51 protein-coding genes (1 of these 51 running past the window's edge) are annotated in these 56777 nt (G+C 67.7%); 12 read left to right on the top strand and 39 right to left on the bottom strand.

Annotated elements, in window-relative coordinates; all coding sequences use genetic code 11:
* From fhuB to BST28156_RS21975, 5 genes are all read right to left on the bottom strand, one after another.
* Window positions 1-1628, bottom strand: the 5' portion of a protein-coding gene (gene fhuB / locus BST28156_RS21995; RefSeq protein ID WP_174903358.1) for a Fe(3+)-hydroxamate ABC transporter permease FhuB. The gene continues 463 nt to the left of window position 1, outside the view; the window shows 1628 of its 2091 coding nt (coding positions 1-1628); it begins with the start codon at window positions 1626-1628; its stop codon lies beyond the left edge, outside the window.
* Window positions 1625-2473 (bottom strand): ABC transporter ATP-binding protein, encoded by an 849-nt coding sequence (locus tag BST28156_RS21990; protein WP_060243887.1) that lies wholly within the window; start codon window positions 2471-2473, stop codon window positions 1625-1627. Before BST28156_RS21990 ends, fhuB begins: the two co-directional genes overlap by 4 nt.
* Window positions 2463-3479, bottom strand: a complete 1017-nt coding sequence (locus BST28156_RS21985) for a TauD/TfdA family dioxygenase (RefSeq protein ID WP_174903357.1) — start codon at window positions 3477-3479, stop codon at window positions 2463-2465. Before BST28156_RS21985 ends, BST28156_RS21990 begins: the two co-directional genes overlap by 11 nt.
* Before the next feature lie 44 nt (window positions 3480-3523).
* Window positions 3524-3766: an MbtH family protein gene (locus tag BST28156_RS21980; RefSeq protein WP_006764342.1), complete on the bottom strand. Its 243-nt coding sequence runs from the start codon at window positions 3764-3766 to the stop codon at window positions 3524-3526.
* A gap of 85 nt (window positions 3767-3851) precedes the next feature.
* Window positions 3852-4520, bottom strand: coding sequence for an RNA polymerase factor sigma-70 (locus BST28156_RS21975; RefSeq protein WP_174903356.1), 669 nt, complete (start codon window positions 4518-4520; stop codon window positions 3852-3854).
* Between the two features lie 390 nt (window positions 4521-4910).
* Between BST28156_RS21975 and BST28156_RS21970 the strand changes: the two genes are divergently transcribed.
* A complete protein-coding gene (locus BST28156_RS21970) occupies window positions 4911-5138 on the top strand; it encodes a hypothetical protein (protein ID WP_174903355.1) in 228 nt (75 codons plus the stop codon).
* Between the two features lie 49 nt (window positions 5139-5187).
* On the top strand, window positions 5188-5325 hold the full coding sequence (locus tag BST28156_RS21965) for an HHHH-motif protein (RefSeq protein ID WP_174903354.1): 138 nt from the start codon (window positions 5188-5190) through the stop codon (window positions 5323-5325).
* A 77-nt stretch (window positions 5326-5402) separates the two neighbouring features.
* On the opposite strand, the gene BST28156_RS21960 is transcribed toward BST28156_RS21965, so the two are convergent.
* From BST28156_RS21960 to BST28156_RS21930, 7 genes are all read right to left on the bottom strand, one after another.
* Window positions 5403-6434 (bottom strand): fimbrial protein, encoded by a 1032-nt coding sequence (locus BST28156_RS21960; protein ID WP_174903353.1) that lies wholly within the window; start codon window positions 6432-6434, stop codon window positions 5403-5405.
* Window positions 6431-7177: a fimbrial biogenesis chaperone gene (locus BST28156_RS21955; RefSeq protein ID WP_060243880.1), complete on the bottom strand. Its 747-nt coding sequence runs from the start codon at window positions 7175-7177 to the stop codon at window positions 6431-6433. The genes BST28156_RS21960 and BST28156_RS21955 overlap by 4 nt, the downstream gene beginning before the upstream one ends.
* Before the next feature lie 17 nt (window positions 7178-7194).
* A complete protein-coding gene (locus tag BST28156_RS21950; protein WP_496350117.1) occupies window positions 7195-9681 on the bottom strand; it encodes a fimbria/pilus outer membrane usher protein in 2487 nt (828 codons plus the stop codon).
* 88 nt (window positions 9682-9769) lie between these two features.
* A complete protein-coding gene (locus BST28156_RS21945; RefSeq protein WP_060243875.1) occupies window positions 9770-10282 on the bottom strand; it encodes a fimbrial protein in 513 nt (170 codons plus the stop codon).
* Between the two features lie 784 nt (window positions 10283-11066).
* Complete coding sequence (locus tag BST28156_RS21940; protein WP_174903365.1) at window positions 11067-12530, bottom strand: efflux transporter outer membrane subunit; 1464 nt, start codon at window positions 12528-12530, stop codon at window positions 11067-11069.
* 2 nt (window positions 12531-12532) lie between these two features.
* On the bottom strand, window positions 12533-15667 hold the full coding sequence (locus tag BST28156_RS21935; RefSeq protein ID WP_174903352.1) for a multidrug efflux RND transporter permease subunit: 3135 nt from the start codon (window positions 15665-15667) through the stop codon (window positions 12533-12535).
* Between the two features lie 15 nt (window positions 15668-15682).
* Window positions 15683-16885: a MexX/AxyX family multidrug efflux RND transporter periplasmic adaptor subunit gene (locus BST28156_RS21930; RefSeq protein ID WP_174903351.1), complete on the bottom strand. Its 1203-nt coding sequence runs from the start codon at window positions 16883-16885 to the stop codon at window positions 15683-15685.
* Between the two features lie 150 nt (window positions 16886-17035).
* Here BST28156_RS21930 and BST28156_RS21925 point away from each other — a divergent pair, with 150 nt between their 5' ends.
* Window positions 17036-17686 (top strand): TetR family transcriptional regulator, encoded by a 651-nt coding sequence (locus BST28156_RS21925; protein WP_174903350.1) that lies wholly within the window; start codon window positions 17036-17038, stop codon window positions 17684-17686.
* Window positions 17687-18024: 338 nt separating this feature from the next.
* Entirely contained in the window at window positions 18025-19263 is a 1239-nt protein-coding gene (locus tag BST28156_RS21920) for a M23 family metallopeptidase (protein WP_060243867.1), read from the top strand.
* Between the two features lie 52 nt (window positions 19264-19315).
* Here the strand turns inward: BST28156_RS21920 and BST28156_RS21915 are convergent, their stop codons facing one another.
* The 18 genes from BST28156_RS21915 to BST28156_RS21830 all read right to left on the bottom strand — a co-directional run bounded on the left by BST28156_RS21915 (window position 19316) and on the right by BST28156_RS21830 (window position 42405).
* Window positions 19316-20041 carry an amino acid ABC transporter permease gene (locus BST28156_RS21915; RefSeq protein WP_174903349.1) on the bottom strand — a complete coding sequence of 242 codons (726 nt, stop codon included), beginning with the start codon at window positions 20039-20041 and terminating at the stop codon, window positions 19316-19318.
* A 2-nt stretch (window positions 20042-20043) separates the two neighbouring features.
* Window positions 20044-20766: an amino acid ABC transporter permease gene (locus BST28156_RS21910; RefSeq protein WP_174903364.1), complete on the bottom strand. Its 723-nt coding sequence runs from the start codon at window positions 20764-20766 to the stop codon at window positions 20044-20046.
* A 148-nt stretch (window positions 20767-20914) separates the two neighbouring features.
* The gene (locus BST28156_RS21905) at window positions 20915-21730 is read right to left on the bottom strand and encodes an ABC transporter substrate-binding protein (RefSeq protein ID WP_060244049.1); all 816 of its coding nucleotides are present in this window, start codon (window positions 21728-21730) and stop codon (window positions 20915-20917) included.
* 434 nt (window positions 21731-22164) lie between these two features.
* A complete protein-coding gene (locus tag BST28156_RS21900; protein ID WP_060243860.1) occupies window positions 22165-23469 on the bottom strand; it encodes an MFS family transporter in 1305 nt (434 codons plus the stop codon).
* Window positions 23470-23708: 239 nt separating this feature from the next.
* A complete protein-coding gene (locus BST28156_RS21895; protein ID WP_060243858.1) occupies window positions 23709-25385 on the bottom strand; it encodes a SpoVR family protein in 1677 nt (558 codons plus the stop codon).
* The gene (locus tag BST28156_RS21890; protein WP_060243855.1) at window positions 25382-26650 is read right to left on the bottom strand and encodes a YeaH/YhbH family protein; all 1269 of its coding nucleotides are present in this window, start codon (window positions 26648-26650) and stop codon (window positions 25382-25384) included. Before BST28156_RS21890 ends, BST28156_RS21895 begins: the two co-directional genes overlap by 4 nt.
* A 125-nt stretch (window positions 26651-26775) precedes the next feature.
* Complete coding sequence (locus BST28156_RS21885) at window positions 26776-28698, bottom strand: PrkA family serine protein kinase (RefSeq protein ID WP_060243852.1); 1923 nt, start codon at window positions 28696-28698, stop codon at window positions 26776-26778.
* Window positions 28699-29220: 522 nt separating this feature from the next.
* On the bottom strand, window positions 29221-30978 hold the full coding sequence (locus tag BST28156_RS21880) for a methyl-accepting chemotaxis protein (RefSeq protein ID WP_174903348.1): 1758 nt from the start codon (window positions 30976-30978) through the stop codon (window positions 29221-29223).
* Between the two features lie 294 nt (window positions 30979-31272).
* Window positions 31273-32202 carry a ribokinase gene (rbsK, locus tag BST28156_RS21875; RefSeq protein WP_174903347.1) on the bottom strand — a complete coding sequence of 310 codons (930 nt, stop codon included), beginning with the start codon at window positions 32200-32202 and terminating at the stop codon, window positions 31273-31275.
* Entirely contained in the window at window positions 32199-33230 is a 1032-nt protein-coding gene (locus BST28156_RS21870) for a LacI family DNA-binding transcriptional regulator (RefSeq protein WP_060243848.1), read from the bottom strand. Before BST28156_RS21870 ends, rbsK begins: the two co-directional genes overlap by 4 nt.
* 36 nt (window positions 33231-33266) lie before the next feature.
* Window positions 33267-34286: an ABC transporter permease gene (locus BST28156_RS21865; protein ID WP_059514610.1), complete on the bottom strand. Its 1020-nt coding sequence runs from the start codon at window positions 34284-34286 to the stop codon at window positions 33267-33269.
* A complete protein-coding gene (locus BST28156_RS21860; RefSeq protein WP_174903346.1) occupies window positions 34283-35893 on the bottom strand; it encodes a sugar ABC transporter ATP-binding protein in 1611 nt (536 codons plus the stop codon). The genes BST28156_RS21865 and BST28156_RS21860 overlap by 4 nt, the downstream gene beginning before the upstream one ends.
* Window positions 35894-36037: 144 nt before the next feature.
* The gene (locus BST28156_RS21855; protein ID WP_060243842.1) at window positions 36038-36988 is read right to left on the bottom strand and encodes a sugar ABC transporter substrate-binding protein; all 951 of its coding nucleotides are present in this window, start codon (window positions 36986-36988) and stop codon (window positions 36038-36040) included.
* Between the two features lie 350 nt (window positions 36989-37338).
* Window positions 37339-38265: a CysB family HTH-type transcriptional regulator gene (locus BST28156_RS21850; protein ID WP_009690192.1), complete on the bottom strand. Its 927-nt coding sequence runs from the start codon at window positions 38263-38265 to the stop codon at window positions 37339-37341.
* 72 nt (window positions 38266-38337) lie between these two features.
* Window positions 38338-39399: a sulfate/molybdate ABC transporter ATP-binding protein gene (locus tag BST28156_RS21845; protein ID WP_060243840.1), complete on the bottom strand. Its 1062-nt coding sequence runs from the start codon at window positions 39397-39399 to the stop codon at window positions 38338-38340.
* 13 nt (window positions 39400-39412) lie between these two features.
* Entirely contained in the window at window positions 39413-40360 is a 948-nt protein-coding gene (gene cysW / locus BST28156_RS21840; protein ID WP_174903345.1) for a sulfate ABC transporter permease subunit CysW, read from the bottom strand.
* On the bottom strand, window positions 40357-41250 hold the full coding sequence (gene cysT / locus BST28156_RS21835; RefSeq protein WP_060243836.1) for a sulfate ABC transporter permease subunit CysT: 894 nt from the start codon (window positions 41248-41250) through the stop codon (window positions 40357-40359). The genes cysW and cysT overlap by 4 nt, the downstream gene beginning before the upstream one ends.
* Before the next feature lie 117 nt (window positions 41251-41367).
* Window positions 41368-42405 carry a sulfate ABC transporter substrate-binding protein gene (locus BST28156_RS21830; protein WP_060243833.1) on the bottom strand — a complete coding sequence of 346 codons (1038 nt, stop codon included), beginning with the start codon at window positions 42403-42405 and terminating at the stop codon, window positions 41368-41370.
* Window positions 42406-42677: 272 nt separating this feature from the next.
* Between BST28156_RS21830 and lexA the strand changes: the two genes are divergently transcribed.
* From lexA to BST28156_RS21815, 3 genes are all read left to right on the top strand, one after another.
* A complete protein-coding gene (lexA, locus tag BST28156_RS21825; RefSeq protein WP_009689103.1) occupies window positions 42678-43325 on the top strand; it encodes a transcriptional repressor LexA in 648 nt (215 codons plus the stop codon).
* Window positions 43326-43352: 27 nt separating this feature from the next.
* Window positions 43353-43688 carry a hypothetical protein gene (locus tag BST28156_RS21820; protein WP_009689104.1) on the top strand — a complete coding sequence of 112 codons (336 nt, stop codon included), beginning with the start codon at window positions 43353-43355 and terminating at the stop codon, window positions 43686-43688.
* 83 nt (window positions 43689-43771) lie between these two features.
* Entirely contained in the window at window positions 43772-44428 is a 657-nt protein-coding gene (locus BST28156_RS21815; protein WP_437341299.1) for a DUF2939 domain-containing protein, read from the top strand.
* 91 nt (window positions 44429-44519) lie between these two features.
* Here BST28156_RS21815 and BST28156_RS21810 read toward each other — a convergent pair whose 3' ends face one another.
* Complete coding sequence (locus BST28156_RS21810) at window positions 44520-45017, bottom strand: universal stress protein (RefSeq protein ID WP_040127369.1); 498 nt, start codon at window positions 45015-45017, stop codon at window positions 44520-44522.
* Between BST28156_RS21810 and BST28156_RS21805 the strand changes: the two genes are divergently transcribed.
* The 3 genes from BST28156_RS21805 (at window position 45016) to BST28156_RS21795 (ending at window position 47108) form a co-directional block, all read left to right on the top strand.
* Window positions 45016-45201, top strand: coding sequence for a hypothetical protein (locus tag BST28156_RS21805; RefSeq protein WP_174903335.1), 186 nt, complete (start codon window positions 45016-45018; stop codon window positions 45199-45201). The genes BST28156_RS21810 and BST28156_RS21805 overlap by 2 nt on opposite strands.
* A 152-nt stretch (window positions 45202-45353) precedes the next feature.
* The gene (gene nodI, locus BST28156_RS21800) at window positions 45354-46268 is read left to right on the top strand and encodes a nodulation factor ABC transporter ATP-binding protein NodI (RefSeq protein ID WP_254596407.1); all 915 of its coding nucleotides are present in this window, start codon (window positions 45354-45356) and stop codon (window positions 46266-46268) included.
* 6 nt (window positions 46269-46274) lie between these two features.
* Window positions 46275-47108, top strand: a complete 834-nt coding sequence (locus BST28156_RS21795; protein ID WP_174903343.1) for an ABC transporter permease — start codon at window positions 46275-46277, stop codon at window positions 47106-47108.
* Window positions 47109-47154: 46 nt separating this feature from the next.
* On the opposite strand, the gene BST28156_RS21790 is transcribed toward BST28156_RS21795, so the two are convergent.
* From BST28156_RS21790 to BST28156_RS21775, 4 genes are all read right to left on the bottom strand, one after another.
* On the bottom strand, window positions 47155-47577 hold the full coding sequence (locus BST28156_RS21790) for a hypothetical protein (RefSeq protein ID WP_009688559.1): 423 nt from the start codon (window positions 47575-47577) through the stop codon (window positions 47155-47157).
* 219 nt (window positions 47578-47796) lie between these two features.
* Complete coding sequence (locus BST28156_RS21785; RefSeq protein WP_060243821.1) at window positions 47797-48855, bottom strand: permease; 1059 nt, start codon at window positions 48853-48855, stop codon at window positions 47797-47799.
* The gene (gene mnmH, locus BST28156_RS21780) at window positions 48852-49985 is read right to left on the bottom strand and encodes a tRNA 2-selenouridine(34) synthase MnmH (protein WP_174903342.1); all 1134 of its coding nucleotides are present in this window, start codon (window positions 49983-49985) and stop codon (window positions 48852-48854) included. The genes BST28156_RS21785 and mnmH overlap by 4 nt, the downstream gene beginning before the upstream one ends.
* Before the next feature lie 64 nt (window positions 49986-50049).
* A complete protein-coding gene (locus BST28156_RS21775; protein WP_174903341.1) occupies window positions 50050-51003 on the bottom strand; it encodes a LysR family transcriptional regulator in 954 nt (317 codons plus the stop codon).
* Window positions 51004-51165: 162 nt separating this feature from the next.
* Here BST28156_RS21775 and BST28156_RS21770 point away from each other — a divergent pair, with 162 nt between their 5' ends.
* Both BST28156_RS21770 and BST28156_RS21765 read left to right on the top strand, forming a co-directional pair.
* A complete protein-coding gene (locus tag BST28156_RS21770) occupies window positions 51166-52587 on the top strand; it encodes a M20 family metallopeptidase (protein ID WP_174903340.1) in 1422 nt (473 codons plus the stop codon).
* A 37-nt stretch (window positions 52588-52624) separates the two neighbouring features.
* Window positions 52625-53911: an MFS transporter gene (locus tag BST28156_RS21765; RefSeq protein WP_174903339.1), complete on the top strand. Its 1287-nt coding sequence runs from the start codon at window positions 52625-52627 to the stop codon at window positions 53909-53911.
* Window positions 53912-53988: 77 nt separating this feature from the next.
* Here BST28156_RS21765 and BST28156_RS21760 read toward each other — a convergent pair whose 3' ends face one another.
* The 4 genes from BST28156_RS21760 to BST28156_RS21745 all read right to left on the bottom strand — a co-directional run bounded on the left by BST28156_RS21760 (window position 53989) and on the right by BST28156_RS21745 (window position 56749).
* On the bottom strand, window positions 53989-55041 hold the full coding sequence (locus BST28156_RS21760) for an NADP(H)-dependent aldo-keto reductase (protein ID WP_174903338.1): 1053 nt from the start codon (window positions 55039-55041) through the stop codon (window positions 53989-53991).
* A 108-nt stretch (window positions 55042-55149) separates the two neighbouring features.
* Window positions 55150-55587 carry a PaaI family thioesterase gene (locus tag BST28156_RS21755; RefSeq protein ID WP_009690441.1) on the bottom strand — a complete coding sequence of 146 codons (438 nt, stop codon included), beginning with the start codon at window positions 55585-55587 and terminating at the stop codon, window positions 55150-55152.
* A gap of 429 nt (window positions 55588-56016) precedes the next feature.
* A complete protein-coding gene (locus BST28156_RS21750; RefSeq protein ID WP_174903337.1) occupies window positions 56017-56364 on the bottom strand; it encodes a DUF1493 family protein in 348 nt (115 codons plus the stop codon).
* A complete protein-coding gene (locus BST28156_RS21745; RefSeq protein ID WP_254596409.1) occupies window positions 56357-56749 on the bottom strand; it encodes an STM2901 family protein in 393 nt (130 codons plus the stop codon). Before BST28156_RS21745 ends, BST28156_RS21750 begins: the two co-directional genes overlap by 8 nt.
* Between the last annotated feature and the right edge of the window lie 28 nt (window positions 56750-56777).

Here is a 56777-nt window from a genome sequence, read left to right as displayed (position 1 = left end):
CCGACCAGCCATACGACGAAGCGCGCGGGCTGCACGCTTTGCTGCGTGATCAGCCACTGCGCGAGCGTGGTCCACAGCGCGCCGATCACGATGCCGGTCAACGCGACCGCAAGCGGCGCATAGCGATGCCGGTGATTCAGCGCGAGCGTGATCGCGAGCGACAACCCGCCGCCGATCAGCGCGGCCGCCGCGAGCGTCACGTGGCCCATCAGCGGCCAGCTCGACAACGCGAACAGCGTGACGAGCCCCGCGCCCTGCGTGACGCCGAGCACTTCGGGGCCGGCCAGCGGATTGCGCACCACGCTTTGCATCGCGACGCCGCTGACGGCGAGCAGCGCGCCGGCGAGCAGCGCGCACAGCAGGCGCGGCATGCGCAGGTCGATCAGCATCCGCGCGACCGTATCGTGGCCAGACAGCGCGGCGAACCAGCGCGCGGGCGCGAGCCATTCGGGGCCGGCCGACACACCGGCGAGCACGATCAGCGCGCCCGCCGCGACGAACAGTGCGGTGCGCAGCGGCCAGCCGAGCCGTTCGAGCCAACCGACCAGCCGCGTCGACCCGCCTGCGGCCGAACGGTCGGCTTCCGCATGCAGCACGCCCGACCACGCGGCACCGCGCCGGATCATCGCGAGCATCAGCGGCGTGCCGACCAGCGCGATCGCGACGCCGGTCGACAGCGTCGCGTCGAGCCCCGACGCCAGCACCGCGCTGTCGGTGACGAGCACGAGTGCGCCGCCCGCGAGCGCCGACAGCGGCACCAGCGCGCCGAGCCGGGCCGCGCGCGCGCCGCGCACCTGCCGCAGCAGGTTCGGCGCGACGAGGCCGACATACGACAGCGGGCCCGCGATGCTGACGGCCACGCTCGTGAACGCGACCGCGACCACCGTCGCGGCGAGCCGCGTCGCATCGACGCGCACGCCGGCCGCGGCCGCCGCCTCGTCGCCGAGCGCGAGCGGATCGAGCGGCCGGATCACGAACGGCAGCGCGACCAGCGGCAGCACGAGCCAGCGCGCGGCGAGCATCAGACCGGTCGCGCCCGGCTGATAAAGGCTGCCGTTCGCCCACAGTGCGGCGCCCGCGATGTTCTGCTCGAAGAACGCGAGCACGAGCGTCGACAGCGCCGCGAACAGCAGCATGCAGACGCTGCCCGCGAGCACCAGCCGCAGCGGCGTCGCACGCCAGCCGCCAGCCGCGGCGAGCGCGCACGCGGCGCCCGCGAGCCCGCAGACGAACAGCATCGGCACCGACGCGACGCCCGCCAGCGCGGGCACCAGCATCGCCGCGAGCAGGCCGAGCTGGGCGCCGCCCGTCACGCCGAGCAGATCCGGCGACGCGAGCGGATTGCGCGTGAGCGACTGGAACAGCGCGCCCGCTATCCCGAGACATCCACCCGCGACCAGTGCGGCCGCGACGCGCGGCAGGCTCAGGTCGAACAGGAACACATGCGCGAGCGCGGCGGCGTCGCTGCCGGGCGCGGCAGCCGACCATGCACGCAGGTCGGGCGCGACGCGCACGCCCACGACGAGCGCGATCAGCGCGAACAGGCCGATCGCAATCCGTCCCGCGCGGCCGGCCGTTTCGCGCTGCCCCGCCGCCGCGAGGCGCTTGCGCGTCGCGAGCGTCGTCATGTGGCGAGATCCCTGTCGAACGCACCGGCCGCCTGCGCGGTGCCGGCAGCCGACGGCCCGTAGGCCGGCACGCACATCGGCGCACCCGTCTGCGGATGCGCGAGCTTCAGCATCTCGACGCCGAACGCCGCGCGCAGCCGCGCGGGATCGAGCATCGCGTCGGGTACGCCCTGCGCGACGAGACGGCCCGCACGCATCAGCACGATCTCGTCGCTGTAGGCGGCCGCCTGGTTCAGGTCGTGCAGCACCCAGACGATCGTCAGCCCGCGCGTGCGATTCAGTTCGCGCAGCGCGTCGAGGATGTCGAGCTGGTGATGGATGTCGAGATAGGTCGTCGGCTCGTCGAGCAGCACGATCGGCGCCTGCTGCGCGAGCGCCATCGCGATCCACGCGCGCTGCCGCTCGCCGCCCGACAGTGCGCCGACGTCGCGACCCGCATCGTCGGCTAGGCCGCTCGTGGCGAGCGCCTCGTCGATCGCCGCATGATCGGCGCGCGACAGCCCGCGCAGGAAGCCGCCGTATGCGTAGCGCCCGTACGCGACGAGTTCGCGTACCGTCAGGCCCGATGGAATCTGGTTGAACTGCGCGAGCATCGTCAGCTCGCGCGCAAGCGCGCGACGGCGAAACGACGCGAGCGGCCGGCCGTTGACTTCGACGTGCCCCGCGCGCGCGGGCTGCAGACCCGCGAGCGTGCGCAGCAGCGTGCTCTTGCCGCAGCCGTTCGGGCCGCACAGCGCGGTCACGCGGCCGGCCGCGATCGACAGGTCGAGCCCGTCGATCACGACATGGTCGCGATACCCTACCGTCAGCCCGCGCGCGGCCAGCGCGGCGGTGCTACGCGTCATCGGTCCTCCGTTCGCTCGCGCGCGGGACCGTATAGCTTTGCGCCATCGCGACCACGACCTTGCGCGGCCCCTCGAACGGATCGCGCGCATGCGCGGTGAGCATGTTGTCGAGCATCAGCACGTCGCCCGTCTGCCACGGGAACACGATGCGCTGACGGTCGAGCACGCCGCGGATCTCTGCAAGCGCATCGGCCTCGAGCGGTGCGCCGTCGCCGTAATAGACGTTGCGCGGCACGTTGTCGAGGCCGACCGCGTCGACGAGCGCTTCCTGCATGTCTTCGTCGAGCGCGGACAGATGGAACAGGTTCGCCTGGTTGAACCACACGCGATCGCCGCTGCGCGGATGACGCGCGACGGCCTGGCAGCGTTCGCGCGTGCGCAGCAGCAGTTCGCCGTCGTCGTCGGTGCGCCATGCGCATTCGATGCCGCGCGCCGCGCACATCCGCTCGACCTCGGCCGGATCGTCGGTGCCGAACGACTGCTGCCACGGCAGGTCGAGTCCTTGCCCGAAGTTGCGCACGTACAGCAGTTCGCGCTGCTCGAAGCGTGCGACCAGCGCCGGGTCGAGTGCGCGGTAGACCGCGCGGCTGTCCGCGATCGGCGTCGCCCCGCCCTTCGGCGCGGCGAGCGCGCAGTGGAACCAGATCCGCAGCGGCCATTCGCGCGTATACGACTGCTCGTTGTGCAGCGGAATCGCGCGATGCGGCGGGTATTCGGTCGACGTATACACCGCGCCTTCGACCTGGCTGCGCGGCGTCGACGCGTACTCATAGCCGATCAGCGGATCGCCGAACGCGGCCGCGAACTGCTGGAACGCGTCGATCGACGGCACGTGAAAGCCGGTAAACAGCACGCCGCCCGCGCGCTCGAGCGTGTCGGCCGCGATCGCGCGCGCGAGCGGCGCAACCTCGTCGAGCGACATGCCGCCGGCGCGCGGCGACACGACGGTGGGCAGCCCCGGCTCGATACGCAGGTCGTCGAGCATCGGCAACGAAAGCAGGGTCATGCAACGTCCTCTTCAGATGGCGCGCCGGGTCGCGGCGCAGCGGATCACGATGCGCTCGATGCGCGCTCGCCGTCCATCGCGCGGCGCAGGCTTGCGGGGCGCATGTCGGTCCATACGGCTTCGATGTGCGCGAGACAGTCGGCCTTCGGGCCGCGCACGCCGACCTCGCGCCAGCCGGCCGGCACGGGCCGGAAGGTCGGCCAGATCGAATACTGTTCTTCGTCGTTGATGACGACCGTGTAGACGAGATCGTCGGTGTCGGCGGAAGGCGTCGTGGCTTGCGTCATGATCGAAAAAGCGGGAAACGGTTGAAGGAGGCGAAGCGGCGATTCGACCGCTCCTGCCTGAAAGACGATTGGCCGGCGCGAATTTTTACCGCCGCCGCGCGCGGCCGCCGAGGAACACCGGACACGCGACACCGCGATGGCAGGCGTCGAGGCATTCCGCGCAGTGGCGCTCCGCGTCGCGCACCATGAAATGCACGAGCGTCTGCGACACGTTCAGCGCGCGCGCCGCGGTCTGCAGCGTCTCCTCGCGCAGCCGCACCATCTCGAACGCCGCGCGGCTGCGCGCCGGCAGGTCGTCGAGCGCGGCCCACACGCGCCGCAGCGTGTCGCGCGTCAGCAGCGCGGCCTCCGGCGTCGGCTCGGGCGACGGCACGTCGAAGCCGTCGTCCTCTTCCGTGTGGTAGACGTTTTCGAGGTTCTGCCGACGGCATGCATCGATCGACGCGTTGCGCACCATGCGCGTCACGTACGCGACCGGCTGGCGCACCGCGTCCTGGTTCGGAAACTCGACGAGCTTGATGAAGACGTCGTGCACGACGTCCTCGGCCCGGCTTGCACAGCCGACGAAGCCGCGCGCGACATTGACGAGCATCGCGCGATGCGCGATCAGCACGTCGAGCAGCGCGCCCTGCGCGCGCGGCTCGGCAGCCTTGCGCGCACGCGGCGCCGGGCGCGGCGGCAGGTCCGGATAACTGCCGAGGAACGGGTTGGCCGTCGCCGCGACCGGTCGTTCGAGCACGTCCGCCATAGCCATCGATCTGCTCCGTCAAATTTCGAGATGGCAAAATTTAACGTAAACGCAAATCATTCTCAATCTGATTACTAGATATCCATGCCGATAGCCGGGATTTGTCTGAATAATGAGCGGGATCGTTGCTGGAACAGACGGACCGGACGCAAGAATTCAGGCCCGCAATAGGCTTTCGAGATGAAAGCTGCGGCCGGCGCGGGATGCCGGAGGCGGAACGGCCGGCCGGCACGGCAAGGCGCCGGATTGCCGGGCGAGCGGCGTGCGCGGCCCGCAGCGACGACCTTTCATCGACCTGACAAAAACGGCGCGCTTGTCATTTGCCGTAGCAACTTATTACCACGTGAAATTTGTGGGGCTCGTACGATCGAATTGCCGTTTCCAAGGGAGAACAACATGAAGACCATCGTGTTATCGGCTGTCATGGCGGGTGCATTGTCGAGCGTTATGTTGACCGGATGCGTCGCCTACCCCGCTCCGGCGGAAGTCACGATCGGCTGGCATGGCGATCGTTATTGGGACGGACATCGCTACTGGGAGCGCCGCGATTGGGAAGCGCAGCATCCCGGTGGACATGACGACCGTCGAGACGATCATCGCGACGATCAACGCCCGCAGTGGTAACGCCCTTCCCCTTCCCGTGTGACTCGATCCTCAACGACAGGACCTCAACATGAAAACGCTACTGAAAACCCTGACCGCCGCTGCCGTCGCCGCCGCCGTGCTGGTGCCGGCCATCGCCGAAGCGCATCCGCATCGCGTATGCCACTTCGACCACCATCATCACAAGATGTGCCGCTGGGTGCGGTAAGCGTCCCGCAGCAAACGCGAAGCGCCGGCATGCCGGCGCTTTTTTGTGTCCGCGCGCGGCGAGAAGCCGCACGCGCGTCAGTAGATGAACAGGCGGATCGTCGCGGTGCCGTTGAACGGGCCGATCTTCGGTGCTCCGAACGACTTCAGCACCGCATCGAGCGTCACGCTCTGATAGTTCACGTTGCCCGGCATCTGCGCGAGCACGAACTGCTCGTTGAACGGAATCGTCTTGCCGTTGCGGTCTTCGATGCCGATCCCGAAATTGCTGTTGGCTTCCGGCACGAGCAACCCGTTGCGTACGGTCTGCGAGGTTTCGAAGTAGCCGTCCACGCGCACCGCCACGTTGCACTGCTTGGTCAGCGCGACGCTGAACGGCTTGCGCGGCACCGCCGGCGAAAAGCCGTTGCCCGTCGCCTGGATCTGGCCGAACTTCACGACGCCCGGCTCGGGCGTGACCTTCACGTCGACGATGCACGGCGTCGGCTTGAGATTCTGCAGGCCGCTCAACTTGTAGCGAAAACTCGGGTTGATGTAGTTCAGGCCGCCCTTGCCGTCGAACTGGAACACCGCATAGATGTCCGACGGCGGCCGCACCCAGTTGCCGCGCTTGCGCACCACGACCTGGTAGGTGATGCTCAGCGGAAACTTCTCGCATCGTCCCGCCTTGACGGCGGCATCGCTCAGCGTGCACGGCTCGACGTAGGTCTTCGTCTGCACGCCGTCGCCCGGCTGGCTGCTGCGGCCGAAGTAGTCCTGCCCGAGGTAGCGAATGCCGATCTCGAGCCCCCATGCGGCCGGGTTCTGCTGCTCGGGGTTCGCATAGAAGTAGATCCATTCGCCGAACGTCTTCATGTCGCCGCCGAGATCCTTGTAGCAGTATCCGGTCGTCGTGCGCGGCGGCGACACCCAGATCACGTAGCCGTCCGGCGCATCGGTCGGATACGACGCCACGTTGCCGATCGACTCGGTCAACATCGTGCCGCCGCCGTTCGCGACACAGCGTACGGCCCAGGCCGGCTGCGCGAGCATCAGGCAGCATACGAATGCGCACCAGCCGAGCCACGCCGGCATGCGGATCGCGCCCGGGTTGAAGCGGACGCCGCTCATTTCTTCACGCTCTTGCAGGCGCCCGCATCGCACGCATACTCGACCGCCACCTGGCCGCCGTAATCGTCGATATGCGTGACGAACAGCGTCGACGGCGCCGCGGCCTTGAACGGCACCTCGGCCGTGGCCATCGGGCTCACCATCACCGGCTCCATCGGCACCGGCGTCTTCTGCGCGCCCGCGCTGACGTCGACGACCGTCACGTGGTACGGCGTCGGGTTGTCGAACACCAGCCTGTGCGCGGCCGCGTCGACGCGCAGCGTCATCGGCAGCGTCCAGTCCTCGTCGCGCGCCGGCTGCACGGCCTTCGGCCGGTAGAACAGCTTCATCTGCGTATGCAGCGCGATCTGCAGCGCGTTCGGCGTGTCGGTCTTCGGCGGCACTTCGCGGATGTTCAGGTAGAACACCGATTCGCGATCGGCCGGCAGCGCGGTGCCGGGCAGCTTCGCGATGCGCAGCACGTTGCGCTCGTTGGCCTCGACGCGCTGCAGCGGCGGCACGACCATCAGCGGCGACGTGATCTTGTTGCCGTTCGCATCCTCGAGCCATGACTGCACCAGATACGGATAGGTCGTGCTCTTGTTGGTGATCGTGACGATCGCGGCCTGCTCGCCCTCGTTGAAGATCACGCGCGTGCGGTCCGGCACGATCGCCGCCTGCGCGGCGCCGGCCAGCAGCGCGCCGGCGGTGGCGAGCACGCACGAGGCGCGCCGCAGGAAAGAAACGGAGTAGGAAGGGTTCATCGCAAGATCCGTGGAAATCATCGTTCGTCCCGCGCGGCCGCTGCATGCGACTCGCCGGGCGTCTGGCACGTCACCGGGATCGGCGTGCCTTCAAGTTGAAGCTGGTTCGGCAGCACGCCGATCGTGCAGAGCGTGCGCTCGCCCGCGCGCACCGCGAGCGACGACTTCGGCTGCACCTGCGTGAGGTAGGCGGCGCCGCCCTCGCCGACGATGCCGAGTTCCTTGCCGTTCGCCGCGTCCTGCACCGATGCGCCGAACGGCAGCGGCTTGCCGGCCGGGTCGGTCAGCGTCAGGTACAGGTTGCTGCCGCGCGCGGCGGAGAATTTGACGAAGCCGATCGCGCCGTCGGTCAGCACCATGCGCTGGATCGGGTTCGACACCTGCACTTCGAGCGGCAGTTTCTCGACGTTGACGGCCGCGTCGTACACGTTGTACGGCGAGATGCCGTCGAGCACCGCATAGCCGCGCGAGTCGGTATGCGCGAGCGTGCCGGACAGCGGCACGGCGGGCACGCCGTCGGTCGATACCAGCAGGCGCGTATCGCCCGCGTTGCCGTTCGCATGCGCGGCGACGCCGTACTGCGTCGCGACGAACGAGCCGTCGACTTCGAGCGACGCAGCCGCGTACGCGTTCGCGACCGTCGACGCCTGTGCGGTGAGCTGGTACGCGGAGGTGCGCTGGCGGAAGCTCGCGTTCGCCGACGCGCGCCCGTCGGTCGCGCCCGCGTTGACCTGGTAGCTGCGGCCGTCCGCGTCGTCGTACAGGTAGCCCGCGTTGACGCTGGTGCTGCCGTTGCCCGTCGTCAGGTTCGACGAGACGATGTGGCGGCCGCCGATCGGCAGCGTCGCGGTAACCGAAAACTGGTTGCCGCTCGCGCCCGCGCTCTGCGTGCGAAACGCCGACATGCTGACGTTCAGGTTGCGCAGCGCGCCGATCGAGAACGCGCGCGTCAGCGTCAGGCCGATGCGCTGCTCGGACGTGCGCTGCCAGTAGGTCGTCTGGTCGTACGAGAAATAGGTCGACGTGTCGCCGAAGCGCTTCGACAGCGTCGCCGAATAGCGCTGCTTGCTGTTCGCGAGGCCGTACGCGGTCGGGTCGCCCGAGAACTGCGCGAAGTTCGTGTATTCGCGCTCGGAGAAGCGATAGCCGAAGAAGCGCACGTCGGCGTCGAGCCCGTCGAAGTGCTTCGAATAGTTGACGCGATACGAGTTGCCGTTGCGCGTCGCGCCGTTCCACCACAGGCGCGCACGCGCATGCGTAACGTCGGCCGACAGCGCGCCGAACGTGCCGAAGTCGCGGCCGACGCCGAGCGCGATCGACGTATAGCCCGACGCGGCAATGAAGCCGCCATACACGGTGACGTCGAACGGCAGCCCGTAGGCGGCCTCGCCGAAACCGAAGAACGGCGTGATGCCCGCGCCGCCGAACAGGCGCGGCTTGCCGACCGCGGCCTTGTAGCGGAGCTGCCCGGTGCGCGCGAGGAACGGCACGGCCGCGGTCGTCACCTGGAAACGCTGCACGCTGCCGTCCTCTTCCTCGACCGCGACGTCGAGCGTGCCCTGCACGCTCGTGTTGATGTTCTGCAGCGCGAACGCGCCCGGCGACACGCGCGTTACGTACAGCACGCGGCCCGCCTGCGACACGGTCACAGTCGCGTTGGTGCGCGCGACGCCCGAGATCAGCGGCGCATAGCCGCGCAGCGAAGGCGGCAGCATGCGGTCGTCGCTGCGCAGCGACGCGCCCGTCAGCGCGAACGTGTCGAAGATGTCGGAGCTGAGATAGTCGTCGCCGAACGTCACGGTCGACTGGATCGACGGCAGCGCGCGGAACGCATAAAGCCGGCTGAAGCGGAACGTGCGATCCGCGTACACCGTGTTGCCGACGTTCGACTGCGCCTGGTAGTCGCCGCGAAAACGCCACGCGTCCCAGTTCGCGCCGACCGTCCCGTAGGCCTGGACCGAATTCGTCTGTCCGCCGGCCGCGCCGAAGTTGCGGTTGGTGTTCGCGATCACGCGATAGTCGAGCATCGCGCCCGGAATCCCTTCGGACCAGCGATCCGGCGGCAGGTAGGTCGAGTCGGTGAACTCGAGCGCGGCCTGCGGAATCGTGATCTTGAGCCGTCCGTCGCCCTTCAGGTAGCGCACGGTCGCGCCCTCGATCGCGCCGAGATCGACACAGCGGCCGCCCTGGAAACGCGGCAGGCCTTTCATCAGCGACGGCTTCAGGCCGAACTGCGCGACCAGTTCAGGCCGCAGGCACGGCTTGCCGGCGCCGGATGCATCGAGTGCGACGAACTCGATCGACTGCAGCCCGTAGAACAGGTCGTTGACCTGCACGTCGAGCATGTACTCGCCCGGCAGCGTGAAATCGGCCTGCGAGAACTGCGACAGGTCGACGTTGCTCGCCCCGTCGATGCTGAGAAACGACGAATTGAATTCCGTCGCATGGCTCTGGCTGCCGACCACCAGCACGGAGACGCAAAGGAAGGAATGTCTGATTCGCACGCGGTGCTACCGAAAGTCCGGGGAGAAGGAAAACAGGAGGGAAAACGCGGGAGACAGGGTGCGCACACCCCGCCTCCCGCCGGGACGCTTACTGGTAGCGAACCGTGAAGTTCGCGACGCCGTCGGCCGTACCCGGCGTCACGCCGGCTGCGGTCGCTTCGTACATCGCGGCGAAACGGGCGACGTTCGTGCCGTTCTGCAGCACGGTCGGCGCCTTCTGCTCGACGCCGTTGTCGAGGTATTCGCCCGAAGCGGCCTGCAGGCGGATGCCGACGTTGGTGGCCGAGCCGATCGTGGCCAGCAGCTTCTCGTCACCCGCGCTCGACGTGCCCGTGAACTTAAAGTACGCGTTCTGCGCAATGCTGGTGTCGCAGTCGGTGAGCTTGATGTCGAACTTCGTCGGCGTGGACTTGTCGCCGGCCTTCTTGAACACGTTGGTCGGAACCTTGCCGAGGTTCACGGTCTGGTTGTCCGAACCCGAGTCGATGCCGCATGCGCCAGCAACGATCTCGCCCGTGAAGTTGATCGTGCCGGTGCCTTCTGCGAAGGCCGAGGTGGACAGGGCGGCGAGTGCGACGGCGGTCAGGAGGGTTTTTTTCATGGCGTTTCCGTAAGGATTGCAGATTGGATGGACGACGTGACGGACACAAACGGCAGCGTGTGGTGGGCTCCCGTCCGACACGAGGCCGCATTATCGAGATAAGGTTGAAAGAATTCTGTAAAGCATTGTTAAATTGCAAATGACAATGTCCGCCTGCCGATCTTTCAACCCCACTATTTCCAGACGGTTTGCAATCCCTTTATTTTGATCCGCGGTCATTTTTGAATTGACGGAACCGATTGAAGATTAAGCGGATTTCCGCAGAGCACCTTCCTGAAGCTCGCCGAGCCTTGCCAGCATTGCCCGACACGGAATCCTTCCGCGACGAGACAAAATCCTGTCAAACTCCGCCAAAGTTGTCCGATCGCAACAAAACCGCGCGAGCATATTCAACCAACAGGAAATTAACGGACGCTTTTCTTTTAAACCGATTCAATGCGCAAACGATTGCGACATCAATACAAACGTTTTACTGCGACACTTTGCCGCCCTTATTGGGCTCAATACACGGATTAATCGATTCGTCAAATGGCGCGTTAAAATCGCGTCCGGTGAAATCGACTGAAGAAAAGAAGCGGGCGACGCGGTGCGTTCCCGATGGCGACGATGCCGGTCGCAGGATAAGAAACGGATAGAGGGCGGCGCTGCCGCCCTGCCGCTGCCCGTCAGGTGGAAAATGCGCGACGACGATGCCGCCGGCGGCATCGCGAAGTCATGCAGCGTCGAAGCAGCGACGGCGCATCGACCCGCACCCTCGCCGCTTCGACGGCGACGCATCCTCGCATCACGCGTCGGCCGCGTCCGGTGCCGATACCGGCGTCCAGCCGCCGCCGAGCGCACGGTACAGCGCGATCGCGTTCGCGAGCCTGAGCTGCTTGAGCCGGATCAGCTCCTGGCCCGATTCGTACGTGCTGCGCTGCGCATCGAGCAGTTCCAGATACGTCGCGACGCCGCCCGCGTAGCGGCGCTCGGCCAGCTTCAGCCGCGCGCCGTCGGCCGCATAAACGTCCTGCTGCGCGACGAGCTGGCGATCGATCCAGTCGCGTGCGGCAAACGCGTCGGCCACTTCGCGGAACGCGGTCTGCACGGTCTTCTCGTACTCGGCGACCGCGACATGCGTGCGTGCGGTCGCGACGTCGAGGTTCGCGCGATTGCGACCGCCCGCGAACAGCGGCAGCGTGATGCGCGGCGCGAACGTCCAGATGCTCGTGCCGCCCGCGAACAGGCCCGAGAGCGCATCGCTGACCGAACCGACGTCGGTCGTCAGCGCGATGCGCGGGAAGAACGCCGCGCGCGCGGCGCCGATCTGCGCATTCGCAGCCTTGAGCCGCGCCTCGGCCTGCCGGATGTCGGGCCGCCGCTCGAGCAGCTCGCTCGGCGCACCGGGCGCCACGGGGGCGATCGCGAGCGCGTCGAGCGGCGTCGCGTCGCCGGGCACGTTGCGCGCGAAATCGCCCGCGAGCAATTGCAGCGCGCGCACCGACTGTGCATGTTCGCGCTGCAACGCGGCCTGCGACGCGCGCGCGGACGCGACCAGCATCTCGGCCGAACGCAGTTCGATCGCATCGCTCGTGCCGGCCGCATAGCGGCGCTGCGTAAGCGCCGCGATCCGTTCGCGCGCGTCGAGCGTGCGCTGCGCGAGCGCGAGCTGTGCGTAGAGCGCGCGTTCCGACACGTACGCGCCCGCGACTTCGGCAATCACGCCGATCCGTACCGTGCGCCGGGCTTCAGCCGTCGCGAAATATTCGGCCAGCGCCGCGTCGGACAGGCTCCGCACGCGTCCGAACAGGTCGAGCTCGTATGCGCTGATGCCGACGCCCGCGCGATACAGCCCGCTCACCGCGCTTTCGCGCACGACCGGGTCGTACTGCCGCGTGCGCTCGTAGCCGAGATTCGCGTCGACCGACGGCATCCGGTCGGCGCGCTGCACGCCGTACAGCGCGCGCGCCTCGTCGAGGCGGGCCGCCGCGATCCGCAGGTCGCGGTTGTTCGCGAGCGCCGCATCGATCCACGCGCGCAGCGCGGGATCGGTGAAGTACGCATGCCAGTCGTCGAGCAGCGCGGCATCGGCGGATCGGCCGGACGACGCCGGTGCGGCCGCCGCGCCGCCGTCGACGGGTGTATACGCGGACGGCACGGGCGCCACCGGCCGCTCGTAGCGCGGCGCGAGCGAGCAGCCCGCGAACACGAGCGCGGCCGCCAGCGCGACCTGCGTGCGCCGCGCCGCGCACGCATTCAGGCGAAACATCATCACGATCCCTCCATCGTCGTCGGTTGCGCAGCGCCGCGCCGGCGCGGGCCGACGTCGAACAGGCGGCCGACGATCACGAAAAACAGCGGGACCAGAAACACCGCGAACACGGTCGCCGTGATCACGCCGCCGAGCACGCCGGTGCCGATCGCCCTCTGCGCGCCGGACGCCGCGCCCGACGCGAACGCGAGCGGCAGCACGCCGACGCCGAACGCGAGCGACGTCATCACGATCGGCCGCAGCCGCAGGCGCGCGGCTTCGAGCGCGGCGTCGACGAGCGACAGGCGCTGCGCGACCCGATCCTTCGCGACTTCGACGATCAGGATCGCGTTCTTCGCGGACAGCCCGATCGTCGCGATCAGCCCCACCTTGAAATAAATATCGTTCGGCATCCCGCGCAACGTGACGCCGAGCACCGCGCCGATCACGCCGAGCGGCACGACCAGCATCACCGCGAACGGAATCGACCAGCTCTCGTAGAGCGCCGCGAGCGCGAGAAACACGACCAGCACCGACAGCGCGAACAGCATCGGCGCCTGCGAGCCCGACAGCCGTTCCTCGAACGACTGCCCCGACCACGCATGGCCGATGCCGGCCGGCAGCTGCGCGGCGATGCGCTCGATCGCGGCCATCGCCTCGCCGCTGCTGTGGCCGGGCGCGGCCGAGCCGTTGATCGTGAACGACGGATAGCCGTTGTAGCGCGTGAGCTGCGGCGGCCCGAGCGTCCAATGCAGCGTCGCGAACGCCGCGAGCGGCACCATTTCGCCGCGCGCGTTGCGCACGCGCAGCTTCTTCACGTCGTCCGGATCGAGCCGGTGCAGCCCGTCGGCCTGCACGACCACGCGCCGCACCTGCGTGCCGTGCATGAAGTCGCCGATATAGTCGGAACCGAACATCACCGCGAGCGTCGTGTTGATCTCGTCCATCGACACGCCGAGCGCGGACGCCTTCGCGCGATCGATGTCGAGCTTCAGCTGCGGCGCGTCCTGCGTGCCCGCGAACATCAGGTCGGTGAGCGCGGGATCCTTGCCGCCCGCCGCGAGCAGCTGCTCGCGCGCGGCGGCGAACGCCGCATGGTCGACGCCGCCGCGGTTCTGCAGCCGGAAGTCGAACCCGCTCGTCGAGCCGAGATCGGGCAGCGCCGGCGAGTTCATCGCGAACACCGTCGTGTTCGGCGTGCCCGCAAAGCGCGCATTCACGCGCTCGACGATCGCCTGCACGTGATCGCGCACCGCCTTGCGCTCTTTCCAGTTCTTCAGCGTGACGAAGATCATCCCGCCGTTCGGCCCTTCGCCGTACAGGTTGAAGCCGCCGAGCGCATAGGTATAGGCGGCCGGCTCGTCGCGGCGGATCGCCGACTCGACCGCGCGCACGCTCTGCATCGTTTCCGCGAGCGGCGTGCCCTGCGGGCGGATCACCATCACCATGAAGTTGCCCTGGTCCTCGTCGGGCAGGAACGCGCTCGGCAGTTGCGCGAGCATCAGCGCGGCGGCGGCGCCCAGCGCGCCGTACACGACGAGCCAGCGCAGCGGCTTCTTCAGCATCGCGCCGACGCGCGTCGCGTAGCGCTGCGTCGAGCGTGCGACGAAACGGTTGAACCCGCCGAAGAAGCCGCGCTTCTCGTGGTGCGCGTCCGACACCGGCTTGAGCAGCGTCGCGCACAGCGCGGGCGTCAGCGACAGCGCGAGGAACGCGGAGAAGCCGATCGACACCGCGAGCGACAGCGCGAACTGCCGGTAGATGTTGCCGACCGCGCCGCCGAAGAACGCCATCGGCACGAACACCGAGGTCAGCACGACGGTAATCCCGACGATCGCGCCGCTGATCTGCTGCATCGCCTTGACGGTCGCGTCGTACGGCCCGAGCCCTTCCTCGACCATCAGCCGCTCGACGTTCTCGACGACGACGATCGCATCGTCGACGAGGATGCCGATTGCGAGCACCATGCCGAACATCGTCAGCACGTTGATCGAGAAGCCGGCCGCGTACATCACGCCGAACGTGCCCGCGAGCGCGACCGGCACGACCAGCGTCGGGATCAGCGTCGCGCGCAGGTTCTGCATGAACAGGAACATCACGAGGAACACCAGCACGCCGGCCTCGATCAGCGTCGTGACGACCTTGTTCATCGACACGCGCACGAACGACGAGGTCTCGTACGGAATCTGGTATTCGACGCCCGGCGGGAAATACGCGGACAGCTCGTCCATCGTCTCGCGCACGCGCTTCTCGGTGGCCACCGCATTCGAGCCCGGCGCGAGCTTGATGCCCATGCCGGTCGCGACCTTGCCGTTCACGTACGACGGATAGTTGTAGTCGTTGCCGCCGAACTCGATGCGCGCGACGTCGCGCAGCAGCAGCGCGGAGCCGTCGGCCTGCGTGCGCAGCGCGATCGCGCCGAAATCGGCGGGCGTCTTCAGCGGCGCGTCCGCGAACACGGTCGCGGCGATCGGCGCGCTGTCCGGCACCGCACTGCGGCCGATGTCGCCGACCGTCACGCGCGCGTTGTGCGCGCGCACGGCCGATGCGATGTCCGACGCGGTCAGCCCGTGCCCGGCCATCTTCACCGGGTCCGGCCAGATCCGCATCGCATATTCGGCGCCCCAGAACTGCACCTTGCCGACGCCTTCCACGCGCCGCAGCGCCTGCACGACGTTCGCCGACGCGTATTCGCCGAGCTGCACGTCGGTCATCCGGCCGTCCTCGGAGGTCAGCGACACGACGAGCTGGATGTTGTCGGCAGCCTTCTCGACCTGGATGCCGTCGCGCCGCACGGGCTCGGGCAGCCGCGCCTCGACCGTCTTCAGGCGGTTCTGCACCTCGACGGCCGCGAGGTCGGCGTTCACGCCTTGCCGGAAGGTCAGGTACAGCGACGCCATCCCGGCGCTGCTCGTCGCGGACGTGTACAGCAGCCCCGGCGCGCCGTTCATCTCGCGCTCGATCAGCGCCGTCACCGATTCCTCGACGACCTGCGCGGACGCGCCCGGATAGGTCGCATAGATGCTGACGACGGGCGGCGCGATGTCCGGATACTGCGCGACGGGCAGCGCGCGAATCGCGAATGCGCCGCCCAGCATGATGAAGAGTGCGATCACCCACGCAAACACCGGGCGATCGATGAAGAAACGTGCCATGTTGGTTTGAACCGGTCAGGTTTGACGGGCGGCCGTATGCGACGCGGCCGCGGGCGGCGCCGCTTTCGCCGGCAGCGCCTGCTCGACGGGCTTCACCGCGGTATCGGGCGCGAACTGCGCGGGGTCGTCGACGATCACGCGCTCGCCGCCCGACAGGCCGCGCGTGATGCGCCAGTCGCGGCCGCTCATCCGGTCCGCGACGACTTCGACGTCCTTGACCTTGTCGTTCGCGCCGACCACCCGCACCGACGTTCGCTCGGCCGTGCGCAGCAGCGCGTCGCGCGGCACCAGGATCGCGCGCCGGTCGACCGCCGTGTCGAGCGCGATGCGCACGTACGCGCCGGGCAGCAGTTCGCGATCCGGATTCGGAAACAGCGCACGCATCGCGACGGTGTCGGTGGTCGGATCGACCGCGAGGTCGCTGAACAGCAGCCGGCCCTTCAGCGGATACGCAGTGCCGTCCGCGCGCAGCAGCGTCACCGCGACGTCCTGCTGCGCGATGCCGGTCGCGCGGCCGCTCTTCACCGCGCGGCGCAGCGCATCGACGTCGGCGGCCGGCTGCGAGAAGTTCACGTAGATCGGATCGAGCTGCTCGACCGTCGTCAGCGGCGTCGCCTGGTCCTGGCCGACCAGCGCGCCTTCGGTGACGAGCGCGCGCCGCGCGCGGCCCGAGATCGGCGCGGTGACGGTCGCGTAGTCGAGCTGCAGCTGCGCACGTGCGAGTTCGGCCTTCGCCGACGCGACCTCGGCCTTCGCCTGCGCGTCGTCCGCGACGGCTTCGGTATGGTCGCGTTCGCTGACCGCGCGATCGCGCACGAGATCCGCATAGCGGCGACGCTTGTCGCTCGCCGCGAGCGCCGCGGCCTGCGCTTTCGCGAGCGCGCCCTGCGCGGCGTCGCGCGCGGCCTTCAGCGGCGCGGGATCGATGCGGAACAGCACCGCGCCCTGCTTCACTTCCTGGCCTTCCTCGTAGGTGCGCGCGGTGACGATGCCCGCGACGCGCGCGCGCACTTCCGCTTGCCGGTATGCGTCGAGCCGGCCCGGCAGCTCGACCGTCATCGCGACGGCGGTCGGACGCACCGTGACGACCGTCGCCTTCCGGGCGGCCTCCGGCGCCGCGTCCTTCTCGCCCTTTCCGCATCCGGCCGCGGCGAGCACGGCCGCCAGCGCGAATGGCGCCAGCCGGAGGCGGCGCGACAGGGAGCGATTGTTATTCATGGTGACCTCGGATCGTTCGCCGCCGATAAAATGCGGCGGCTCAGGGTGGCCGATTATAATCAGTCACGACTGATTAAATAAATCGCCGTCTCCATCCCGCTGCCGTACTGTCTCAATAAAACGACAGCGAAACGTAAGGAATTTCAGAACATGGCTCGCAAGACCCGGGAAGAATCGCTCGCCATCAAGCACCGGATCCTCGACGCCGCCGAACTCGTGCTGCTCGAGAAAGGCGTCGCGCAAACCGCGATGGCGGACCTCGCCGAGGCCGCCGGCATGTCGCGCGGCGCCGTGTACGGCCACTACCGCAACAAGATGGAAGTGTGTCTGGCGATGTGCGACCGTGCGTTCGCGCGCACCTCGGAAGGCTTCGACGCGAGCGACGGCCTGCCCGCGCTCGATACGCTGCGGCACGCCGCGTCGCACTATCTGCAGCAGTGCGGCGAGCCCGGCTCGATGCAGCGCGTGCTGGTGATCCTCTATACGAAGTGCGAGCAGAGCGAGGAAAACGGCGCGCTGCAGCGGCGCCGCATGCTGCTCGAACTGCAGATGCTGCGCATCACCAAGGCGCTGCTGCGCCGTGCGATCGCGGCCGGCGAGCTCGCCGCCGATCTCGATGTGCATCTCGCCGCCGTCTATCTCGTGTCGCTGCTCGAAGGCGTGTTCGCGTCGATGATCTGGACCAACCGGCTGCGCGGCAATCTGTGGAACGACGCGGAAGCAATGCTCGATGCCGGCTTCGATGCGGTGCGCACGTCCGCCGCGCTGCGCGGCAGTCGATCGCAAAAATTGCCGGATTGACGCAAAGCCTCGCAATAAATGCTGATTTAACCCGATTTACCGCAGTGCGAAACGATTGAGCCGACCCTCTTTAAAATTTTTAACGTTTGGCGGAACATCGGTAGACTGACGCTGTCATCTTTCTTTAGCGTCTTCGTGATAACCGGGTTCGACCCGCCATGCACGCTGCCGTTCGAAGCGGGTCCGCCCGCGCGTTGGGTCGAACGGAAACGACACAGGCCCCTTGCGGGGCCTGTTTTGTTGCACGCCCGCCGCCCGCCCCGTCGCCGTCCGACGAATGTGCCGCCGGTGGTCCCCGCCCACACCTCCGATGAACCGCTTTTCTGGATGTGGACACCTTGGTCAAGTCTGCTGCAACCCCTGATGCTTCCGCGCGCGGCCGCGCGCAGCGCTTCGTGCGCGCGCTCGTGCCGGCCGCCGTGCTCGGCGCGCTCGCCGCACTCGGTCTGGCCGCCGCGCTGCCGGCCGTATCGCAACTGCCCGGCGCCGTCGATTCCGGTACGGCCGTGCTGCCGCAGCGCGTGCTGTCCGATACGCCCTTTCCCACCGCGCAGCATTTCGTGACGAGCGAGCTCGCCCGCACGATCGGCGCGCGCAGCCCGCAGCCGGGCCTGTTCGCGCCGCTCAGCGCGCACCGCAACGACATGCTCGGCTACGCGAGCCTGTTTACGCTCGCGCCGCCCGAGGCCGAACACGGGATGCGCGCGGGCAATATCGAACTCACGCTGTCCGATACGCTGAACCGCCTCGACGTGCCGCCCGAAGTGCGCATCCAGCTCGGCGATCTCGTCAGCGGCAAGGTCGAGATGCGCGCGAGCGCGAAGCGCGGCGACTATTACCGCCTCGCGTTCGACGAGAACGACGGCGTGCCGCGCCTCACCGCGCTCGAACTGCGCGTGGCCGGCCGCACGTTCGGCGCGATCTGGTTCCGCGCGCCGGGCGCCGAGCATGGCGCGTACTACACGCTCGACGGCGCGCCGCTCGAAGCGGCCGCGTTCACGATGCCCGTCAAGTGGACGCGCATCAGCTCCTTCTTCGGCGAGCGCATCCATCCGCTGTCGCAGGCGATGGCGTTCCATACCGGCGTCGATCTCGCCGCGCCGACCGGCACGCCCGTCGACGCGGCCGCCGACGGCGTCGTGTCGTTCGTCGGCACCGATCCGGGCGGCTACGGCCATTACGTGATCGTCGATCATGCCGACGGCTATTCGACCTACTACGCGCACCTGTCCGCGTTCGCGCGCGGGCTCAGGACCGGCGAACCCGTGAAGCAGGGGCAGCGGCTCGGCTCGGTCGGCATGACCGGCGCGGCGACCGGGCCGCACCTGCACTTCGAGGTGCGCATCGCGAACCAGCCGGTCGATCCGCTCGTCACGCTCGCGAACGCGCAGACCGCGCTGTCGGACATGCAGCTCACCGCGTTCCGCCAGCAGGCCGCGGAATGGCGTTTCCGCCTCGCGTCGATCGATACCGCGCCATTCGCGTTCGTGCAGAACGACGGGCCGCTGTGGGGCGATTTCGCGACCGACAAGTCGACGCTGCGCGCGGTGTTCAACACGCACTACGCGGCGTCCTGACCGCGACGGCAGCCATGCGCGCGGCGGCGCTCGCCGTGCAAGCGATGTGCCGTCAGCGCGCCGGCTCCGTGCGCTCGGTCGCCGCCTGCGCGACGCGTTCCGCGCGCGGCCGGCGCGACAGCAGCCAGCGCGCCGCGCCGTCGAGCGACGTGCACAGCACCAGATAGATCGCCGCGACGAACAGGAAGATCGGCGCCGGATAGACCATCAGCCGGTTGTTCACCTGCGTCGCGACGAACGACAGCTCCGGCACGCCGACCACATACGCGAGCGACGTGTCCTTCACCAGCGCGACCCACTGGTTCACGAACGACGGCGTCATGATCCGGATCGCCTGCGGCAGCAGCACGTAGCGCACCGTCTGCCAGCGCGTGAGCCCGAGCGACAGGCCGGCCTGCCACTGCCCGTCGCCCGCCGCGACGATGCCCGCATGCACCGCGTGCGCGAGATACGCACCGCCGATCAGCGCGAGCGCACACACGACCGTGGCCAGCCCCGGCACGTCCATATGCAGCAGCACGGGCATCAGGAAGTAAGTCCAGAAAATCAGCATCAGCACCGGAATCGCGCGGAAAAAGCCGATGAATGCCAGCAGCAGCACGCGCATCGGGCCGCGCGCGAGCGCCATCGCGACACCCAGCGCCACGCCGAGCACGGCGGACGCCAGCGCCGACGCGACGGCCAGCACCAGCGACAGCGCGGCGCCGCCGAGCGGGCCGTCCGGGAAAGCGCCGACGAGCAGGTACGGCAGGTTGGCGAGCAGCAGCGAATAGTCCATCGTCAACGCCCTGCCCGCAGCCGGTCGCGCCACTGCGTGGCCGCATACGCGCCGGCCTCGATCGCCGCGACTGCCGCGACATACAGCACGGTCGCGACGCCGAACGCGGCAAAGGTCCTGAACGTCTCGGTCTCGACCTGGCGCGACGCGTACGACAGCTCGGCGACACCGATCGCCATCGCCAGCGACGAGTTCTTCACGAGATTCATGTACTGGCCGAACAACGGCGGCAGCGCGATGCGCACGGCCTGCGGCAGCACCACGTAGCGCAGCGCCTGCCACGGCGTGAGGCCGAGCGCGGCCGCCGCGTCGTGCTGCGCGCGTCGCACGCCGCGCAGGCCCGCTGCGCATTCCTCGGCGACGAACGCGGCCGTATAGGCGCTCAGCCCGATCCAGCCCGCGACGAATTCGAACGACGGCCACGCGAGCGCGAGCGGGCCCGCGTGCCACGCATGGCGCGCGTTCAGCCAGGCGATCCACGTGTCGGGCAGCAGCGACGCGACGCCGAAATACCAGAACAGCAACTGCACGAGCAGCGGCGTGTTGCGGAACGCGACGATGTACGCGGCCGCCGCCGCACGCGGCACGGCACCGCGCGCATGTCGCATGACCGCGAGCAACAGCCCGCCGAAAGTCGCCGCGAACGCCGACGCGGCCGCAAGACCGAGCGTCAGCAGGAAGCCCTGCCAGAGCCACGACAGATATTTGGGCGCCAGCCCGAGCATGCCAGGGTCTGCCAGCATAGGGAACGTAGGTGCGGTGTTTCGGGAACGGCGCGCGCGATGCGCGCGGCCGAAAGAAAACGAAGCGATGCGGAACGCGCCGCGATCCGCCTACGCCGGTCGCATCGGCGCGCGGATCGCGGCAGACCGATCAGGTCTTGTCGCCGATGCGGAAGATGCGCGTGAGCGGCGTCCTGGTGGTCGGGCCGAACCACGCGTCGTAGATCTTCGCCGCGCGGCCGCTCGCCTCGAGCCCCTTCAGCGTGTCGTTGACGAAGCCGAGCAGGCGCGTCTCGCCCTTCGGCACGCCGACGCCCATGTAGTCGTTCGAGATCGTGAACGCGGGAATCTCGTAGTTCTGCTTGTCGGGCACGTTCGCGAGCAGGCCGATCAGCTTCGGCCCGTCTTGCGTGATCGCCTGCACGTTGCCGGCACGCAGCGCGGCGAACGCGAACGGCGTGTCGTCGTACGCGACGATCGTCGCGTTCGGATACTTTTCGCGCAGCGTGATCTCGTTGGTGGTGCCCTTGTCCGCGCCGACGCGCAGGCCGTTCAACTGATCGGCGGACTTCAGCACGCCCTTTTTCGCGAGAAACTGCTGGCCCGACGAAAAATACGGAATGCTGAAATCGACCTGCTTCGCGCGCTCGTCGGTGATCGTGAAATTCGCGAGCACCAGGTCGACCTTGCCGGAAGTCAGGAACGGGATGCGGTTCGCCGGGTTGGTCGGCTGGAGCTGCAGCTTCACGCCGAGCTTGTCGGCGATCGCTTTCGCGTAGTCGACGTCGAGACCGACGATGTGATTGCTTTTCGCGTCGACATAGCCGAACGGCGGATTGCTGTCGAACGTCGCGACGCGCAGCACGCCGGCCTTCCTGATGTCGTCGAGACGGTCCGCATGCGCGGCGGTGCCTGCGGTGACGAGCGCAACCCCGACGAGCCACGCAGCGAGAGTGTGGATTTTCATGAGCACGACCTGATTTGTTATGAAGGCCGCCGCGGATCGCGCGGCGGCCGGTTCGAGGAACATCGCGGCGTGGTGTGTCGCCGCGAAGCCGCTAACGTATCAGCGCGCGCGGCGAATCCGAACCAACAAATGGTGCTTTGCTCTGCGGGTTTCGTGATGAGCGCGGGCCGCGCCGTGCGGGATAAAAAAACGCCCGCTGCAAGCAGCGGGCGAGAATCCCAGTCAAGGAGGTGTCACACGAACTACGTGCCCAGATTAAGGAAATCGCCCGCGGCCGGCAACGAAGCGATTTCGATATCGTTATCGCATGCGCCGCGATGAGCTTGCACGCGTTCACGCGAAGCGATGCGCACACGCAAAAAAAAACGTCCCGCCGAAGTGACGGGACGTTGTCGTTTACAGCGATCGCTTGCGGCGGACCGGTCCGCCGCCGGTCACGGCTCGTGACGCAGGTAGCCTTCCTTGCTCGGGTCGCGCATCCGCCACGACACGATCAACGAGATCGCGCACAGCACGGTCACGTACCAGTAGAAGGTTTCCTCGCTGCCGACCGACTTGAACCACAGTGCGACATATTCCGCCGAGCCGCCGAAGATCGCGTTCGCGACCGCGTACGACAGGCCGACGCCCATCGCGCGCACTTCGGGCGGGAACATCTCGGCCTTGATCAGGCCGCTGATCGACGTGTAGAAGCTGACGATCGCCAGCGCGATCGTGATCAGCACGAACGCGGCCACCGGGCTCGTCACGTCCTTCAGCGCATGCATCAGCGGCACCGTGCCGATCACCGCGAACGTGCCGAACAGGATCATCGACGTGCGGCGGCCGATCTTGTCGGACAGCGCGCCGAACACCGGCTGCATCAGCATGTAGACGAGCAGCGCGACGGTCATCACGTTGCTGGCCGTCTTCGCATGCATGCCGGCCGTGTTCACGAGGTACTTCTGCATGTAGGTCGTGAACGTGTAGAAGATCAGCGAGCCGCCCGCGGTGAAGCCGACCACCGTGAAGAACGCGCCCTTGTGCTGCCAGACGCCGCGGATCGTGCCCGCGTCCTTCTTGTCGCGCGACGCGCTGGTCGACGTTTCGTCGAGCGACTTGCGCAGATACAGCGAGATCAGCGCGGCGGCCGCGCCGACCACGAACGGAATGCGCCAGCCCCACGCCTTCAGGTCGTCCGGCGACAGCGTTTGCTGCAGGATCACGAGCACGAGCAGCGCGCACAGCTGGCCGCCGATCAGCGTCACGTACTGGAACGACGCGAAGAAGCCGCGCCGGCCCTTCAGCGCGACCTCGCTCATGTAGGTCGCGCTGGTGCCGTATTCGCCGCCCACCGACAGCCCCTGGAACAGGCGCGCGACCAGCAGCAGCGCCGGCGCGAGCGCGCCGATCTGCGCGTAGGTCGGCAGCACCGCGATCACCAGCGAGCCGCCGCACATCATCAGCACCGAGATCATCATCGCGGTGCGGCGGCCGTGCCGGTCGGCGATGCGGCCGAACAGCCAGCCGCCGATCGGGCGCATCAGGAAGCCGGCCGCGAACACGCCGGCCGTGTTCAGCAGCTGCGTGGTGGTGTTGCCGCTCGGGAAGAACGCCGGCGCGAAGTACAGCGCGCAGAACGAGTAGATGTAGAAGTCGAACCACTCGACGAGATTGCCCGACGAGGCGCCGACGATCGCGAACACGCGCCGCCGGGTATCGTGCGCGGACAGCGCGGCTTGGTCGGTCTGGACGTCCATGGGTTGGTCTGTTCCTTATAGTGCTTGCTGGGCGTGACGGCTGACGCGCCGCCGCATGGAGTCGCACGTGGCACCGGTTCCGGCGCACGGCGCTACGGGATTTTAGCGAAATGTAAAGTAACAGGCTCTCCGGGTTCGTCCCGATGTAGAAAATTTTTCTCCCGTAATTCGTTCGTCACATGAAAACGCCAGCCCGAAGGCTGGCGTCCGATGCAAACCCTGCACGCGCGGCCGCGCGATCACACGCGCACCTCGGGCGGCGTGTAGCGGCACTCGTAGCGCTTGCGCACGGTGCCGGCCTCGTCGACGCTCTCCAGATACACGTCGAACTGCCAGAGCCGCGCCATGTGCTTGAGCACCTCGTCGCTGTCGTTCGACAGATGGCGGTTGTCGGTCATGAAGTGGCGCAGCGTGAGGCTGCGGTCGCCGCGCGTGTTCACCGCCCACACCTGGATGTTCGGTTCTCGGTGATGGATGTCGTACTGCCGCGACAGCGCCTGCCGCACGTACTGGTAGCCGGACTCGTCGTGGATCGCCGACACTTCGAGCGAGTCGCGCATGTCGTCGTCGAGCACCGAGAACAGCCGCATCTCGCGGATCAGGTGCGGCGACAGGTACTGCGCGATGAAGCTCTCGTCCTTGAAGTTGCGCATCGCGTAGTGCATCGCCGGCAGCCACGGGGTGCCCGCGATTTCCGGGAACCACTTGTAGTCCTCCTCCGTCGGCGACTCGCAGATCCGCCGGATGTCGCTCATCATCGAGAAGCCGAGCGCATACGGATTGATCCCGCTGTAGTACGGCTTCGTGACGGGCGGCTGATAGACCACGTTGCTGTGCGAATGCAGGAACTCCATCATGAAGCCGTCTTCCAGCTTGCCCTGGTTGTACAGCGTGTTCAGCAGCGTGTAGTGCCAGAACGTCGCCCAGCCTTCGTTCATCACCTGGGTCTGCCGCTGCGGATAGAAGTACTGGCCGATCTTGCGCACGATGCGGATCACCTCGCGCTCCCACGGCTCGAGCAGCGGCGCGTTCTTCTCAGCGAAATACAGCAGGTTCTCCTGCGGTTCGGGCGGATAGCGCTCCTCCTGCTCTTCCATCTGCTCGGGCTTCTTGCCCGGCAGCGTGCGCCACAGCTCGTTGACCTGCGACTGCAGGTACGCTTCGCGCTCGCGCCGCAGCGCGGCTTCCTTGGACAGCGACGGCTTCTGCGGCCGCTTGTAGCGGTCGACGCCGTAGTTCATCAGCGCATGGCACGAGTCGAGCAGTTCCTCGACGCGATCGAGGCCGTAGCGCTCCTCGCACTCCGCGACGTAGTTCTTCGCATACACGAGATAGTCGATGATCGCGTGCGCGTCGGTCCACAGCCGGAACAGGTAGTTGCCCTTGAAGAACGAGTTGTGGCCGTACGCCGCGTGCGCGATCACGAGCGCCTGCATCGTCATCGTGTTCTCTTCCATCAGATACGCGATGCACGGATTCGAGTTGATGACGATTTCGTACGCGAGGCCCATCTGGCCGCGCCGATAGCTCTTCTCGGTCGCGAGGAAGTGCTTGCCGAACGACCAGTGGCGATAGTTGACGGGCATCCCGACCGACGCATAGGCGTCCATCATCTGCTCGGCGCTGATCAGCTCGAGCTGGATCGGGTAGATGTCGAGTTCGTACTGCTCGGCGACCTGCGAAATATGCGTGTCGTATTCCTCGAGCAATTCGAACGTCCAGTCGGACGGGCACGGCAGCGGCTTGCGTTCGGCAACGTTCATACGCGCTTCCTTTTGCCCGGCACCGGGCAAATCGGCGGCCGGCGCCGACGTTCCGGCCGGGCCGCGCTGCTGCGGTGCGGCATGGCCGGTATCGTCGCCGGAGGGGCGCGGCTCATAGCCGCGCGACTCGTTGTGCAGGTGGCGGGTCGTCATGACATTTCCACCTGCTTTTCGAACAATTCGCGAAAGACCGGGTAGATGTCGGCAGCCGATTCGACTTTTTTCATCGCGAGATGCGGTTGCGACAGCGCCAGCTGCGCGTACTCCAGCCACAGATTCTGCTCCTCCGGCGCCACCTGGATATACGCGAAATAACGCGTCTTCGTGAGGATATCCTCTTCCAGGATTTTGCGACACTTCGGCGAATCGTCAGTCCAGTTGTCGCCGTCGGACGCCTGCGCGCCGTAGATGTTCCATTCCGTCGGCGAATAGCGCTCGTTCATCACCTTGCGCATCAGCTCCAGCGCGCTCGACACGACGGTGCCGCCGCTTTCGGTCGAATGGAAGAAGGTGTCCTCGTCGACCTCCTCCGCCCGCGTATGGTGACGGATGAACACGACCTCGATGCGCTCGTAGTTGCGCTTCAGGAACAGGTACAGCAGGATGAAGAAGCGCTTCGCGAGATCCTTGCGCTGCTCGTCCATCGAGCCCGACACGTCCATCAGGCAGAACATCACGGCCTGGCTCGACGGCTGCGGCTGCTTCACGCGATTGATGTAGCGCAGGTCGAACGGATCGATGAACGGAATCCGCCAGATGCGCCCCTTCAGATGATGGATCTCCGCCTCGAGCACCGCGATTTCCGCACGGCGGTCCTCGGTGTCGTTCTTCAGCGCCTCGAGCTGCGCTTCGAGCTCGTGCAGCTCGTTGACGAGCGGCGAGCCGAGCGCGATGCGCCGGCCGAGCGCGCTGCGCAGCGAGCGCACGACGTCGATGTTGTTCGGCGTGCCTTCCGCCGACCAGCCCGCGCGCACGTTCTTCCAGCTCGGCACCGTCAGCAGGTGCGTCTTCACGAGCCGCGGCAGTTCGAGATCGTCGAAGAAATACTGCATGAATTCGTCGCGCGACAACTCGAACACGAAGTCGTCCTGCCCTTCGCCCTCGTTGCTGGCCTGGCTGCCGCCGCCGCCCGCGCCGCCCTGCGGGCGCGGAATCTTGTCGCCGCGCACGTAGTCTTCGTTGCCGGGATGCACGTATTCGCGACGCCCGCCCGGCCCGTGGCGGAACGTCGGTTCCGCGATGTCCTTGCGCGGAATGGTGATGCTCTGCGTGCTCTGGATATCCTTGATGCTACGATCGCGCACCGCGTCCGACACGGCGCGACGAATGTAGTTCTTGACGCGACGCAGGAAGCGTTCGCGATTGGCAATGCTCTTGTTCTTGCCGGCCAGCCTGCGGTCGATGATTTGATGAAGCACTCCCGGTCTCCCGCTCGAATGTCGATTTGCCGGGACGCTCGCCGTACATGCCGTCTCCCGTCATGCGGGCGGCGTCTCTGAGGTTACCCGTGCGGAGGGCCCGCACGGGCGCGGTACCGCGCGTGTCATGACGACTTGCGCACGCGCAGGTACCAGTCGCAAAGCAGCCTCACCTGCTTCGGCGTATAGCCCTTCGCGACCATCCGGTTCACAAAGTCTTCATGCTTGCGTTGCTCCTCGGCCGAGCCCTTCGCGTTGAACGAAATGACCGGCAACAGTTCCTCGGTATTCGAGAACATCTTCTTCTCGATCACGACGCGCAGCTTCTCGTAACTCGTCCACACGGGGTTCTTGCCGGCATTCGCCGCCCGCGCGCGCAGCACGAAGTTCACGATCTCGTTGCGGAAATCCTTCGGATTGCTGATCCCGGCCGGCTTCTCGATCTTCTCCAGCTCCGCGTTCAGCGCGGCGCGATCGAAGCTCTCGCCGGTGTCGTGGTCGCGAAATTCCTGGTCCTGGATCCAGAAGTCCGCATACGTGACGTAGCGGTCGAAGATGTTCTGCCCGTACTCCGAATACGATTCGAGGTACGCCGTCTGGATCTCCTTGCCGATGAATTCCGCGTAGCGCGACGCGAGCACGTCCTTCACGAACGACAGGTACTTCTGCTCGGTTTCCGGCGGGAACTGCTCGCGTTCGATCTGCTGTTCGAGCACGTACATCAGGTGCACGGGGTTCGCCGCGACCTCGCTCGAATCGAAGTTGAACACGCGCGACAGGATCTTGAACGCGAAACGCGTCGATACGCCCGTCATCCCTTCGTCCACACCCGCGTAGTCGCGATACTCCTGGTACGACTTCGCCTTCGGATCGGTGTCCTTCAGGTTCTCGCCGTCGTACACCTGCATCTTCGAGAACAGGCTCGAATTCTCCGGCTCGTGCAGTCGCGACAACACCGAGAACTGCGACATCATCTTCAGCGTGCCCGGCGCGCACACGGCCTCGGCAAGCGACGAGTTGCGGATCAGCTTCTCGTAGATCTTCACCTCTTCCGACACGCGCAGGCAGTACGGCACCTTCACGACGAAGATCCGGTCGAGCAGCGCCTCGTTGTTGCGGTTGTTGCGGAACGCCTTCCATTCCGACTCGTTCGAGTGCGCGAGAATCACGCCGTCGAACGGAATCGCGCCGAAACCTTCGGTGCCCTTGAAGTTGCCTTCCTGCGTGGCGGTCAGCAGCGGGTGCAGCACCTTGATCGGCGCCTTGAACATTTCGACGAATTCGAGCAGGCCCTGGTTCGCGAGGCACAGGCCGCCCGAGTAGCTGTACGCGTCGGCATCGTCCTGCGCGTACTGCTCGAGCTTGCGGATGTCGACCTTGCCGACCAGCGACGAGATATCCTGGTTGTTCTCGTCGCCCGGCTCGGTCTTCGCGATGCCGATCTGCCGCAGGATCGACGGATAGCGGCGCACGACGCGGAACTGGCGGATGTCGCCGTTGTACTCGTGCAGCCGCTTGACGGCCCACGGGCTCAGGATGCTCTTCAGATATCGGCGCGGAATGCCGTATTGCTCTTCGAGGATCGGGCCGTCTTCGTCGTAGTCGAACAGCCCGAGCGGCGATTCGTTGACGGGCGAACCCTTCAGCGAATAGAACGGCACGCGTTCCATCAACTGCTTGAGACGCTCGGCGATCGACGACTTGCCGCCGCCCACCGGACCGAGCAGATAGAGGATCTGCTTCTTCTCTTCGAGCCCTTGCGCAGCGTGGCGGAAATACGCGACCACCTGCTCGATCACCTCCTCCATTCCGTAGAACTCGCGGAACGCCGGATACACCTTGATGACCTTGTTCGCAAAGATGCGCGACAGGCGCGGATCGTTGCGGGTATCGATTTGTTCTGGTTCCCCGATTGCAGCCAGCATGCGTTCGCCGGCCGTAGCATACGCGGACGGATCGTTCTTGCAGAGCGCGAGATACTCCTCAAGCGAGAACTCTTCCTCTCGCGTTTTTTCGAAGCGGTTCGCGAAGCTGCTGTAAATATCCATGCTACCTCCCTCGCCTATGTCTGAAGACGTGCCTGCCTTCCATGACTGCGCAGAAGCAAGCGCGTTCGAATTCATCCTAAACCCTTTCTTATTTTTTTTCACGAACTCGTTGTATGAAGTTCGTCATTCTCGTCACACGGCTTGGACAACGCATTTCGTCGCTCTACAATCGACTTCCCGAGCCGCAGAAATTGCATCCGCCGCGTCTCGTCGAGCGACGGAACCTCTCGTGCGTTGGACGGTCCGCCGTCGCCTGCGCCTCCCCTTCATCCCTATACGTTCGAAGCGACGTTTCGGACGACACGCAGCGCGCACCGTTACAAATTTTTTTCACAGCGCCCTTGCTTACGGAAATACCCGTACCGCCAACGCATGCACGACGTGACATGACGTGCGCGCCGCACGTTCCGCGACATGCGAGGGTCCGCGCGAGACCGAATCGCGTCGGTCGCCGAAACGACGACGCCCGCAAGATGCGGGCGTCGTTCTTTATCAAATGGGGAGAGATGCGCCGCGCGCGGCTCAGAACGTTTCCCAGTCGTCGGCGCCGGCGGCGACCGGTGCCGGTGCAGCGGACAGCTCACGCGCCGGCTGCGCGGACGCTGCGGGCGTGCGCCGAGACGGTGCAGCGCGACCGTCGCGCGCGGCCGCCGGAACGGGCGCCTGCGCCGGTCGCGATGCCGGCGCAGGCGTCGCCCGCAGCGCGCCCGTCCCGAGCGCCGCAGAAGGCGTCGCACCGTCATCGACCCGAAACACCGCAACCGTCTCGCGCAGGCGGGCAGCCTGTTCGTCGAGCGACTGCGCGGCGGCCGCTGCTTCCTCGACCAGCGCCGCATTCTGCTGCGTAACCTCGTCCATCTGCGCGACCGCGCGCGCGACCTGGTCGATGCCGCCGCTCTGCTCCTCGGACGCCGCCGCGATCTCGCCCATGATGTCGGTCACGCGCTGCACCGCACCGATCACCTCGGTCATCGTGCGCCCCGCTTCGTCGACGAGCGTCGAACCCGTACGGATGCGCTCGACCGACGCGTCGATCAGCGCCTTGATTTCCTTCGCCGCGGTCGACGAGCGCTGCGCGAGGCTGCGCACCTCGCCCGCGACGACCGCGAAGCCGCGCCCGTCTTCGCCGGCGCGCGCGGCTTCGACGGCTGCGTTCAGCGCGAGGATGTTGGTCTGGAACGCGATGCCCTCGATGATCGCGATGATGTCCGCGATCTTCGCCGAACTCTGGTTGATCTCGCCCATCGTGCCGACGACCCGGCCGACCACCGTATTGCCGCGGTTCGCAATCTCCGACGCATTGGCGGCCAGCGCGCTCGCCTGGCGCGCATTGTCCGCGTTCTGTTTCACGGTGCCCGTCAGCTGCTCCATGCTCGACGCGGTTTCCTGCAATGCAGCAGCCTGCTCCTCGGTGCGCGACGACAGGTCGATATTGCCTGCCGCAATCTGCCGCGCCGCGGTCGCGATCGACTCGCTGCCGCCGCGCACGCTGCGCACCGTGTCGACGAGCCCGCGCTGCATCTTCGCGACGCCGTCGAGCAACTGGCCCATCTCGTCGCGGCGCTGCGCGACGATCGCGCGGCGCAGGTCGCCGGCGGCGATCGCGTCGAAATGCGCGAGCGCGTCGGCCAGCGGACGGCCGATCGCGCGGCTCAGCGTCAGCCACGACAGCAGCGCGGCGCCGAAGCCGGCCGCCAGCGCGACGATCGACAGCACCTGTATCGTCGCGAACACCGACTCGGCGTGGTCGAACCCGGTTTGCGCGTCGCCGAACTGGAATTTGCGCAGCGCCTCGCTCGCGACCGCGAGGTCGTTGTAGCGCGCCTGGAGCGCCTTCGCACCGTCGCCGATCCGGTCGCGCTGATCGGCCGTCACCACGCTGGCGAACGCGTCGCAGCTGCGCTGCAGCGCCTGCCGCTTCGCGGCGACCTCCTGGGCGAGCCGGTCTTCCTCCGGGCCGCGCGGCAGCGCGAGATATTTCTGCCACCATGCGTCGGACTGCGCGCGCATCTCGCGGCTGCGCGCGATCGCCGCTGCCGAATCGGCCGTGCCGGCCAGCAGCGCCGCACGATCGAGCGCCAGGCGCTCGCGCGCAGCGAACAATTCCGCGCTCGCGACATCGACCGCACTCGGCATCTGGTTGGTAAAAATGTCGCGCGCCGAATCGTTCGCGCGTGTCATTCCGACCAGCCCCAGCACGCCGATCGCAGCCAGCAGCGCGGCAAGAAACGCCATCGTGATACCGATTCGCGCACGAATCGTCAGGTTTCTGAACACCATCATCCTTCCTGTGTTGCGTCGTATGAACGGGCGAGGCGCGTCGCTTCAAGGCAGTGCCTCGCCCCGTGCATTTACGACCGCGCGGCGCGCAACTTGATGGTGTTCATGTCAAATAAGTGAACAATTCGTTTTTTGATTGCCAATTCATGAACAATTGACACGCCATTCGACACGCGCTGCGCGCAGGAGCGAAGGGCAAACGATGGACGAATCGCCGCCGGATTCGGCGGGACGAGGAAAAAGCGCGTGCGCGTCACACCGGACCGGCCGCGCGCGATCCGGCCCTTTGCAGCGCTACGCGGCGAGTTCGGCGAGCGTCGGGATCGACGGCTGCGCGCCCGCGCGCGTGACCGACAGCGCGGCCGCGCGCTGCGCAAAGCGGACCGATGCGTCGATGTCCGTGCCGGCCGCAAGCTGCGCGGCAAAGCCGCCGATGAACGTGTCGCCGGCTGCCGTCGTGTCGACCGCCTGCACCGCCGGCGCCGGATAGTGGCGCGCGATGCCGTCGGCCGTCAGCGCCAGCACGCCGCGCGCACCGAGCGTGACCAGCACGTTGCGTGCCCCGCCCGCCTGCAGCGCGCGCGCGGCGGCCTCGGCATCGGCCGGATCGCGCACCGGCAGCCCCGTCAGCGCGGCCGCTTCGAGCTCGTTCGGGATCAGGTAGTCGACCAGCGGCAGCCAGCCGGACGGCAGCGGCGCAACGGCCGGGGCCGGATTGAGCACGACTGTGCGGCCGAGCCGCCGGCCGGCCGACAGCGTCGCGAACACGGCGTCCGGCGGCGTCTCGAGCTGGCAGATCAGCACGTCGGCGGCCGCCAGCGCGGCTTCGTGGCGCGCGACCGTGTCGGGACCGACCTCGCCGTTGCCGCCCGCGACGATCACGATCGCATTCTGGCTCGCGTCGTCGACGACGATCAGCGCGACGCCGGTCGACGCCGAGGCACTGGTCGCGAGCCCCGCGCAGTCGATGCCTTCCGCTTCGAGGCCCGCACGCAGCGCAGCGCCGTGCGCGTCCGCGCCGACGCAGCCGATCATCGCGACCCGCGCGCCGAGGCGCGCCGCGGCGACGGCCTGGTTGCCGCCCTTGCCGCCCGCTGCCTGGGCAAACGCATGGCCGGCCAGCGTCTCGCCCGGCAGCGGCAGCCGCGGCGCCCGGACGACGAGATCCATGTTGAGGCTGCCGACCACCGTCACGCGGCCGGCGCCCGCCGCCGGCGCGGTCATGCGCGCGGGCCGGCCGCGGCCGGCTCGCGGTACACCGCGGTTGACTCGCGCAGTACGAGGCGCGGCGACACGACGCGACGGCGGCTCGGCGCGACCGATGCGCCGCCGCCGATCCGCTCGATCAGCGTTTGCGCAGCCATCTCGCCGAGCGCGCGCACCGACTGGCCGACCGTCGACAGCGCCGGATACGTGTAACGGGAAAATTCGATGTCGTCGAAGCCGATGATCGAGCAGTCGTCGGGCACGCGCATCCCGCGCTCGGCCGCCGCGCGCAGCGCGCCGACGCCCATCAGGTCGTTGCCGGCAAAGATCGCGCTCGGCTGCACCGTCTCGAACAGCCGCGCCGCCGCGTGATAGCCGCCGAGGCACGAAAAGTCGCTTTCGGCGATCGCGCCCGGCACGATGTCGATGCCGCGCTCGGCCATCGCGCGAATGAAGCCGTGCACGCGCATCGCGCTGACGGCCGTGTCGGTCGGCCCGGTGATGCAGCCGATCTTCGCGTGTCCGAGCTCGAGCAGGTGGCGGGTCGCGAGGTACGCGCCGCGCTCGTGGTCGATCTGCACCAGATCGGCCGCGAGCCCCTCGATGTTGCGGTCGACGACGACGAGCGGCGCATGCGCGTCCGCGAGCGTCTGCGCAAGCACGGCGTCCTCGCCGGCCGACGCGACGATCAGCCCGTCGATGCGCTTTTCCTGCAGCACGCGCAGGTAGTTGCGCTGCTTGACCGGATCGTCGTCCGAATTGCAGAAGAACACGCAATAGCCGTTCGCCGCGCACTGGTCCTCGATGCCGCGCGCCAGTTCCGCGAAGTACGGATTCGTGCTGTTCGGCACGACGAGGCCGATGGTTGCGGTCGCGCGCGCCTTCAGCGAGCGGGCGACGGCCGACGGCACGTAGTTCAGCTCGCGGATCGCGATCTCGACCTTCGCACGCACGTCCGCGGACACCGGCCGCGAATTGTTCACCACGTGCGAGACGGTCGTAAACGACACGCCCGCCATGGCCGCTACATCCTTGATCGTCGCCATTTCCCGTTTCTCTCTGGTCCGTTCTGTTTATCGATGTTACCGGGCACGTGCACGCCGGCTGCGATACGTGTCGAGCACGACCGCCACCACGATCACCGCGCCGGTGATGATCCGCTTGGTCGGCTCGTTCGCGCCGATCTGCGCGAGCCCTGCGGCCAGCACGGAGATGATCAACACGCCGAAAAACGTGCTGATCACCGAGCCGCGTCCGCCCATCAGGCTCGTGCCGCCGATCACGACGGCCGCGATCACCTGCAGCTCCAGACCCACGCCCGCATTCGGGTCGGCCGCCTCGAGCCGCGAAATCTGGAACAGCGATGCGAGCCCGGCGAGCGCACCCATCAATGCGAATACGAGAATTTTATACGGCCGCGGGTTAACCCCGGCAAGTCGCACGGCTTCCTCGTTCGTGCCGATGCCGACCAGATAGCGGCCGAACACGGTGCGCGTCAGCACGAACTGGGCCGCGACCATCACCGCGACCGCGATCAGGAACGCCGGCGAGATGCCGAGCGCGATCGGGTTCGACAGGAAATCGAATGCGTCGCCGATATACGCGGTGCGCGAATTCGTCAGCTGGTAAGCGAGACCGCGCGCGGCCTCCAGCACGCCGAGCGACACGATGAACGACGGAATCCGCCAGCCGACCGTGACCGCGCCCGTCAGCGCGCCCGTTGCGGTCGCGACCGCGATGCCGATCAGCGCGGCCGGCAGCGGCCCCCACTGCCACTTGAGCGCGGCGACGCTGACCATCGACGCGGCGAGTGCGAGCACCGAGCCGACCGACAGGTCGATCCCGGCAATGATCAGCACGAAGGTCATGCCGACCGACATCACGACGAGATCGGGAATCTGGTTCGCGATCGTGCTGAACGTATCGTAGGTCAGGAAATGCGAGCTCAGCACCGAGAACAGCGCGATCATCGCGGCCAGCGCGCCGGCGAGCCCGAGATAGTTCGACACGCCGAGCCGCGTGCCGGACAGCGTGCGCGCGCGGCGCCCCGTCACGTCCTGCGCGGTGCCGGCGTCGGTCGGGGATACGGGAGGCTGGGTCATTGCGGTCGTCCTGTCGTCGAAGTGCCGGGCGCGGCGGCGCCCGTTGCCGGATGCGGCGGCTCGCCCTGCGGCAGCGCATCGCGGCCGAAGCCGGCGAACGCTGCGGCCAGCAGCGCATCCTGGGTCCAGTTGCCGCGTTCGAACACGGCGGTCATGCGCCCGGCCGACATCACGCCGATCCGGTCGCAGATCAGCATCAGCTCGCGCAGGTCGCTCGACACGACGACGAGCGCGCGGCCCTCGCGCGCGAGCGCGCCCATCAGCGTGTAGATCTCGAATTTGGCGCCGACGTCGATGCCGCGCGTCGGCTCGTCGAACAGCAGCACGCCCATGTCGCGCGCGAGCCAGCGGCCGATCACGACCTTCTGCTGGTTGCCGCCCGACAGTTCGCCGACCGGCTGCGCCGCGCCGTGCGTGCGGATCCGCAGCGCGTCGATCTGCTGCTCGGCAAGCGCGGTCTCGCGCGCCGTATCGACGACGCCGCCGCGCGCGAGTCGGTCGAGCTGGCCGAGCGACACGTTCGCGGTGACCGATTGCGTGAGCAGCAGCCCTTCGCCCTTGCGGTCCTCGGTGATCAGCGCGATGCCGTGCTTCACCGCGTCGACCGGCGAGCGGATCGCGGCCGGCTTCGGCGGCTGGCCGACCGCGATCATGCCGGCGTCCGGCGTGTCGGCGCCGTAGATCAGCCGCAGCAGCTCGGTGCGGCCCGCGCCGATCAGGCCCGAGATGCCGAAGATCTCGCCCGCGCGCACCTCGAGCGACACGTCCTGCACGGCGGGCGCGCGCGTGATCCCGGACACGACGAGCCGCGGCGCGCCGATCTTGCGCACGCCGAGGTCGATCTGCTCGCCGATCTCGCGCCCGACCATCAGCGTGACGAGCCCGTCGGACGTGATCGCCGACATGTCGCCGACGTGCACCAGCCGGCCGTCGCGCAGCACCGCGACGCGCTCGGCGACCCGCGCCAGCTCCTCGAGACGGTGCGAGATATAGACGATCGCGACGCCGCGCGCCTTCAGCCGGTCGATCTGCTCGAACAGCAGCTCGACCTCGCGCGCGGTCAGCATCGCGGTCGGCTCGTCGAGGATCAGCACGCGACAGTCGCCGATCAGGTTGCGCGCGATCTCGACCATCTGCTGGTGGCCGATGCCGAGCGCGCCGACCGGCGTATCGGGATCGACCGCGTCGAGCCCGACCTGCGCCATCGCGGCGCGCGCGTCGTCGCGCAGCCGCGCGCGGTCGATGATGCCGAAGCGGCGCGGCAGATGGTTCAGGAACAGGTTCTCGGCCACCGTCAGCGTCGGCAGCAGATTCAGCTCCTGCATCACCATGCGTACGCCGAGCGCCTCGGCCTGCGTGCGGCTCGCGGGCGCATAGGCCCGGCCGCCCAGCCGCATCGTGCCGGCAGTCGGCTCGACGAGCCCGCCGACGATCTTCGACAGCGTGCTCTTGCCGGCGCCGTTTTCGCCCGTCAGCGCCAGCGCCTCGCCCGCCGCAAGCGTCAGCGTGACGTCGGCGAGCACCGGCTCCGCATAGGTCTTGCCGATGCCGGAGACGGACAGCACGGGCTCGGCTGAACGGGAAGAAGGTGGGAAGGTCGGTTCCATCGCGATCCTGGTTGCGGCCGCGCGCTCGCGGCGCGCGGGTATGACGCTCACTCGTGCATGGGCATGCGGTGGCCGTGATCGCGCTCACCCCGGATAACGGCCGCCGCGCGCGATTCTTGAGGGCGGCGGCCGCGCCGGGCAGCGTCACTTCGTGACGAGATCCACCGGCGTCTCGACCACGCCGGACATGTCGGCCTGCTTGCGGTGCTCGGCGATCGCCTTCAGCGCGGTATCGATGCCGAACACGGCCTGCTTCGCCGCGTATTGGTCGGCGGTCGCGAGCACGCGGCCGTCCTTCAGCATCGGCTTGATCGCGTTGATGTTGTCGTAGCCGACCACGTACACCTTGCCCTGCTTGCCGGCCGCGCGCACGGCCGACACGGCGCCGATCGCCATGTTGTCGTTGCCGCACAGCAGCGCCTTCAGGTTCGGGTATTCGTTGAGCATCGCGGCCGCGACCGCATTGCCCTTGTCGATTTCCCACTCGCCCGACTGCACCGACACGACCTTCATCCCGCCCGCCTTCATCGCGTCCTGGAAGCCGGCCGTGCGCTGCTGCGCGTTGGTCGTCGTCGACACGCCCTCGACGATGCCGACCTCGTCGCCCGCCTTCAGCCGCTTCGCGAGGTAGTCGCCGATCTTGCGCGCGCCCTTGCGGTTGTCGGGGCCGACGAACGGCACGTTCAGGTTCTTCGACTTCAGCACGTCGGGATCGAGCCGGTTGTCGATGTTGACGACGATGATGCCCGCGTCGATCGCCTTCTTCACGACCGGCACGAGCGCCTTCGAATCGGCCGGCGCGATCACGATCGCGTCGACCTTCGACACGATCATCTGCTCGACGATGCGGATCTGGTTCGCGGTGTCGGTCTCGTCCTTGATGCCGTTGGTGACGAGATCGAACTGGCTCGCGTTGTGTTTCTGGTATTCCTTCGCGCCATTTTCCATCGTCAGGAAGAACTCGTTGGCGAGCGACTTCATCACGAGCGCGACCTTCGGCTTGCCGGCCGTCTCGGCATGGACGGCCGGTGCGGCGGCAACCGCGACGGCGGCTAGCGCGGCGGTCAGGAAGCGACGGCGAAAGCGGACATTCATAGACATCTCCTGGCGACTGGCCCATGCGGGCCGACTGTTGTTTTAATGCGAGCAAACGTTTGCGCTACATTACCCGGACAATGGCCATCGATGCTGCTGTCGGTACCAAGGAAGGAAAGCAAGGCAGACGGCCGACTGCCTGGCGCGCGCTGTCGTCGACGCGCCACCGCCGGCGGGAAGCCGGCGGCGTGAAGGTATGCTGGACCGATTCGCGCCGGCGCGCAACCCGTCTGATCAATATTCAGGGTTTATTCGGAGCGCGCGGGCAGCCGCGCCGATGCGCGCCGGCAACACGCGCCTGCATTGCCGCGCGCCGTGCATCACGCTGCGCGGCGCGCGGTCTGCTGTGCTCAGACGGCTTCGCGCAGCTGCGCGGCGATCTCGGTCTCGCTCAGATGCGGCGCGAACATCTCGATCAGCCGGTACGCATACGCGCGCAGGAACGCGCCCTTGCGCAGCCCGACGCGCGTCGTGCTCGCCTCGAACAGATGCTGCGTGTCGAGCGCGACGAGCCCCGTGTCGCGCTGCGGGTCGTAGGCCATCGCGGCGACCACGCCGATCCCCATGCCAAGCTCGACGTAGGTCTTGATCACGTCCGCGTCGATCGCGGTCAGCACGACGTCGGGCACCGCGCCCGCCTGCGCGAACGCCTGGTCGATGTGCGAGCGGCCGGTGAAGTCCTGGTCGTACGTGATGATCGGATACTCGGCGATTTCGTCGAGCGTCAGGTTCTCGCGGCCGACCAGCGGATGCCCCTTCGGCACGACGACCGTGTGGTGCCACGAATAGCACGGGAACGTGACGATGTCCGGATAGCGGTCGAGCGCCTCGGTCGAGATGCCGAGATCGGCCTCGCCGTTCAGGATCATCTGCGCGATCTGCTGCGGGCTGCCCTGCCGCAGCGCGAGATGCACCTTCGGGAACACGTCGGTGAACTGCCGGATCACCTTCGGCAGCGCATAACGCGCCTGCGTGTGCGTCGTCGCGACGACGAGGTGGCCGCTGTCCTGGTCGGCGAACTGGCGCGCGACGCGGCGCAGGTTCTCGGCGTCGAGCAGCATCCGCTCGATCAGCTGGTGCACCGCCTTGCCCGGCTCGGTGAGGCCGGTAAGCCGCTTGCCGCGGCGGATGAAGATGTCGACGCCGAGTTCGTCCTCGAGATCCTTGATCTGCTTCGAAACGCCCGACTGCGACGTGTACAGCACGTTCGCAACCTCCGTCAGGTTCATGTTCTGGCGTACGGCCTCGCGCACGAAGCGCAGTTGCTGAAAATTCATGGGTATGCCTCTTGGGCTGTCGTTGTTTGGTATGGGCTTGTCGAAACTCGGGCGGTGTCGGTGCGTCACTCGTCAGCGCGCGGGAAACACGCGCACCGCGCGCGGCACGGCGGTCGCGCCGTCGCCGACCTGCAGCGCGAGCGCGCGCCACGCGTCGCGATCGAGCTCCGCCTCGAGCGCGCCGCCGGCACGCGCCTCGAGCTCGACGCGCACCGAGCCGCCGAGCGGGATCACGCGGCGCACGTCGACCGCGATGCCGTCCCGATGCCCGGCTTCGGTCACCGGCCACAGCTGCAGATCGTGCGGCCGCACGTAGGCGTTCGCAGGGCCCGCGAAATCGGCGTCGACCGCGATCGGCGCGGCCGCGCCCTCGGCCACGAAGCCGTGCCCGGCAACCGTGCCCGGCAGCCGGTTCGCGGCGCCGAGGAATTCGTAGACGAACGCGCTCCGCGGATGATCGTAGACGTCCTGCGGGCTGCCGACCTGTTCGACGCGGCCGCGGTTCAGCACGACGATGCGGTCGGCGACTTCCAGCGCCTCTTCCTGGTCGTGCGTGACGAAGATCGTCGAGATGTGCAGGTCGTCGTGCAGGCGCCGCAGCCAGCCGCGCAGCTCCTTGCGGACCTTCGCGTCGAGCGCGCCGAACGGCTCGTCGAGCAGCAGCACCTTCGGCTCGACCGCGAGCGCGCGGGCCAGCGCGATCCGCTGGCGCTGGCCGCCCGACAGCTCGGACGGATAGCGCTGCGCGAGCCAGTCGAGCTGCACCAGCTTCAGCAGCTCGTGCACCTTATCGCGGATCGCGGCTTCCGACGGCCGCTCGCGGCGCGGCTTCACGCGCAGCCCGAACGCGACATTCTCGAACACGGTCATGTGGCGGAACAGCGCGTAATGCTGGAACACGAAGCCGACCTGGCGATCGCGCGCGCCGACCGACGCGACGTCGAGCCCCTGCAGCACGACCTGCCCCGAGTCCGCGTGCTCGAGGCCCGCGATCACGCGCAGCAGCGTGGTCTTGCCGCAGCCGGACGGCCCCAGCAGCGCGACGAGTTCGCCGGGCGGGAAGTCGAGCGACACGTTGTCGAGCGCGGTGAAATCGCCGAAGCGCTTCTGAAGGTGACGGACGGTGATACCCATTCTGGTTGCCTCTTTACGATTTCGACGAAATGGCCGCAGGGCCGGCATGTGCGGGAACGGCGTCGCGCGCGCCGGACAGCTCGGCGGCGAGATGGCGCTCGGCGAGCAGCTTCAGCGCGAGCGTGACGAGCGCGAGCAGCGCGAGCACCGACGCCACCGCGAACGCCGCCGCGAAGTTGTATTCGTTGTACAGGATCTCGACGTGCAGCGGCATCGTGTCGGTGACGCCGCGGATATGGCCGGACACGACCGACACCGCGCCGAATTCGCCCATCGCGCGCGCATTGCACAGGATCACGCCGTACAGCAGCCCCCACTTCACGTTCGGCAGCGTCACGCGGCGGAAGATCTGCCAGCCCGACGCGCCCAGCACGCGCGCGGCCTCTTCCTCGTCGCTGCCCTGCGCCTGCATCAGCGGGATCAGCTCGCGCGCGACGAACGGGAACGTGACGAAGATCGTCGCGAGCACGATGCCCGGCACCGCGAAGATGATCTGCACGTCGTGATCCTGCAGCCACGGGCCGAGCCAGCCCTGTGCGCCGAACAGCAGCACGTAGACGAGGCCCGAGATCACCGGCGACACCGAGAACGGCAGGTCGATCAGCGTCGTCAGCAGCGCCTTGCCGCGAAACTCGAATTTCGCGATCGCCCACGATGCGCACACGCCGAACACGAGGTTCAGCGGCACCGCGATCGCGGCGACGATGAGCGTCAACTTGATCGCCGCCCACGCGTCCGGGTCGGCGAGCGATTCGAGATAGAAGCCGACGCCCTTGCGCAGCGCCTCGACGAACACCGCGGCGAGCGGCACGACGAGGAAGAACGCGAGGAACGCCAGCGCGATGCCGGTGAGCAGCCAGCGCACCACGCGCGATTCGCTGACCGGATCGAGCTGCTTCGCGGCACGCGCACGCGCGGCGGACGACGGGGTTTTCAGCACGGCGGAAGACTCCCGGTTCATCGCTGGCCTCCGGCGGTCGCGGTGGCGGCGATCGCGGGCGCGGGCCCGCTTGCGCCCTTGCTGGTCCTGCGCTGCAGGTACCACTGCAGCGAATTGATCAGCAGCAGCATCAGGAACGACACGACCAGCATCACGACCGCGAGCGCGGTCGCGCCCGCGTAGTCGTACTGCTCGAGCTTCGTGATGATCAGCAGCGAGGTGATTTCGGATTTCATCGGCACGTTGCCCGCGATGAAGATCACCGATCCGTACTCGCCGAGCGCACGCGCGAACGCGAGCGCGAAGCCGGTGAGCAGCGCCGGCAGCACGGCCGGCAGCACGACGCGGCGAAACGTCAGCCAGCGCGACGCGCCGAGGCACGCGGCGGCCTCCTCCTGCTCGCGCTCGAAATCCTCGAGCACCGGCTGCACGGTACGCACGACGAACGGCAGCCCGATGAAGGTCAGCGCGACCAGCACGCCGGCCGGCGTGAACGCGATCTTGATGCCGAGCGGCGCGAGATACTGGCCGACCCAGCCGTTGGTCGCATAGACGGCCGCGAGCGAAATGCCGGCGACCGAGGTCGGCAGCGCGAACGGCAGGTCGACGATCGCGTCGACGATGCGCTTGAACGGGAACGTGTAGCGCACCAGCACCCACGCGACCAGAAAGCCGAATACCGCGTTGATCAGCGCGCCGCCGAGCGCCGCGGAAAACGTCAGCCGGTACGACGCGAGCACGCGCGGCGACGTGACGGCGGTGACGAACTGGTCCCACGACAGCGTCGCGGTCTTCAGGAACGTGGCGGCAAGCGGAATAAGCACCACGAGGCTCAGATAGGCCACCGTGATGCCGAGCGTCACGCCGAAACCGGGCAGCGCGCTCGGCTTGCGAAAGGTGTACGTACTCATCGGATGCTCTTGCTGGGTCGATTCACACGGGTCCGGCGCGAACGCCGGCGCGACAGGTCGCGCCGGCGGCGGCGGCAATGCGGCGCGCTGTCGTGGCGCGCCGCTGTCGTTATGGCGTTACTGCGGCTTGTAGATCGAGTCGAACACGCCGCCATCCGCGAAATGCGTCTTCTGCGCATTCGTCCAGCCGCCGAACGTATCGTCGACCGTGTACAGCTTCAGCTTCGGGAACTGCTTGGTCAGCTCCGCCGGCACGTTCTTCGAGCGCGGCCGGTAGTAGTTGCGCGCCGCGATCTCCTGGCCCTGCGGGCTGTACAGGAAGTTCAGGTAGGCCTCGGCCAGCTTGCGCGTGCCCTTCTTGTCGACCACCTTGTCGACCACCGCGACCGGCGGCTCGGCCAGGATGCTGACCGACGGCACGACGATCTCGAACTTGTCGGGGCCGAACTCCTTGATCGACAGGAACGCCTCGTTCTCCCATGCGATCAGCACGTCGCCGATCCCGCGCTGCACGAAGCTCGTCGTCGCGCCGCGCGCGCCCGAATCGAGCACGCCCGCGTTCTTGTACAGCTTCGTGACGAATTCCTTCGCGGTCTGCTCGTTGCCGCCCGGCTTGTGCACCGCGTACGCCCATGCGGCCAGGTAGTTCCAGCGCGCGCCGCCCGAGGTCTTCGGGTTCGGCGTGACGATCGACACGCCGGGCTTGGTCAGGTCGTCCCAGTCCTTGATGCCCTTCGGATTGCCCTTGCGCACGAGGAACACGATCGTCGACGTGTACGGCGACGCGTTGTCGGGCAGCCGCTTCTGCCAGTCCTTGTTCACGAGCCCCTTGTTCGCGAGCGCGTCGATGTCGTAGGCCAGCGCGAGCGTCACGACGTCGGCCTGCAGGCCGTCGAGCACCGAGCGCGCCTGCGCGCCCGAGCCGCCGTGCGACTGCTTGAAGTTGACCGTCTCGCCGGTCTTCGCCTTCCACTCCTTGCCGAACGCCTGATTGAAATCCTGGTACAGCTCGCGTGTCGGGTCGTACGACACGTTCAGGAACGTCGTATCGGCCTGCGCGTGCGTCGCGGCGCCCAGCACCGCCGCCGCGCCCAGCGCGAGTGTTGCGATCAAGCGGCCCACCCCGCTCGCCAGCCCCGTCGTGCGCTTCACCATCCTTGGTTCTCCAGTGTTGTCGTGTAGTCGGTATTGCGATGTCGGGCCAGTCTATCGAACGGGTTACATGATTAAAAATAATCGTTCCTCATTTTTTAATACTCAAAAGTGCTAACGCAGCACGGATGGACGGTTGCGGCGGATAAACCGGCGTCCGGGCGTCGCCAAATTGCATCGGAACCGGCGCGATCGCGTCGAACTTCACGTAACACTTGAAATTCGCGAAGTACTGTATAAAAATACAGCTCACTGTCTATCCATACAGTTGAACCATGACCAAACTCACCGCCCGCCAGCAGCAAGTGTTCGACTTGATCCGCCGCGCGATCGAGCGCTCCGGATTCCCCCCCACCCGCGCCGAGATCGCGGCCGAGCTGGGTTTCAGTTCGCCGAACGCGGCCGAGGAGCACCTCCGGGCGCTTGCGCGCAAGGGCGTGATCGAGCTGGCCGCCGGCGCGTCGCGCGGCATCCGCCTGCTCGGCATCGACGACGCGCCGCACCAGTTCACGCTGCCGCACGCCGGGCTGATGCAGTTGTCGCTGCCGCTGGTCGGCCGCGTCGCGGCCGGTAGCCCGATCCTCGCGCAGGAGCACATCTCGCAGCATTACGCGTGCGATCCCGCGCTGTTCTCCAGCAAGCCCGACTACCTGCTGAAAGTGCGCGGCCTGTCGATGCGCGACGCCGGCATTCTCGACGGCGACCTCCTCGCGGTGCAGAAGCGCACGGAAGCGAAGGACGGGCAGATCATCGTCGCGCGCCTGGGCGACGACGTCACGGTCAAGCGCCTGATGCGCCGGCCGGGCGGCCTCGAGTTGATCGCGGAAAACCCCGATTACGAAAACATCTTCGTCAAGGCCGGCAGTGCGGAATTCGCGCTGGAAGGCATCGCCGTCGGGCTGATCCGCTCGGGCGAACTCTGACCCATCCGTCTCGCTCAGGAGAACATCATGGAACGCCTTGCCCGCCTGCTGCCTTTCCGTCAATTCGGTCGCCTGCGTCATCTGCGCGGCCGCACGCCCTGCGCGCCGCTCACCGCTGCGGCGCCCGCCGGCCAAGAAGTCGCAGTCGAACGGCAGGCGTCGCTGCTGCCGTCGGCGCTGCCCGCCTTCGCGCGGGTGTCGCTGAACGCCGGCCTGAATCATGCGGAACCGGCGCGCCGCGCGCCGGTGCGCGTCTATCACGGCCGCTCGCGGCTGATCATGGTCGGCACGATCGACGCCGTGTGCCGGATGATCGACCGCTGCATTGCCGAGGAACGTTCTGCCGCGCAAGGCGGTCTCTGATTGCGGAACAGTCCCGCTTCGGAGGTATCGTGACGCAAGCTCCGGGCCGCGCATCGCGGTTCAAACCCCTGTTGATCGCTGCGATGGCCATCGTCGTCATTGCGGCGATCGGCTATGCGTACGCGTCGCCGTATGTTGCGCTCGGTCGCCTGAAATCGGCGATCGATGCGCGGGATGCGCAGGCCGTCAGCGAATACGTCGATTTTCCGTCGCTGCGCATCAGCCTGAAGCAGCAGGTCACGGAAGAGTTGATGCGCCGGATCGACGCGGCGAAGAAAGGCAATCCGTTCGCGGCGATCGGGGCGTTGATCGGGTCCGCATTAATCGGCCCGCTGGTCGATGCGTATGCGACGCCGGAAGGCGTGGCCGCGTTGATGGGCGGATTGCCGCCGCGCGGCAATCCGGGCGAGCGTCCGCCCGAATGGTCGGCGCCGCCGCCGGGCGGCACACCCGGCGCCGAATCGACCGCGCCGCCTGCCGGCACGGCCGGTCCTCCGGCGAGCGCCGCCGCGCCGGCCAGCAACACGGCGACCACAACCGCGTCATCGTCCGCACCGGCGCCCGCGCCCGCAAGCCCGGGCGCGGCACCGCGCCAGCAGCAAACGAGCGCCGGTTACCGGAATATCGACGAGTTCGTCGTGACCTATCAGCGCACGGCGGACGGCACGCGCTATGCAGCGATCTTCCACCGCTTCGGCCTGTTCTCGTGGAAGCTGTCCGCGATCGACCTGCACGCGTAAGCGGGCTTCGCCGCGCTCCGCAAGCGGCCAAGTCGGCGCGGCGGCGCCGCGGCCGAACGCCGCGCTCCGCCGCTCAATCCTGCATCGGGGCTTATTTGCCGCTTGCGGTCGCCGCTTCGCGTTCGCGTGCGATCTCGGCCTTTTGCTCTTCAGCGGACGAGCACGCCACCAGGATGCTGCAGTTCACCCGATCGAGCAGCTGCGTATTGCCCGACCCCATCCACCATCTCGACAGCCCGCTGCGGCACCGATGGCCGACGACGACCAGGTCGACCTTCAGTTCGGTCGCGAGATTCGCGATTTCGTCGATCGGATAGCCGAACGCGAAATGGCCTTCGGCCTGCACGCCGCGCTCGCGCAGCCAGTTCACGCCTTCCTGCAGGATTTCCCGGGCGGTTTCCTCGAAACGGCCGCATGCGACGTCGGTCAGCAGCCCTGCGCTCTGCGCGATGCTCGAGCGCATGTCGACCACCGACAGCAGGTGCGTTTCGGCCTTCAGGTCCAGTGCGAGATTGGCGCCGCAGCGCAGGGCCTTGCGCCCTTCGAGCGTGCCGTCGTAGCACAGCAAAATCTTGTTGTAGCTAGCCATGAAACCTCCCTATCGCGACAACGAACCCTACGCCTTCATCATGGTGCGCCGCAATTCAGGACGCAAGGGATGGAAAACGCTGATGCGCCGCGCACGGCGCGCACGCGATGATGCAGTGCACGGTCCGGCGCGCATGCACCGTTTCGCGCGCAGATGCGCTGAACGGATGCGGGCGATGCACTAGAATGGCCCGTTCGTGCCGCCGTCCCGCAGCATGCGAACCGGCATCGCGATCGTTCGCCTCGGTCATGCCCGTCTGACACGCGTTCGCCCGATCCGTTCGCGCCGGCTCGCATTCGGCAGCAGCATGCCGCCCGCATCCAACACTCATCTTCCATGTCCGTCGCACCGATCGATTTCCGCAACGTCGAAAAGCGCTATGGCGACAAGCTCGTCGTCAACGGCCTGTCCTTCCATGTGCAGGTCGGCGAATGCTATGGCCTGCTCGGGCCGAACGGCGCCGGCAAGACCACGACGCTGAAGATGCTGCTCGGCCTCGCGCATCCCGACGCGGGCGCCATTTCGCTGTGCGGCGAACCGGTGCCGGCGCGCGCGCGGCATGCACGCCGGCGCGTCGGTGTCGTCCCGCAGTTCGACAATCTCGACCCCGACTTCACGGTTCGCGAGAACCTGCTCGTGTTCAGCCGCTATTTCGGGATGTCGGCACAGGCCGCGCGTGCCCTCGTGCAGCCGCTGCTCGAATTCGCGAAACTCGAGAACAAGGCCGATGCGAAGGTGAGCGAACTGTCCGGCGGCATGAAGCGCCGTCTCACGCTCGCGCGCGCGCTCGTCAACGATCCCGACGTGCTGGTGCTCGACGAACCGACGACGGGTCTCGACCCGCAGGCGCGGCACCTGATGTGGGAACGGCTGCGCTCGCTGCTCGCGCGCGGCAAGACGATCCTGATCACCACGCATTTCATGGAGGAAGCCGAACGTCTGTGCGACCGGCTCTGCGTGATCGAGGAAGGCCGCAAGATCGCCGAGGGCGCGCCGCACGCGCTGATCGAGTCGGAAATCGGCTGCGACGTGATCGAGATCTACGGGCCGGACCCGGCCGCGCTGCGCGACGAACTCGCCCCGCTCGCGCAGCGCACCGAAATCAGCGGCGAGACGCTGTTCTGCTACGTGAACGACCCCGAGCCGCTCAGCGCGCGAATCAAGGGTCGCGCGGGATTGCGCTATCTGCATCGTCCGGCCAATCTGGAGGACGTGTTCCTGCGGCTCACCGGCCGCGACATGCAGGACTGATCGACCATGGACGTACGCAACTATTCCGCCGCCGCGCACAGCGCCCCACCGCGCGAGTCGCGCTTCGCGCTGGCGCTGCCTGCGAACGCGACCAACTGGATCGCCGTGTGGCGCCGTAACTATCTCGTCTGGCGCAAGCTCGCGCTCGCGTCGATGTTCGGCAATCTCGCGGATCCGATGATCTATCTGTTCGGGCTGGGTTTCGGGCTCGGGCTGATGCTCGGCCATGTCGACGGCGTGTCGTACATCGCGTTTCTCGCAGCCGGCACGGTCGGATCCAGCGTGATGATGTCCGCAAGCTTCGAGTCGATGTATTCGGGTTTTTCGCGGATGCACGTGCAGCGCACGTGGGAAGCAATCATGCACACGCCGCTCGCGCTCGGCGACGTCGTGCTCGGCGAGATCGCGTGGGCCGCCAGCAAGGCGCTGCTGTCGGGCGTCGCAATCATGCTCGTCGCGGGCGCACTCGGCTATGCGCGGTTTCCGTCGATGCTCGCGGTGCTGCCCGTGATCGCGCTCGCGGGCCTCGCGTTCGCGAGCGTCGCGATGATCGTCACGGCGCTCGCGCCGTCCTACGACTTCTTCATGTTCTATCAGACGCTCGTGCTGACGCCGATGCTGCTGCTGTCGGGCGTGTTCTTCCCGATCACGCAACTGCCGCCGCTCGCGCAGCACGCAGCGCATGCACTGCCGCTCGCGCACGCGGTCGAATTGATCCGGCCCGCAATGCTTGGCCGGCCGGCAGCCGACGTCGGCCTGCACGTCGCCGTGCTCGCCGGCTACGCGGTCGGCGGGTTCCTGCTGTGCGCGTGGCTGTTCCGGCGCCGGCTGATGCGCTGACCACCGGCGCGCGCGGCGCCAGCTTCATTCGTACTGCGCGACGACGTTATTCGTCGTCGTCGCTCCACGGAATCTCGACGTCGGTCAGGAATGCGACGGTCGCGAGCGGCCCGCCTTCGTGGCGGCCGAGCTTGCCGTCCGCACGATGCCATTCGACGCGGAACTGCGTGCCCGGATCGTCGGCGACCAGATAGACGGTGCGCAGCTCTTCCGCATCGGCATCCTCGACCGGGCCGTCGAATGACACCAGCATTTTCTGCGGCCACAGGCCGTTGACCGGGTCGTAAATGCGATCGCCCTGCGGAATGTCGATGCTGGCCTCGACGCCGATCGTCGCAGACGCCTCGACGATCATCGTGCCGAGCGCGCTCAGCACGGCGGTCGCGCGCGCGGAATTGGCCTGACGAATCGCGAGATCGCCGCGCGTCAGCGCCTTTTCAAGTCGAGGATGAATCTTCGGTTGGGACATGCGTTTTCCTGTTTGCTTCTTGTAAAGGGCGCCGCACGCGCAAAACGGCGGCGCCGGATGAATATAACGGCCAGGCGGGCCGGCCGGACGACACGAGCGGCCGCTCGCCCGCGCCCGCAGCGGCATCGACAGCGGAGCACCCCGCCCCGCTTGACGGCCGCGCGCGCCAACCGGATCGACCGGCCTGCGCCCGGCGAACGCCGCACCCGTGCCGGTCGGTCAGAACCCGAACGCGACCGCGAGCAGCCCGCTCGCGATCCCGAACGCGACGACCAGGACCGCGACGATCGCCAGCATGTACGGCTTGAACGAACGCGCGAGCATCGCGATCGACGGCACGCTGATCGGCGGCAGCGTCATCAGCAACGCCGCGGCCGGGCCGACGCCCATGCCGAGCGACAGCATCGCCTGGATGATCGGCACCTCGCCCGCCGTCGGGATCACGAACAGCATGCCTGCGACCGCGAACGCGACGATCCAGCCGAGGTGATTGCCGATGTCCGGACCGATGTGCGGAAACAGCCACGCGCGCGCGGCGCCGAGCAGCAGCACCAGCACGATGTACTCCGGGACGAGTCGCACGGCCATCCGTGCGAGCAGCTTGATCCAGCGCACGAACGGATTGCCGGCCGCGGCCTGCTCGGCGGCCAGTGCCGCGAGCTGCGCATCGTCGATGCTGCGATCTTCCGGACGCGCGATGCGATTCAGCAGATAGCCGATCCCGAACACCATCGCGACGCCGAGCACGAGCCGCAGCGCGCTCCAGTGCCAGCCGAGCACGAAGCCCATGAACACCAGCGCGGCCGGGTTCAGCACCGTGTTGCCGAGCCAGAACGCGACCGCGCCGCCCGGCGACGCGTGCCGCGCCCGCAGGCCCGCGACGACGGGCGCCGCGCAGCAGGTGCACATCATGCCGGGCAGCGACAGCAGGCCGCCCGCGGCGACGCTGCCGAAACCGGTGCGGCCCAGCACGCGTGCGACCCAGTGCGCCGGCAGCAGCGCCTGCACGGCCGAGCCGAGCAGCAGGCCGAGCACCATCGCCTGCCAGATCGCCTTGCCGTACGCCCATGCGTAATCGAGCGCAGCCTTCAGCGACGGCTCGGGCGCCGTCGCCGACGTGCCCATCAGGATCGACTGGCCGATCGAATGGTGCTCGGCCGCGACGAATGCCTTGTTGTAGTACGGAAACCATTTCACGTAGAACAGTCCTGCGACCGCGATCAGCAGGAAGGTCATCCAGCCGAGCGCCGGGCTGGGTTGGGTGCGGGTGGTCGTCATCGTAGCGTGGTCGGTTGGTCGTTATCGGTTGCAGGTTGTGCGCGGCACGCCGCCGCCAGCGCCGGCGACGCCGGCAATCCGGCCTGCGCGAGCTGCCCGAGCAGCGCGCGCGCCTGGTCGGGCACGTCCGCCGCATTGGGCCGAAACACGAACGTCAGCGCGCGGTTCGGCTTGCCGTACGACGCGCGGTAAGTCCGCGCATAGGCCGGATCGTAATGCCGGTCGATCAGTTCGCCGAACAGCTCGGCGCGTGCATTCGCGTCGATCAGCGTGCGCCAGCGCGCGACCGCTTCGCGGCTGTGCAGCCCGATCAGTCGTTCGAGCTGCGCGTTGAACGCGGCCGGATCGTCGAACAGGTGTGCGTAATCGTCGAGCAGGAACGCGATGCGCTCGTCGCGCGCGGCTTCGACCTGCACCCACGGCCCCGCGTGGAACGCGTCGAGCAGCGCGATCGGCAGCTGCACCACGCCGATCTTGCGGCTTTCCGATTCGACGAACACCGGCCACGCCGGGTCGAAACGACCGAGCGTTTCGACCAGCCCCGAATCGAACGCCTTCTGCGACGGCTGCGGCACGCCCGGCAGCGCGCCGAGCAGCGAACCGCGATGGCGCGCCAGCGCCTCGAGATCGAGCGTCTGCGCGCCCGCGTCGCGCAGCGCGTTCAGCAGCCGCGTCTTGCCGCAGCCCGTATGGCCGACGAGCGCGATATAGCGAAAGCGCGACGGCAGCGTATCGAGCGTGTCGCATACCGAACGGCGGTACGCCTTGTAGCCGCCTTCGAGCTGACGCGCCTGCCAGCCGATCAGGTTGAACCAGGTCGTCATCGAGCCCGAGCGCTTGCCGCCGCGCCAGCAGTAGATCAGCGGCCGCCAGTTGCGCGGACGGTCGGCGAAGGTCGTATCGAGATGACGCGCGATGTTGCGCGCGACGATCGCGGCGCCGACGCGCGTCGCCTCGTACGGCGACACCTGCCGGTACATCGTGCCGACCAGCACGCGTTCTTCGTTGCTGAGCACGGGCGCGTTCAGCGCGCCGGGGATATGGTCCTCGGCGAACTCGAGCGGCGTGCGCACGTCGATGATCTCGTCGAACTCGCCGGCGCGATCGAGGGTGACAATCAGATTCTTCAATTTGGCGTCGAAACGGAGCGATGCGGCTCGGCGAGCCGCACGGGCGCGGAAGGCGGATTGGCGATTATCTCATGCGCGGGCGTCGCGAGCCGCGCACCGCCGCCGGCGGCGCCGAAGCCGCCTTCATCGCGTCGATCAGATGGTCGCGAAACGCCCGCACCGACGCGGGCAGGTCGCGCCCCGCCATGGTCTGCACCTGGATGCTGCGCTCGCGCAGCTGCGGGTTCGTCAGCGGCACGACGACGAAGCCGTCCGCGTCGCAGCGGTCGCGCACCGACAGCAGCCCGGTGAACATCACGGCGCCCGTGCGCTGCGCATAGCGGTACATCGCCGCCGTGTTGTTGCTCGTCAGCTCGGGCTCGAGCAGCAGCCCGTCGAGTGCGCAGGCGATGTCGATCAGCTGGCGCACGGTCGTGCCGGCTTCCGGCAGCACGTGCGGATGACGCGCGACATCGGCGAGCGACACCGCGTCGCGCGCCGCCAGCGGATGATCGCGGCGCACCAGCGCGAAGATCGGCGCACGCTCGGTGTGTTCGACGCGCACGCCCTTTTCCGGCGCGAGGCTGAAGGTCAGCGCGATGTCGGCGTCGCCTTCGCGCACGCGCCGCGTCGCATCGGCCGGCGACACGACCCACATCGAGAAATCGACGCCCGGATGGCGCGCCTTGAAGCTTGCGAGCGCGCCCGGCAGGAAATCGCTCGCGAACCCTTCCGAGCACGCGATCTTCAGCAGGCTGCCGTGCAGCGCGTCGAGCCCGCCGATCTCCTTCATCACATGCTCGGCCTCGAGCAGGCTGCGCTGCGCAAAGCCCAGCAGCCGCTCGCCGGCCTCCGACAACGCCATCCCGCGCGGCCGGCGCTCGAACAGCGGCGCGCCGAGCTCGCTTTCGAGCTTCGCGATCTGACGGCTGATCGCCGATACCGCGACGTGCAGCCGCGCGGACGCGTCGCTGATCGAGCCGGTGCGCGCCACCTCGACGAAATACCGCAGCGCCAGGCCATGCAGAAAAGCCGCCATCGTCGTGTCTCCGGGCCGGTGCGGGCCGTTCCGTTTTGCCTTTTCGGCAAAGAAAGGTTCGAAATTCGATCATTGTGACAAAAAAAACGGCTTCCTAGAATCGATCGCACTTCACGCTGCCCGCACGGCCCTGCGCGGCCGCCCCCGACGAGGAGACCTGTCTTGAGCCGTACCGCCGCCCTCCAGCACGCGCTGGACCAGTTCGAATCCGGTGCCTTCTTCACGACGCTGAGCCGCCGCGTCGGCTTGCGCACCGAAAGCCAGGAAAGCGGCAGCGCCGCCGCGCTGCGCGCGTACCTGACCGACGAGATCGCGCCCGAAGCCGCGCGCCTCGGCTTCGCGTCGCGCATCGTCGACAATCCCGTCGACGGCGGTGGCCCGTTCCTGCTCGCGTCGCGCCACGAGGACGACGCGCTGCCGACCGTGCTGATCTACGGCCACGGCGACGTCGTGCGCGGCTACGACGCGCAGTGGCGCGCGCCGCTGTCGCCGTGGACGCTGACCGCCGACGGCGACCGCTGGTACGGCCGCGGCAGCGCCGACAACAAGGGCCAGCACACGATCAACCTTGCCGCGCTGGCGAGCGTGCTCGACGCGCGCGGCGGCCGGCTCGGTTTCAACGCGAAACTGCTGATCGAGATGGGCGAGGAAACCGGCTCGCCGGGGCTCGACGCGCTGTGCCGCCAGGAGCGCGATGCGCTCGCGGCCGACGTGCTGATCGCGTCCGACGGGCCGCGCATCGCCGCCGAGCGCCCGACCGTGTTTCTCGGCTCGCGCGGCGCAGTCAATTTCCGGCTGAGCCTGCACGCGCGCGACGGCGCACATCATTCCGGCAACTGGGGCGGGCTGCTGCGCAATCCGGCGATCGTGCTCGCGCACGCGCTCGCGAGCCTCGTCGATGCGCGCGGGTCGATCCGCGTCGCCGGGCTGCGCCCGCCGCCGATCCCGGCCGCCGTGCGCGAAGCGCTCGCCGATCTGTCGGTCGGCGGCGGCCCCGGCGATCCGGCGCTCGACGCCGACTGGGGGGAGCCGGGCCTGTCCGCGGCCGAGCGCGTGTTCGGCTGGAACACGCTCGAGATCCTCGCGTTCAAGGCCGGCAATCCCGAACATCCCGTCAACGCGATTCCGCCCGCCGCGTACGCGCACTGCCAGCTGCGCTTCGTCGTCGGCACCGACTGGCAGGCGCTGCACGCGCACCTGCGCGCGCATCTCGACGCGCACGGCTTCGGCGACGTCGAGATCGACGTCGAGCGCGGGGCGCCGGCCACGCGGGTGCCGCCCGAGGATCCGTGGGTGCGCTGGGCCGTCGCGTCGCTCGCGCGCACGACCGGCAAGAAGCCGGCGATCCTGCCGAACCTCGGCGGCACGCTGCCCAACGAGGTGTTCGCCGACACGCTCGGGCTGCCGACGCTGTGGGTCCCGCATTCGTATCCGGCCTGCTCGCAGCACGCGCCGAACGAGCACCTGCTCGCGAGCGTCGTGCGCGAGGGGCTGCAGATGATGGCCGGCCTCTTCTGGGATCTCGGCGACGACGCACCGCCGCTGCGCCGCGCGGCACCCGCCGCGGCCGGCGTCGCACTGTGACGCGCGCGCCGCTCCTTCCACGGGATACGCATACACGATGAACACGACCACCCTGACCACGCAGGAAGCCGCCCGCCCGAATGCCGCGCAGATCCGGCGCATCATCTTCGCGGCGTCGATCGGCAACGCGCTCGAATGGTTCGACCTGATCGTCTACGGCTTCTTCGCGGTGACGATCGCCAAGCTGTTCTTCCCCTCGACCAGCGAAGCGACGTCGCTGCTGCTCACGCTCGGCACGTTCGGGCTGTCGTACCTGATCCGGCCGATCGGCGGCTTCGTGCTCGGCGCGTATGCGGATCGCGCCGGCCGCAAGGCGTCGCTGCTGCTGTCGATCGCGATGATGATGGGCGGCACGCTGCTGATCGCGCTGATGCCGACCTACGCGTCGATCGGCATCCTCGCGCCGCTCGGGATCATGCTGTCGCGGCTGATGCAGGGCTTCTCCGCCGGCGGCGAATTCGCGAGCTCCACTGCGTTCCTCGTCGAGCATGCGCCGCAGCGGCGCGGCTTCATGTCGAGCTGGCAGTTCGCGAGCCAGGGTCTCGCGACGCTGCTGGCGTCCGGCTTCGGCGCGCTGCTGACCGCCACGCTGACGACCGCGCAGCTCGAAAGCTGGGGCTGGCGCGTGCCGTTCCTGTTCGGGCTCGCGATCGGCCCTGTCGGGCTGTATATCCGCCGCTATGTCGACGAGGGTGTCGAGTTCAAGACGCAGGCGCGCTCCGACGCGCCCGTGCGCGAACTGTTCGCGGACCAGAAGACGCGACTGCTGCTGTCGATCGGCGCGCTCGTGATCTCGACCGCGATCAACTACATGGTGCTGTACATGCCGACCTACGCGATCAAGCAGCTCGGGCTGCCCGCGTCGACGGGCTTTGCCGCCACACTCGCGACCGGCTTCGTGCTGACGCTCGTCACGCCGCTCGTCGGCCATCTGTCCGACCGGACCGGGCGCATCCGCGTAATGGCGACGGCCGCCGTGCTGATGCTCCTGACCGTATGGCCGACGTTCGCGTGGCTCACGCAGCATGCGTCGTTCGCGACGATGCTGGCCGCGCTGATCTGGATCGGGCTTCTGAAGGCGATGTACTGCGGCGCGCTGCCCGCGCTGATGGCCGAGCTGTTCCCTGCGCAGACGCGCGCGACCGGTCTCGCGGTCAGCTACAACACGGGCGTCACGCTGTTCGGCGGGTTTGCGCCGTTCGTCATCACCTGGCTGATCAGCGCGACCGGCAACCGGCTGTCGCCGGCGCTGTACCTGATGGGCTGCGCGGTGCTGAGCCTCGTCGCGCTGCTCGTCGCGCGCACGCGGCTGAGGATGCAATAGGGAGGACGGCGGCGATGCGCGAGTGCATCGCCGCCGATGCGACCCGCGCGGCGTGGCGCCGCGCGGGTCGCACGCCGTTACGGCGCCGGGTTCGGCTGCCGTTCGTGCAGCGCGTCGATCTCCGCGAGAATCTCGTCGGACAGCTTCACGTCGATGCTGCCGATGTTCTCCTTCAGCTGGTCGAGCGAGGTCGCGCCGACCAGATTGCTGCGCACGAACGGCCGGCTGTTGACGAACGCGAGCGCGAGCTGCGCGGGCGACAGGCCGTGGCGTTTCGCGAGCGCGACGTAGCGCGACGTCGCCTCGACCGCCTGCGGCTTGCTGTAGCGCTGGAAGCGCTCGAACAGCGTGATGCGCGCGCCGGCCGGCCGCGCGCCGTTTTCGTACTTGCCCGACAGCCAGCCGAACGCGAGCGGCGAATACGCGAGCAGGCCGACGCCGTCGCGATGCGTGAATTCCGACAGCCCGTTCTCGAACGTGCGGTTCAGCAGGCTGTACGGGTTCTGGATGCTGGCGATGCGCGGCAGCCCGTGCTTCTCGGCCGCGCGCAGGAACTGCGCGACGCCCCACGGCGTTTCGTTCGACACGCCGATCGCGCGCACCTTGCCCGCCTTCACGAATTCCGCGAGCACGCCGAGCGTTTCCTCGATCGGCACCGTATACGCATCGTCGACCCACGGATAGGCGGGCCGGCCGAACGTCGTCGTGCTGCGGTCGGGCCAGTGCAGCTGATAGAGATCGACGTAATCGGTCTGCAGGCGCTTGAGGCTGCCGTCGAGCGCTTCGGTCAGGTTCTTGCGGTCGAACTGGTTGCCCTCGCCGCGAATATGGCGCGGATTGTGCGGCTGACGCGCCGGGCCCGCGATCTTGGTCGCGAGCACGATCCGGTCGCGCTGCGCGCGATGCTGCGCGAGCCACGTGCCGATGTACTGCTCGGTGCGCCCCTGCGTGTCCGGCTTCGGCGGCACCGGATACATCTCCGCTGCGTCGATCAGCGTGACGCCCTGCCCGATCGCGTAATCGATCTGCTCGTGCGCGTCGCGCTCCGAATTCTGCTCGCCCCACGTCATCGTGCCGAGACCGATCAGGCTGACCTCGATGCCTGAATCGCCGAGTGTGCGGTATTCCATGCTGTTCCTGTCGCGTCGGTGGAAAGCAGAAACGCTATCACATTGAAGCGACCGCTTCAGAGCCGCGCCGCCCACGCTTACGGACGGCCTTCGATGCCCGCAGTCGGGTTATTGCGGCCGCTGGATGAAGCAGGTCGCCGATGCATGCGCGACGATCCTGTCGTCCGGCGTCTTCAGCGTGCCCTCCGCGACGCCGAGCGAGCGCGACAGGTGGATCACGCGCCCTTCGGCGACCAGCTCGACATCGCGCGGCACCGGCCGCAGCATCTTCACATGCAGGTCGACCGTGCCGTAGCCGACGCCCGCATCGAGCATCGAATGCACCGCGCAGCCGGTGACCGAGTCGAGCACCGTCGCGGCAAAGCCGCCGTGCACGCCGCCGAGCGGATTCAGATGCCGCCCGTCCGCACGCGCCGAAAACTTCACATAGCCGAGTTCGACGTCGAGCGGGCGCATCGGGATCGTTTCGGAAATCGATGCGAGCGGCACGTCGCCCGACGCCGCCGCGCGCAGCAGTTCGAGACCGGACAGGGAAAGCGGGTTCATCGGGGCGTCTCCTGACTGAAAGCGCGTCGTCGCGCGAGTAAGTTCTAAATTGGAACTCATTATTCTCATGTGCGCCGGGGTTGTCAACGCGGCCGGCGCCATTGGCAATCGAAGGCGGGTTCTATAACCGAACCCGCAGCATACCCGGAGAGCCCCGCCCGGCTTGGCTCCGGCGTTTTTGCCCGTCCGAATCCCCGTACGCTTCCCCTCCTTTCTCGCAGCCTGCCCCGGACACCTTGCGACCGGTCGACGGTTCGCGGCTCGATCGATCCGTACGCGTCGATGTGTTCGGGAAGGAGGATGCCGCGCAGAACGGGCGCGAGACGCCCTCGCGACCCGTCGCACTGGGCGTCGCGTGGGCGCGGCCGGACGGAAGGCGCTATGAGGCTAGATTTTGATCGGATACGCGGAAGTCAAAAGCGCAGCGCGTTACGCTTCCCAACGCCCACGCTCCATCGCCTCTTCCATCATGCCGAGCGTCAACGATCGACCGCCCAGCGTCTCGCGTGCCGAGGTGCTGAACGGGGACTTTACGACCGCCGCGAGGAACGAACCGATGCCGAGCTTCGCGGCCGGATAGTAATAGTGGATGTCGAACGCAGACAGGTCGATTCCAAACTTCACAGCCCATCGTCTGATGAGCTTTTCGATGCGCTCCGGCTCCATGTCCAGATCGTGATAGAGGTCAGTGTCACGCGTCAGTTCAAGCCGACCGACGAGCGGCTTGCCCGCATCGGCTGCAACGAATTCTTCGAGGCTCTTCCACGCATCAGCCATACAAACGGTCCTCGGGCTTCACCATGCTGTTGTAGGTCGTGACGGAACGATACGTGATCATCGTCACATCGGACGCCAGGATCACCCAACCCACTCCCGGAATGGCACGGCCGACGAATGCGCCGATATTCCGCGTGAACTTGATGCGCAGCAGGATCAAACTGGTGAACGAGGTTACGGTCGGGAGGATGCGCTGCTTAAGCTCGTACGGCAGCATGCGGCGCGATACGATCGAAGCGATCGAGGTGCCCTTGACTGCCCCGGCGAACTTGCCGCGAGTCGGGATAAACCGCTGGCCCGACAGCACCATAGCGATACCAACTGCGTCATCTGTGCCTAGCAGGCTGTTGAAATTGGATACGGTGTAAACGGGCCCTGAGGGCAGTGCGTTAGAGATATCGTGTTCATGATCT

The sequence above is a fragment of the Burkholderia pseudomultivorans genome (assembly GCF_902499075.1).
Taxonomy (GTDB): domain Bacteria; phylum Pseudomonadota; class Gammaproteobacteria; order Burkholderiales; family Burkholderiaceae; genus Burkholderia; species Burkholderia pseudomultivorans.
Note: the sequence above shows the minus strand (reverse complement) of the source record. Positions and strands in the feature narration are given on the sequence as shown.

What these genes read in the sequence shown, in the direction of transcription:
- BST28156_RS21915 (WP_174903349.1), bottom strand. Translation starts at nt 20,041, where the DNA reads ATGGACTATTCGCTGCTGCTCGCCAACCTGCCGTACCTGCTCGTCGGC.
- BST28156_RS21805 (WP_174903335.1), top strand. Translation starts at nt 45,016, where the DNA reads ATGAAACCTCCCTATCGCGACAACGAACCCTACGCCTTCATCATGGTG.
- BST28156_RS21775 (WP_174903341.1), bottom strand. Translation starts at nt 51,003, where the DNA reads ATGGCGGCTTTTCTGCATGGCCTGGCGCTGCGGTATTTCGTCGAGGTG.
- BST28156_RS21925 (WP_174903350.1), top strand. Translation starts at nt 17,036, where the DNA reads ATGGCTCGCAAGACCCGGGAAGAATCGCTCGCCATCAAGCACCGGATC.
- BST28156_RS21985 (WP_174903357.1), bottom strand. Translation starts at nt 3,479, where the DNA reads ATGACCCTGCTTTCGTTGCCGATGCTCGACGACCTGCGTATCGAGCCG.
- BST28156_RS21960 (WP_174903353.1), bottom strand. Translation starts at nt 6,434, where the DNA reads ATGAGCGGCGTCCGCTTCAACCCGGGCGCGATCCGCATGCCGGCGTGG.
- BST28156_RS21910 (WP_174903364.1), bottom strand. Translation starts at nt 20,766, where the DNA reads ATGCTCGGGCTGGCGCCCAAATATCTGTCGTGGCTCTGGCAGGGCTTC.
- BST28156_RS21955 (WP_060243880.1), bottom strand. Translation starts at nt 7,177, where the DNA reads ATGAACCCTTCCTACTCCGTTTCTTTCCTGCGGCGCGCCTCGTGCGTG.
- BST28156_RS21795 (WP_174903343.1), top strand. Translation starts at nt 46,275, where the DNA reads ATGGACGTACGCAACTATTCCGCCGCCGCGCACAGCGCCCCACCGCGC.
- BST28156_RS21765 (WP_174903339.1), top strand. Translation starts at nt 52,625, where the DNA reads ATGAACACGACCACCCTGACCACGCAGGAAGCCGCCCGCCCGAATGCC.
- cysW (WP_174903345.1), bottom strand. Translation starts at nt 40,360, where the DNA reads ATGAACCGGGAGTCTTCCGCCGTGCTGAAAACCCCGTCGTCCGCCGCG.
- BST28156_RS21990 (WP_060243887.1), bottom strand. Translation starts at nt 2,473, where the DNA reads ATGACGCGTAGCACCGCCGCGCTGGCCGCGCGCGGGCTGACGGTAGGG.
- BST28156_RS21865 (WP_059514610.1), bottom strand. Translation starts at nt 34,286, where the DNA reads ATGACCCAGCCTCCCGTATCCCCGACCGACGCCGGCACCGCGCAGGAC.
- BST28156_RS21845 (WP_060243840.1), bottom strand. Translation starts at nt 39,399, where the DNA reads ATGGGTATCACCGTCCGTCACCTTCAGAAGCGCTTCGGCGATTTCACC.
- cysT (WP_060243836.1), bottom strand. Translation starts at nt 41,250, where the DNA reads ATGAGTACGTACACCTTTCGCAAGCCGAGCGCGCTGCCCGGTTTCGGC.
- BST28156_RS21900 (WP_060243860.1), bottom strand. Translation starts at nt 23,469, where the DNA reads ATGGACGTCCAGACCGACCAAGCCGCGCTGTCCGCGCACGATACCCGG.
- BST28156_RS21860 (WP_174903346.1), bottom strand. Translation starts at nt 35,893, where the DNA reads ATGGAACCGACCTTCCCACCTTCTTCCCGTTCAGCCGAGCCCGTGCTG.
- BST28156_RS21830 (WP_060243833.1), bottom strand. Translation starts at nt 42,405, where the DNA reads ATGGTGAAGCGCACGACGGGGCTGGCGAGCGGGGTGGGCCGCTTGATC.
- rbsK (WP_174903347.1), bottom strand. Translation starts at nt 32,202, where the DNA reads ATGACCGCGCCGGCGGCGGGCGCCGGCCGCGTGACGGTGGTCGGCAGC.
- BST28156_RS21870 (WP_060243848.1), bottom strand. Translation starts at nt 33,230, where the DNA reads ATGGCGACGATCAAGGATGTAGCGGCCATGGCGGGCGTGTCGTTTACG.
- BST28156_RS21810 (WP_040127369.1), bottom strand. Translation starts at nt 45,017, where the DNA reads ATGGCTAGCTACAACAAGATTTTGCTGTGCTACGACGGCACGCTCGAA.
- BST28156_RS21815 (WP_437341299.1), top strand. Translation starts at nt 43,772, where the DNA reads ATGGCCATCGTCGTCATTGCGGCGATCGGCTATGCGTACGCGTCGCCG.
- BST28156_RS21945 (WP_060243875.1), bottom strand. Translation starts at nt 10,282, where the DNA reads ATGAAAAAAACCCTCCTGACCGCCGTCGCACTCGCCGCCCTGTCCACC.
- BST28156_RS21785 (WP_060243821.1), bottom strand. Translation starts at nt 48,855, where the DNA reads ATGACGACCACCCGCACCCAACCCAGCCCGGCGCTCGGCTGGATGACC.
- BST28156_RS21820 (WP_009689104.1), top strand. Translation starts at nt 43,353, where the DNA reads ATGGAACGCCTTGCCCGCCTGCTGCCTTTCCGTCAATTCGGTCGCCTG.
- BST28156_RS21930 (WP_174903351.1), bottom strand. Translation starts at nt 16,885, where the DNA reads ATGAATAACAATCGCTCCCTGTCGCGCCGCCTCCGGCTGGCGCCATTC.
- BST28156_RS21970 (WP_174903355.1), top strand. Translation starts at nt 4,911, where the DNA reads ATGAAGACCATCGTGTTATCGGCTGTCATGGCGGGTGCATTGTCGAGC.
- BST28156_RS21760 (WP_174903338.1), bottom strand. Translation starts at nt 55,041, where the DNA reads ATGGAATACCGCACACTCGGCGATTCAGGCATCGAGGTCAGCCTGATC.
- BST28156_RS21750 (WP_174903337.1), bottom strand. Translation starts at nt 56,364, where the DNA reads ATGGCTGATGCGTGGAAGAGCCTCGAAGAATTCGTTGCAGCCGATGCG.
- BST28156_RS21885 (WP_060243852.1), bottom strand. Translation starts at nt 28,698, where the DNA reads ATGGATATTTACAGCAGCTTCGCGAACCGCTTCGAAAAAACGCGAGAG.
- BST28156_RS21905 (WP_060244049.1), bottom strand. Translation starts at nt 21,730, where the DNA reads ATGAAAATCCACACTCTCGCTGCGTGGCTCGTCGGGGTTGCGCTCGTC.
- BST28156_RS21980 (WP_006764342.1), bottom strand. Translation starts at nt 3,766, where the DNA reads ATGACGCAAGCCACGACGCCTTCCGCCGACACCGACGATCTCGTCTAC.
- BST28156_RS21790 (WP_009688559.1), bottom strand. Translation starts at nt 47,577, where the DNA reads ATGTCCCAACCGAAGATTCATCCTCGACTTGAAAAGGCGCTGACGCGC.
- BST28156_RS21850 (WP_009690192.1), bottom strand. Translation starts at nt 38,265, where the DNA reads ATGAATTTTCAGCAACTGCGCTTCGTGCGCGAGGCCGTACGCCAGAAC.
- BST28156_RS21755 (WP_009690441.1), bottom strand. Translation starts at nt 55,587, where the DNA reads ATGAACCCGCTTTCCCTGTCCGGTCTCGAACTGCTGCGCGCGGCGGCG.
- BST28156_RS21965 (WP_174903354.1), top strand. Translation starts at nt 5,188, where the DNA reads ATGAAAACGCTACTGAAAACCCTGACCGCCGCTGCCGTCGCCGCCGCC.
- BST28156_RS21940 (WP_174903365.1), bottom strand. Translation starts at nt 12,530, where the DNA reads ATGTTTCGCCTGAATGCGTGCGCGGCGCGGCGCACGCAGGTCGCGCTG.
- BST28156_RS21935 (WP_174903352.1), bottom strand. Translation starts at nt 15,667, where the DNA reads ATGGCACGTTTCTTCATCGATCGCCCGGTGTTTGCGTGGGTGATCGCA.
- BST28156_RS21895 (WP_060243858.1), bottom strand. Translation starts at nt 25,385, where the DNA reads ATGACGACCCGCCACCTGCACAACGAGTCGCGCGGCTATGAGCCGCGC.
- nodI (WP_254596407.1), top strand. Translation starts at nt 45,354, where the DNA reads ATGTCCGTCGCACCGATCGATTTCCGCAACGTCGAAAAGCGCTATGGC.
- BST28156_RS21975 (WP_174903356.1), bottom strand. Translation starts at nt 4,520, where the DNA reads ATGGCTATGGCGGACGTGCTCGAACGACCGGTCGCGGCGACGGCCAAC.
- BST28156_RS21880 (WP_174903348.1), bottom strand. Translation starts at nt 30,978, where the DNA reads ATGGTGTTCAGAAACCTGACGATTCGTGCGCGAATCGGTATCACGATG.
- BST28156_RS21855 (WP_060243842.1), bottom strand. Translation starts at nt 36,988, where the DNA reads ATGAATGTCCGCTTTCGCCGTCGCTTCCTGACCGCCGCGCTAGCCGCC.
- lexA (WP_009689103.1), top strand. Translation starts at nt 42,678, where the DNA reads ATGACCAAACTCACCGCCCGCCAGCAGCAAGTGTTCGACTTGATCCGC.